We start from the raw sequence: 57,671 nt of genomic DNA, 5'->3' as shown, positions 1-57,671 counted from the left end.
CCGGGTGTACCGCAGCGCCGTCGACGATGTTGTCCACCACGTCCAGCAAGCCGCGAATGAAGGTGCTGTAAGACTCCTGCACCTGCGCGGGGGTTGGTGACGACGTGCCCCGAACCACGAACGCGCCCTTGGCTCCCGAAGGAACGATCGGCGAATTCTTCACGCTCTGGGTCTTCATGAGACTCAGAGCCTCGGTGCGGAAGTCCTCGTATCGATCCGACCAACGCAGGCCACCACGGGCGACGGAGGAACTACGCAGATGCACGCCTTCGACATTGGGTGCGCTGACGTAGATCTCGCGGAAGGGAACGGTCTTCTGCGGAGTGGAGAGCAACTGCGAGTCGATCTTGAACGACGCGTACGGCAGCGGTTCGCCGCTCTCACCGCGCAGGTACCAGTTGGTGCGCAGAGTCGCCTGCAGGAACGAACGCACGCCGCGCAAGACGCGATCCTCGTCGAGAGTGTCTGCACCGTCGACTGATTCGTCGATAGCTGCCGTTGCGGTAGCCACAGCTGTCTCACGCACACCCGCCACGGCGGGGTCGAAACGCGCGGTGAAAAGTTCGATTGCCTGCCGTACGAAGAGTGGCTTCGCTGCCAACACTCCGACGATGTAGCTCTCGGACAAACCGATACGAGCCTGAGCGAGGAAACGGCACGCAGCGCGCAGCAACTCTGCATCGCGCCAGGTGATGTCTGCTCGTCCGATCAGACTGGAGAACGCATCCATCCGGGTCTGTCCGGCGATGACGGCTTCGAAGGCGTCCGCCATCTTCTCCAGCGCACTGCCGTCGAAGGTGCTCGGCTCGAAGGTGAAGTAATGCGCAGAACCCAGAACGGTCGGAAGCGGGCGGTGCGTCGAAACTCGGAGTCCGAGAGACTCGAAGTTCTCGCACAGATCGGAGAGGGAGGGCTCTCCGGACGGCCACAGCACCACGCAGGTCAGATCGTCACTGTTCAGGTTGTCACCCTGACGGAAGACGAGTCGCTGGCCCGCTGCGGCCAATTCGGCGACCAGTTCGAGCGCCGGGTCACCGGATCGATCACCGCCTGCCGATCTCGATTCTGCAGCTGCGGTCTTGGTCGCCGATGATGTGCTCGCCATTGAACACCCTCCTGGAAATTATTGGATCCGAACACTTTCCAGTGTTGCGTGGATCACCGGAAAGAGGTCGTGCCCGATAGGAGTACCAACCCCCATCGGGCACGACATTTCGGCAGTTGCGGTGAGCTCAGTCGCCCAACCTGATCGGAGCGAGCTCCTCGAACACGTCGCCGGGTCCGGGATTCTCGGCAGGCGCAGCGCCGCCGAGATGGTTGACGACGCCCCATACCGCGTTGATCGCGGTCTGGATCGCGCCCTCAGCCCAGCCGGCGGTCCACGACACGTCGTCACCGGCGAGGAAGATTCCCCGATGACGCGGTTCGAGATCATTCTGCACGAAGTGGGAGAACAGGCGCTCCTGGTAGCGGTAGTGCCCCGGAAGGTTCGCCTTGAATGCGCCCATGAAGTCGCGCTCGGTTTCCCACGACAGCGTCACCGGGCTCGAGATGATGTGGCTGCGGAAGTCAACGCCGGGGTAGATCTCTTCGAGAGAGCGCAGCATGATGTTCATGCGCTCGGTGGCGTCGAGCGCCAGCAGCTTCAGCGAATCGTCCGACCAGGTGTACGACAAGCAGATCAGGCCTGGCTTGCCCTCGCCTTGATCCAGCAGGTAGGTGCCGCGACTCATACGGTCGGTCAGTGTCATCGACACCGAATCACGGCCGGTCACGGGGTCCTTGTCCTTCCAGAACGGGCGGTCGACGAGAACGAACACCTTGGTCGAACCCATGTAGTGAGTTCGCTCGATCGCAGTCCAGTGGTCGATCGGGAACAGATCGTCGTCACACCTGATATTGTTCAACAGCATCCAACTCTGCACTGTCACAACGGCACTCGCATACGTGCGAATGAAACCTTCGGAGTCGGTGACCGTGATGTTGCCGGGCTCGGTACGCCGGAGTTCGGTGACGCGGGGACGCGTCTCACCGTCGTTGAGCGAAGCGACCGTAGTACCGGCAGGCCAATGCGCCATGTGCGCCGGGGCGCGGTTCCACAACCGCATCGGCAGCTGCTGCGATCCACCGACGATGCCGCGGTGGTCGTCGTCGGCGGCCGTGATGACCACACGAAGGATTTCGAGGATCGAATTGGGGTAGTCGGTATCCCAACCGCCCGTACCGAATCCGACCTGTCCGAACACTTCCCGCATGTGGAAGGACTTGAAGTGCTTCGACGCGGCGAGGAATCCGTAGAACGTCTGGTCGTCGTAGCGCACCACGAGGTCGTTCCAGATCCGCTTGATTTCTGCGGTGTCGCGGTCACGAATGGCCTGCTGCAACGGAATCAGATCGGCATGCTCTTCGAGAGTGCGCTGCCAGGCCTGCGCCACCTCGGTGTAGATCGGCGGCAGATCCTCGAGAGTGTGCGCGTAGTGGCTCTCACCCTTGAGATCGATGACCGTGCTCGGTGTGACCTCGGCAAGGGGATTGGGGAACTCTTCGGTCTGCAGACCCAGTTCGTTCAGGTAATGGAACAACGTCGTCGACGACGGTGGGAAACGCATTGCGCCCATCTCGGCGACAACCCCGGGGTGCCCGTCGAACTCGACCGACCGCATCCGGCCGCCGATCTGATCGGCTTCGTAGACAATCGGTTTGAGACCGATCTTGAGCAACTCGTAGGCCGCGATCATGCCGGAGAGTCCGCCACCGATCACGGCAACCTCGGTACCCAGTGCCAGGTCGGGCACCGAGCCGAGTCCCGCCGGACTGGAAACGTAGTCGTCGTACGGGAACGGAAAATCCGGTCCGAACATCGTGAGGGGCGGCTGCTTGCCGGGTTCCGAGGAACTGTCCGGAGCTACTGGGATGGTCATCTACGGTTCTCCTTGGAGACAGTCGTGACAGGAAGGTCTGGATACAGATCGAGGCGTCGATCGTCGAGATGTGTATTGAGAGTGCGCGATTGCGCGACGGTGGCGGCGGCGATGTCCGCGAAGAGCAATTCCTGGTCGCCGCCGGCCCTCGCCAACTCGGCACCGTCGGGCGCGATGGCGCACGAGAGACCGCAGTAGGTCAGCTCGGTTTCGGCGCCGCAGCGATTGACGTAGGTGACAAACATCTGACTCTCGTATGCGCGGGCCGGAACCACTTGCTGCGCAATGTGTTCGTACGGAGTCATCAACCCTGTCGGCACGATGAGCCATTCGGTACCGGAGTCGGCATGGGCCCGAACCGCTTCCGGAAATTCCACGTCGTAGCAGATCAACAATCCGCAGCGGATGCCCTCGAAATCGAACCCGACCACCAGGGTCTCACCTGGCCGGAAATGTTCGCGGTCGAGCGTGCCGAACAGGTGTGTCTTGCGGTAGTGCGCAAGCGAAGAGCCATCGCGGTCCACCACCTGCACACTGTTGTAGACATCTCCCCCGTCGAGTTCGGGGTAGCCGTAGACGACTGCGATGCCGGCGCTTCGAGCAATCGCGGCGACGGAATCGAAGATGGGGCCGTCGGCCGGTTCCGCGCGTAGCGACACCAGTTCGCCGATGTCGTAGCCGGTTGCGGACATCTCCGGCGTCAGCAGGATCTTCGCACCGGATGCTGCAGCCTCGCGGGCAGCAGTGTCGATTGCAGCGAGGTTGAACTCCACCGACGCAAAGGTGTCCGGGGTGGTGAGCGGACCCTGGAACAGGCCAACTCGAACTGAATCGACATGCATGGTGCGCTCCTTCAGGAGTTCCGTGACGCCAATTTTCGACGGTGTATGTGACGGGGACAACTACCAGCGTGACGGGTGCCGCCAATCATGTCAACTCTTGTTTCCCAAGAATCAACATTCACGGATTCGAGTCTCACGAAGACGACGCGCGGGGCCCTTCCGGCAATGCCGGATTCAAGACCCACAGAACCTTCGCCAGAACCGAGCCTTCGGCCTGAAAACTATGGTTGTGCGTCGGCGTGAATGTGAAGGAATCGCCCGCCGCAAGTACGACGTCTTCGGCATCGACGGCCTCACCGTTCGGATCCGTCCGACCGCCCTCGAACGAGACCCGCAAGCCGCCCTCGAGCACGTGCACGAAGTTCACGTCGATCGGCAGACTGTAGAACTCCCGACCACTTCCGCCGCCTGGTTCCAGCTCGCCGAGCAGCACCTGGATTCGACGCTCGTTGGTAGGCGTGAGCAGGTACTCCGTCATCTTTTCGCCACCGAAGCTGATTTGCGGCATGGCGTCGGCGCGGACTACTTCACCGGCGGACGCATTCTCGAACAGGGATCCGACAGGGATCTCGAGCACCGCGCACACCTTGATCAGGGTCGCCACCGACGCGTTGACGTGATCGCGCTCGAGTTTCGAGAGATACCCCTTGGTCACACCACAGGCCTCGGCCAGGTCGTCGAGGGTCAACCGCTTCGATTGACGTGCCGCCTTGAGCCTCGCCCCGATGCGCGGTCCGACCGGCTCGACCGCTTCCTTCGCCTTGGCCACTGAACCCACTCCTTCACGACCGCCGTGTCCCTTTCAGGAAACAGGGGTTGACAACCGAGCCTCTTGAAGAAACCATACTTGCTCAGAGAGCTACATCACTGAAGGGCGCCCGGTGTGCGCCGAATCGAGAGCAGGGACCTCTGCACATGGCTACCAACAACCCCGGATCGTTCATCGGACCCGTCGACGCCACGCGCGTCCCCCGCTACGCCGAGCCGACCACCTTTGCGCGTCTCCCGCGCCTGGAGGAGGTCTCGCGCGCCGACGTGACAATCCTCGGCATCCCCTTCGATTCGGGTGTCAGCTACCGCCCCGGTGCCCGGTTCGGTCCGGGGCACATCCGCGCTGCGTCGAAGCTGCTGCGTCCGTACAACCCAGCGCTGAAGGTCTCGCCCTTCGCCAACCAGCAGGTAGCCGATTTCGGCGACATCGGCGTCAACCCCTTCGACATCCAGGAAGCTCTCACGACGGTTCAGTCCGCCGTCACCGACCTGCGCGCCGACGGTTCCTCCGTGCTCACGCTCGGCGGCGATCACACCATCGCACTGCCGATCCTGCGTTCACTGGCCCGCGATCACGGCCCGATCGCCGTCCTGCACTTCGACGCTCATCTCGACACCTGGGACACCTACTTCGGTCAGCCTTTCACCCACGGCACCCCCTTCCGCCGCGCCAGCGAAGAGGGCCTGATCGACATGGAGCGTTCGCAGCACATCGGCATCCGTGGACCGCTCTACAGCGAGAAGGACCTCGAAGACGACCGCGTCCTCGGCTTCCAGGTGATCCGCAGTGACGACTACGAGGTCGACGGTGTCGCCAGCATCGTCGAGCGCATGCGTAAGCGCCTCGACGGTGGCCCGGTGTACGTCTCCGTCGACATCGACGTACTCGATCCCGCCCACGCTCCGGGCACCGGAACACCCGAAGCGGGCGGCATGACCTCTCGCGAATTGTTGAACACACTGCGTGGGTTGGTGGGACTCAACGTGGTCGGCGCCGACATCGTCGAGGTAGCGCCGGCGTACGACCACGCCGAGATCACCGGTATCGCAGCGGCTCACGTCGCTTACGAGTTGCTGTCGGTACTCGCACTCAATCGCTGAAGCAGCACAACGGTATCCGTCGTGTGATGCATCTCGGGGTTCGCGGGAAGATCACGTTCCCGCGACTCCGAGACCAACACCTTCCAACCATCGGTGAACAGCGACTCCACGTATTCGGGTGTATGGAGCATGGCCCGATGGTGCTCGGTCGGCGACTCGTGAGGTGAGTGGCCCACGATCAGCAAATGCCCGCCGGGCGCGACCAGATCTCCGAGAGCACGGAACAATTCCCCGCGCGCGGGTTCGAGCATGTGGAAGTACTGCGCGGACACCAGATCGAACGAGCGCCCCTGCGGATCCCACTTCGTCAGGTCGGCTTCCAGCCATTCGATGTCGACGCCCTCGCCCTCGACATGAGCCTGGGCGCGGCCGAGCGCAACCGACGAGATGTCGGTGCCGGTGACCTTCCACCCGCGACGCGCCAACCACAAAGCGTCGGCACCTTCGCCGCAACCGACGTCGAGTGCCGTGCCCGGTTCCAGGTCGGAGGCTTCGGCAATCAACTGTGGGTTGGGATTTCCGCTCCAGCGCGCGGGGCGTTCCTCGTACAGCGAGTTCCAGAACTGTGCGTCCGCCTTGGCGTACGGATTCTCGGTGGTATCGGAGTTTTCGTGGTGATTGTGGTGTTCGTGGCTCATGCACCCAGGATGAACGACCTTCCACAACTCACGCAACCATCTTTGCTGAAACAGCAACTTCTCCATTTCGACGCCCTGCTAACGTCACGTCGTGGCCGGTGGATTTCCCGTGTTTCGTCTCTACTGCAACTCAGCAGGCCCATACGTTTTGTGTTGTGCGCATTTCCCCGAGTTCACCGGTTCGAACTCGGACGAAGAGTTCAGCGTCCAGCAGAGCTTCGACCGCGCAGTCGAGAAGATTCTGCGCGATGCATCCTTCGAACCGACTACCTTGACTTTGGTCGGCGAGCAGCAGGGCTATCCCGTCGGAGACCGACTGTTCGATACGACAATTCCGCGTACCGGAACCGTCTCGTACGCGTTCCAAGAAGCCGGACCGCCGTGGATCGTTCTCGGCCTTGATGTTTCGGCGGACGAATTCTGGTCCGAAATCGACGACGACGCAGACCTCCACGGTCTCGGCCCCACCTCCCCGTTGAGGTCAGTTCCAGCAACCGTGCTCACGGAGACCGGGTGGCCACGACGAAGTGACCTCGACTCCCCGTGAACTGAACCAGAACTCCAACCTTCGTGAAATCGAACAAAAATCCGCCCGATTTTCGTGAGGATCGACCGAGATGCCCGTCACGTCCTACGCCAAGATTTAGCGGTCACACTCGACTGCGCCCTCACGATTCACTCCCGGGCCCCGGCTCCTTCACGGAGGCACAATGAAACACCGCTCCTATTCGACGCTTGCCGCGACCGCGGGGCTCGCGCTCGTATTGTCGGCTTGCAGCTCGGGAGGCACGTCCTCGGGCTCCGGCGGCGGTGAGCCTCTGACTGACGGAACCTTCCGGTACGCGTTGCAAGGCGATCCGGGTGCACTCAACCCGATCATGTCCGGCTCTGCGGCAACCGCGGAAATTTCGAAGCTGGCGTACGACTCCTTGGTCTACCAGGATCCTGAAACCAGTGAATTCAAACCATGGTTGGCCGAGAAGTGGGAAGAAACGCCGACCTCCGCGTCCTTCACCATTCGTGAAGGCGTGACCTGTACCGACGGGTCGACGCTGACTGCACAGACCGTCGCGAACAACATCAACTTCGTAGCCGATCCAGCCAAGGGTTCACAACAACGCGGCACCACAGTTCCCATCGGCGCTTCGGCCACTGCCGATCTCGCCACCCGCACCATCACGGTAACCACTCCGGCGCCGACCCCGTTCCTCCTCCTCACCATCAGTCGCCTCCCGATCATGTGCGATGCCGGACTCGAAGATCCGACCGCCTCGAACAACAAGTCGCTGGGCTCCGGCATGTTCGAAGTCACCGAAGTCTCGGCCAATGACCACTACACGTTCGAGCGTCGTGACGGTTACAGCTGGGGGCCCGACGACACCACCTCCGACACACCGGGTGTCCCCAAGACAGTCATAGCTGTCATGGCACCCAATGTCAGCACCGCAGCAAACCAGCTTCTCTCAGGCGAACTGAGCGCATCTCCGATCGCCGGTCCGGACAAGGATCGCATCGATGCCGCCAATTTCGACTCGGTCCAGCGCCCACTTCCCGCCGGTCAGATGTACTTCAATCAGATTGCGGACAATCCGACCAGTGATCCCGCCGTTCGAAAAGCTCTCGTCCAGGCTGTCAATCTCGACGATCTCGCTGAAGTCATCACTGGCGGCCAGGGCACCCGTGCAACAAGTCTTGTCTCCGTCGAGCCCCGAGCCTGTGTGTACGACTCTGTCGCAGGCAACATTCCGGACTTCGACCTCAGCGCAGCTGAGGCAACACTGGACGCTGCAGGTTGGGTCGCCGGCTCCGACGGCAAACGAAGCAAGGACGGAAAGCCGCTGACCCTCCGCCTCTTCTACGCTGCCGGCGAAGATGCGCGCAGCGCGGCAGCCGAGCTCACCCAGTCGGCATGGTCCGACCTCGGTGCGACCGTCGAGGTGACAGGAGCCGACCAGACCAAGGTTGTCGACGTCATGCTCAGTGGCAAGGACAACAACCAGTGGGACATCGCGTGGATCCAGATCAACAATTCGGTTCCCAGCGGGTTCGTCCCGTTCTTCTCCGGTCCTGCTCCGGCAGCAGGTAAGAACTTCTCTTCGATCAACAACCCCGCCTACGAAGCAGCCGTTGCCAAGGCATCCGGCTTGACCGGCGAAGAAGCGTGCGCGGAGTGGGCAGACGCCGAGTCACAGATCACCAAAACGGTGTCCGCAGTCCCGTTTGCAGATACGGTCTTGAGCTTCTACTTCAACAAGGCCGGACTCGCATTCGGTAAGACCTTCATCGGTTCTGCGTTGCGCCTCTACCAGTAGGCCGGTCGACCGAAGGCGGTGCGTCAACGAGATACGTCAGATCATTGTGATCTGACGTATCTTGTTGCCACACCGATCGTCTCGTTGTCGAGTTCGACGTAGGTCAGCTGAGGAATGCTGGACGCAAGTTCACTGAAAGCCCACTTCGCGACATTCTCGAATGACGGACGGAAATCGAAAATCTCCGGCCAGGCACCGCTCGCCAATTGCTCGGCACATCGATCGACGGACTCGTCCAGAGCGTCCGTGTCGACAAACCATCCACGTTCTCCGAGTTGGTCGTCCTCGAACGAGAACGCCACTCGCATCGTCACGCGAAATCCCTCGGCAGGCATCAGCGGCGGCAAGTTCTTCGCGTCCCGCACCGGTGCCGGAAGCCCCTGCCTCACAGCGAATGTACGACGGATCTCGATACTGAACATGCGCACCAAGGTATCAATGTTCATCACAATTCTATGAGCGGACCAATCGCGCAATCGCGTCGTTTGCTTCTTTGATCTTCGCGTCCGCCTCGGGCCCACCGGCAACAGCGGCTTTGACGACGCAGTGGCCGATGTGGTCCTCGAGCAGGCCCATGGCCACCGCCTGGAGGCCCTTGGTCATCGCCGACACCTGCGTCAGGATGTCGATACAGTACTTGTCCTCGTCGACCATGCGCTGCAGGCCGCGAGCTTGACCTTCAATGCGACGCAGACGCGCCAGGTAGTCGCCCTTGGCGGTGATGTAGCCGTGCGAATCTCCCGTGCAGCACACATCGCCGGTCGTATCATTGCCTTGGACACTGTTTGGGGCACTGCTTGGAGCGTTGCCCACTTCTGTCGCTTCCGACATTCGATGTCCTCCTGTTCGTCAACGCGTGACTTCGCAACAATTCTCGTTACCGGGGCGATGTGCGGCGACTCTTCGACTTCCGTTGTCTTGCAGAGCAATCACTGCGCACATCGCCACGCATTTCGCTACTGCACGAACAGATGGATGCATGGCGATTGCCCATGCCCGTTTTCCCGTTGCTGCGAAACGCATTCGGTTTCAGTGCCCGTGGTGCGCGTGGCTCGAGTGTTCGGCCCCAGGCGTGGTCGCTTTGTCGGCCGTCAGCGTGAATTCCGCCGTACGCACCACTCCGCCGTGCTTGAAGTCCAAAAACAACCGGTAATCCTCGGCGCTCGGCATGTTGGCGTAGAAGGTGATTGCCGGTCCGGCCGGCGTGAGACCGTCACCGGGGTAGCCGTCCGGATGGACATGGAGATAGGCGAGGTCGGAGGCACGCAACGCGACCAGATGCCCGTATGCGGCAAGGTAGGGCTGCAAGTCTGTGACCGGGATTCCGTCACGACTGACCGAGAGTGTGAGCTTCGATGTCTGCCCTGCGTGGGCCGCGCCTTCGAGAGAGACTGCGTAGCCGTCGACCGTCGTGGCGGCAGTAGCGGCGGGCAACGGCCGAGGATCATAGGATCCGGCGACGCGCACATCCGCACTGAGCGTGATTCCGTCACCGCCGTCCGGAGTGAAATCAGCGAATACTCGATAGTCTCCCGCATGATCGAAATCGACTGACACATGCCAGTTTCCGTTCTCGTCCAATTCGGGATGCACGTGCTGGAATCCGGTCAGGTCCAGACCGACCACGATCAGATGCAACTGCTTGTCGTGGGTGTCCGTGTACCGGGTCAACGGAGTTCCAACCGGATCCAGGATCCGGAACTGCAAGGGGACATGGCTGCCGACGGCCGCCTCCGACGTTGCCAATTCCAGTGTGTAGCCGTTGTCGCTGAACATCTTGCCCTCCAAAGTTTGGGTCGGCAGCACTTTCGTTGCCGTCTGCGTCAGGTTCTGCACTCCTTGACATCGAACCTGTTGCAATTTGTACCATACCCCCCTAGGGTATGCAACGAACTACTCGAACACCCTGAATTCACTCGAAGGAGATCCGATGCGCATCTACACAGAGCGCCGGCCGAATGAGTTCCAAGAGCAGCATTTCCCCGTGCACCCCAACGAAGCGCTGCGCCGATGTCACCCAGGCCCGCTTACGACACCCCTTGACCACACAAGCATCACCTATACCCCGTACAGGTAAGGAACTCAGAATGTCCACACAACCGAAATCCACCCGTAAGTGGTGGGCGTTGGCGTTGATCGCCGCCGCTCAGTTCATGGTCATCATGGACACCTCCATCATCGGCGTCGCTCTCCCCCAGATGCAGAGCGATCTCGGCTTTTCCCAAGAAGGCCTGACCTGGGTCTTCAATGCGTACGTCATCGCGTTCGGCGGGCTACTCCTCCTCGGCGGCCGCCTGTCCGACCTGTTCGGCGCCCGCAGAGTGTTCTCCGCTGGTTGGCTGATCCTGCTGATCGGTTCCGTTGTCGCCGGTGCCGCCGGTAACGTCGCCGTCGAACTTGCGGGCCGCGCAGTTCAGGGTGCCGGTGCCGCACTCATCGCGCCGTCGGCGCTCACCTTGCTGATGATGCTGTTCGGCAGCACGCAGAAAGAGATGACCAAGGCGCTGTCCATCTACGGCGCTGCCGCCCCGGCCGGCGGTACGGCCGGCGTGTTCCTCGGCGGCGTCATCACCGAATACACCAGCTGGCCTTGGGTGTTTTACCTCAACATTCCCATCGCTGTCATCGCGCTGATCGCTACTCCCCTCCTGATGCCGAACGCACCGGCACGTACCGGGTCGATCGACTTCCTCGGCGCACTCGCTGTCACCGCAGGTCTTGCTGTCGGAGTCTTCGGCATCGTCAGAGCACCTGATGTCGGATGGGGATCCGGGCAGACGTGGCTGGCGCTCGCCGTTTCGGCCGCTCTGTTGGGTGCATTCGTGTTGATCCAGTCCAAGCGTCGGGAACCTCTGGTGCGTCTGGGAATCTTCAAGGCGCCCAACCTCGGTGCCGCGAACATCGCTCAGCTCGTCCTCGGCGCTGCCTGGATACCGATGTGGTTCTTCCTGAACCTGTACCTGCAGCAAGTGCTCGGATACAGCGCCTTCCCGGCCGGTGCGGCGCTGCTGCCGATGACGATCTTCGTCATGCTCGGCATGGTCGTCGTGGCACCACGGGCCATGGCACGCTTCGGTGCAAAAGCGATGATCGTGACCGGATTGCTGGTACTGGGAATCGGTTTGGGTTGGATGTCGTTGATCCGGCCCACCGGCAACTTCTGGGTCGACGTACTGCCGGCATCGCTCGTGGCTGCGGCAGGTATGACGCTGGCGTTCATTCCCTCACTCGGTACGGCGATTTCGGCTGCGCGCCCGGAAGAGGGCGGATTGGCTTCCGGCATCGTCAACGTCAGCTACCAGGTCGGCTCGGCTGTCGGCCTCGCGGTGATGACCGCGATCGCAGCAGTGTTCGGCGCTGATCAACTCGGTGACCTGACGGAGTTGACGAACGGTTTCTCCGCCGTGTTCCTCGGAGCAGCCGCCATCGCAGTGGTTGGCGCAGCAATCACCGCGATCGTGATGCGGTCGACCAAGGTCGACGATCCTCGACCCGTTCAATCCACCGTCAATTCTTGACCAACTCCGGTGGTGGGTTCGGCCGGCTGTCACCAGCCGAACCCACCACCGGCGGAACCACTTAGGACTCGTTATGTCGCGCCTTGCTTCTCTCACGCCCACCACCGCTGTCGGTGCATCGAAAGACCTTCTCGCCGAACTCGTCAACCGTCACGGACAGGTCGGTGACATGGTCGCGGCGATGGCTCATTCGCCCGCTGTGCTGGGCGGCTATCTGCAACTCAGCCGAGCAATGAAGCGAGCGAAACTGAGCCGCAAGATCACCGAGCGAATCTCTATCGCTGTGCAGGTCCAGCAAGGTTGCGCTGTTTGCCTCGAAGCCCACGTGGCCGCCGCGCACGCCAACGGCGTCGAGGCGGACGAGATCGAGCGTGCCCGCGCGGGCACCTCGGCCGATCCCGCCATCGCGGCAATGATCGACCTCGGGCTTCGCGTCTATCGGGAGCCTGCCTCGATTTCAGACGAACACATCACGAGCCTTCGAGCGCACGGCTACGGTGATCGCGAGATCGCCGACGTAGTCGGAATCGTCGCCCTCAATGTCCTGACCGGAGCTTTCAATCTTGTCGCGGGAGTGAAACCAAATGAACCGGATCGCTAACTCCGCACCGGAACGGAACAGCCTGCGTCTGTTCTTGATTCGCGACTATCGCCTGCTCTTCAGCGCCCAGATCATCGCGCTGTTCGGCACCGGGTTGGCGACGGTTGCGCTGGGTCTACTCGCCTACGAACTCGCCGGACCGAGCGCCGGAGCCGTGCTGGCCACCGCGCTGACGATCAAGATGTCCCTGTACGTCGTGATCGCTCCACTCGCGGCGGCGTACGTAGACCGGTTGCCGAGACGGGCTTTCCTCGTTGTCCTCGACGCCATTCGCGCAGCGGTCGTGATCGCATTGCCCTTCGTCAGCGAGATCTGGCACATCTACGTGCTGGTGGGCGTTCTCCAAGCTGCGTCGGCAGCGTTCACTCCCACGTTCCAAGCGGTCATCCCTGACATCGTGACCGACGAGGCCGATTTCACCCGCGCGCTGTCGGCATCGCAGGTCGCTTACACGATGGAAAGTCTGCTCAGCCCTGTTCTTGCCGCAGTCGCTCTGTCCTTCATGACATTCAACCTGTTGTTCGTCGCCACCTCCGTGGGCTTTGCCGTCTCGGCACTGCTCGTGCTGGCCACCCGAATCCCCAACGCTCGCCGAAGTACTCACCGCAAGGCGTGGGATCGGATCGCGTCGGGGATGCGGATCTTCGTGACCACGCCGCGACTGCGCGGCATCATGGCACTCAATCTCGTGGTGGCAGCAGCCGGATCGATCGTGGTGGTCAACACCGTCAACTACGTCCGCGACGAGCTCGGTGGAACCCAATCCGACGTGGCGTGGATGCTTGCCGCGTCAGGCACCGGCACGTTGGTGACCGCGCTTCTTCTTCCACGCGTTCTCGACAGAACCGCTGAACGTACCGTGATGACAGCAGGTTCCGTTGTCCTGGTCGTCAGCGCCGGCGCGGCAGCAGCCCTCGCCGTGGCCGGTGTATTCACGTGGATGCTCACTGCCGCAGTGTGGGCGCTCGTCGGCGCCGGCATGGCCATGATCGTCACTCCGACCGGAAAAGTACTTCGGCGCTCCGTCGAACCCGCAGGCATACCGGAGGTGTTCGCAGCCCAGTTCTCCCTGTCGCACCTTGCCTGGCTTGTCACCTATCCGATCGCCGGATGGGTTGGTTCGAGCGCGGGATTTGCGGTCACCTGGAGCGTCCTTGCAGCGCTTGCCGCAGTGGGAGCCGTTGCAGGATTTGCACTTTGGCCTCGGGAGACAGTTGCTGAATTGCCCGGACAGGCGACGTATGAAACCACGCGAGGCCAATGCACCTTGGCGACAACCCAGTGCGCATGCGCTCGCACCGTCTGATGTCGACGGTCTGCCCGAACCTCGATTGGGCCTCAACGAAAGTGGTGGTGCAGCCATCGCCTGCACCACCACTTTTCGCTCAACTCACGTCGGCGTACTTCCTCGGATTTGCGTCGAATCGAGGACCACATCCCTTGCAGCAGAACCAGTACCGATTTCCTTCGAAGTCACGGAACAGGCCTTCCGCTTCGGCACGCGCCTTCTCGATCACGCTGCCGGGCATGACCCGACATTCGACGAGTTCACTACTGCCAGCGGTGAGTAGGTCTTTCCCACCGGTCGGCATCGCCGAACCGACAGCGCCGACATCGCCTTTGGCGTCAGACTTCGGGGTGTTGCCACAGCCACAACTGCTCATTGGGATTCCTGTTCTTTTGCGGGACGGATGTGGCCCGCAAGCGAGCCCGATACAACCGCCAGTATACCCCCTATAGGTATATTTTACTGAGCCTGAGGGTGCGTTCAGTTGACATCTCGCCGTATAAACCGTTGCAGGATAGGGAATCTACCGTCGCTGGATCCCCGCTCGTCTGCAGCATCATGACACAGTCAACCCTATACCTACTGGGGGTATAGGGTAGGTCTGGCATCGACCATCCATGTCCGCGAGGTCGTCGGCGAAGAGGAGCAATGAAGAATTGGAAAGCAATCGGCAGCAGCCGATTCGCCGTAGTTGGAGCTTTGCTGTTGGTCGGCATGCTCTGGGGAAGCTCGTTCCCCCTGGTTGCTGTGGCAGCACCAACTCTCGGCGCCGTCGGCACGACGCACGGCCGCTTCATTGTTGCAGCGTTGGTTCTCGCGCTGATAACTGCTTCCAGCAGATCGACCTGGCGCGCGGTCGGTCATCGGTTTCCTGCATTCCTACTGCTGGCTGCCCTCAACGTCGCTGGGCCCCTGACACTTGTCGCAACTGCGATCGTCGGCCTCAACTCGTCGACGGCGTCGATCCTGAATGCCACGACTCCGATGTTCACCGTATTCGTCGCCGCTTTCTGGCTTCGACAAAAGATCACCTGGCGAAAACTCTCGGGGGTCGCGATCGGCATCGTCGGCGTCTCGGTGCTTGTCGGCGGAATTCCGTCAACGATCGACAGTCGCGCAATGCTGGCCATTGGCGCATCTTTGACCGCGGCGCTGCTGTACGCAGTCGGAGGTGTCTACGCACGAAAGTCGTTCCAGGACACTCCACCCCTGACGCTGGCCCTCGGCCAGCAACTTGCCGCGGTCGCCCTCTTGGTGCCGGTGTCCGCCGTCGCTCCCCCTCCGGGGCCCATAACCGTCGGCCCACTCATCGCCGTGGTAGCCCTGGGGCTGGGGGCTACCGCCGGTGGCTACCTGGTCTACTTCTGGATAATTCGTCAGGCGGGTCCAGTCGCGGCATCGGCCGTCACTCTTCTCGTTCCGATTTCGGCATCAGCCATCGGAGTGCTGTGGTTGAACGAGCCTGTTACCTTCGCGCTCGTTGGCGGTCTTGTCATCATTCTTGCCGGAGTCGGCTTGCTCCTGGATCTTCCGCCGACGCGAGATCCATTGCGCAGGGTTGCCCCGGACCGGGCGGCTAGCGCGGACAAACGGCCGGTCAGCGGCTGATCGGAGCCGTCCAAAGCCCGACCAGCGCGTCGACGAGGTCGGTCGTGAAGTCCTCCCATGACGTGACCGCGTCCGGCCCCTCTTCGGCAAGCGTGCGCTCACGTTCGGCGAACATGTGCACGATCGCATTGCGTCCGATGTCCGCGCGGGCGCGTCGAACACTCATCGGCATGTCGGCCAGACAGTCAGAGAGTCCCCGAAGCGTCTCCTGCAGGGTGGGCGAGGCCAGTACCTCGTCGTAGACGATTTTCCGCAGGACCGGGTCGGTGAGAATCTGTGCACTGAACCGCGCGTACCAAGTCGGGCCACCCATTTCGGCGTAGTGATCGGTCGACGCCCGAACCAGACACGAAATCCAGTCACGAACGTTTGTGGACCCTTCGATCTCACACAGCAGTGCGCCACGCTTCTTCTCGACCTGCTGGGAATGCTTGTTCACGATCGCGCGGACCAGATCGGTCTTGGTCCCGAAGTGATATCCGACGGCAGCATTGTTGCCCTGACCTGCCGCCTCGCTCACCTGACGGTTCGAAACCGCGAAGACACCGTGCTCGGCGAACAACTGCTCGGCGACGGCGAGAATGCGGTCTCGGGTTGCAGCAGAGCGCGCGGAATTTGCGGCGCCGCCGACGTCGGCCGACGCGTCCTCAGTCCTCGTAGTCATGGGCACCATCATCCTCGACCATCCGAAGCTGCTCGGCACCGGAGATATTCGTCACGATCGGAGGCGCACCCTTCCGTTAAGTCAGTCACTTGATTTAACTTTAGTTCAATCAACTGACTTAAACCATTATTCGTTCTTCCTCCGATGGAGTTACCGCAATGTCGTCAACCACTTCTCCACCACCGACAACGCCGCCACAGACAACGAAGTCGCCAGCCACCACCGCAGTGGTGGCTGTTCTGGCGTTTTCCGGCATCGTCGTCTCGCTCATGCAGACGCTGGTGATCCCGATCATCCCGCATCTGCCCGAGTACCTGAACGCGCCGGCGTCCGATACCGCGTGGGCTGTGACCGCCACGCTGCTCGCAGCCGCCGTCGCCGTCCCGACCATGGGCCGCTTGGGCGACATGTTCGGCAAACGGCGTCTACTCCTGATCAGCATGGCGCTGTTGGTCACCGGTTCGGTGGTCGGAGCCCTCAGTTCGAGCGTTATCCCCCTCGTTGCCGGCCGAATCCTGCAGGGCCTTGCTGCCGGCGTCATTCCGCTGGGTATCAGTGTGATGCGCGATGTACTTCCGCCCAAGAAGCTCGCCGGCGCTGTTGCGATGATGAGCGCTTCGCTGGGAGTCGGTGGCGCTCTGGGGCTTCCGATCGCGGCTTTGATCGCCGAGTACGCCGACTGGCACGTCCTGTTCTGGGCGTCAGCCGTGCTCGGCGCGCTTGCGGCCGTTCTTGTTGTCGTCCTGGTCCCCGAATCGGCGGTTCGCACAGGTGGCACGTTCGACTTCGGCGGGGCAATCTCGCTCTCAGCCGCCCTCATCGCTCTACTACTGGCCATTTCCAAGGGTGGCGACTTGGGTTGGACGAGCACGCTCACGCTTTCCCTGTTCGGCGCCGCGATCCTGATATTCGGATTCTGGGCTTGGTGGGAACTACGCACCCCCAAGCCGCTGGTGGATCTACGCGTATCCATCCGCCGCCAGGTGCTCTTCACCAACCTCGCATCGATCGTGTTCGGGTTCGCGATGTTCGCCGCCAGCATGGTCTTTCCCCAGGTAGTCCAGTTGCCTGAAGTCACTGGTTACGGCCTAGGCGGTTCGATGCTCACCGCGGGTCTGGTCATGGCTCCCTCCGGCATCATCATGATGCTGATCTCTCCGCTGTCCTCACGTATCACCAATTCGCACGGCCCCAAGGTGACGCTCATGCTCGGCGCCGTTGTCGTCGCAATCGGTTACGGCATCGGCATTTTCGCCATGCACTCGATTTGGGAACTGATCGTGATCGCAGTGATCATCGGCGCCGGTACCGGTATGGCTTACGGCGCGATGCCCGCTCTCATCATGGGGGCTGTTCCTCCGTCCGAGACCGGTGCAGCCAACAGCTTCAACACCCTGATGCGCTCCCTCGGTACATCATTCGCCAGCGCCATCGCGGGTGTCGTCATCGCCCAGATGACCATGTCCATCGGTGGGGCAACGCTGCCGTCGGAGAACGCTTTCCGCGTCGTCATGGCCCTCGCTGCCGGATCCGCCGTCGTCGCACTCGTCCTGGCCGGTTTCCTCCCTCGGTTCAACAGCTCCAACTCCCGCAAGGAGATTGGTAGCCAGCACACCGATACGTCCCCGACCACGTCGAAGGAATCCGTTCCGACACACTGAGCCAGCGCGCAATACACACTGCGCTGTACACACAGCCCGGCCCCGGCGGAGTCCAACTCCGTCGGGGCCGACGCGTTTCACACATTTTGCTGTTGATACACCTGCGGACGACAGTTTCGTGACATGCTCCGTTGAGATGGGTGCTCGTTCGATACTCGGGGAAAGGATGCCGCGATCGCCGCTCCTCGTGCTGACGTAGCCCTTGCTGTCGCCGCCGCTGCCGTCCTGGGCATAGGCGTCGGTGTCCTTCTTGCCGATGTCGTCGCCGGCCTGGCTGCAGGTGCGGGTGCTGCGGTGGTATTTCGGTTTGCTCTTCGGATGATCAATACCCGAAAGTGAGCGTTTGCCGAGGGTCCTACTTCAGGACACGGATCGCCGAGCCCGGAAGGATTCCGCTCGATGGCGGATAGATCGACGTTGCCCCGTTGAAGAACATGTGAGCGGGAGTCGTGGATACCGGCAGCAGGTCGACGTCCTTGAACAATGCCCGCTCACTTTCCTCCCAGACCTTGCAGGACTCGTCACCGGGAAGAAGCGAAGCCTCAGTGGACAATTCGATGTACTTCTTGTTGTCGAGGGAAGCGAAGTTCACTCCTTCAGGCTTCGGTGGGCCGGTGAAGTACTTCGCAAAGATACTCGGCGTATCGCTCCCCAGCGTCAAACCGATGGAAACGTCCCACGACGACAGGTCGGTGGTGCTGAATGTGTTGGCGATGACAAAACTGTAGTCGCCGCCGGTCAGTTTCACTCTCGCGCCCAGTCCTTCCCACTGTGTTGCCACGTATTCCGCGGCGGCAGAGTTCGTATCGCGTGAGTTGTTGAAAATCACGTTGAGGGCAAGCGGTCGACCGTCCTTCGTCAGGATGCCGTCGGGACCCGCCTTCCAACCTGCGTCGGACAGCGTTTTCTTTGCTGCATCGACGTCGAAATCGGGGATCGTCCCTTCGACACTGTTGTAGTCGCAGGCAAGGGGTTCCGAAACCGCGAGGGCGCGTGCGCGGGTTCCTTTACCGCCGGTGGTGATCTCGGTGTAGTCGTCCAGGTCTACTGCCTGCACGAGGGCCTGCCGTACAGCACGGTCTGCCGTGGGTAGGGCCGCGAAATGATTGAAGATGAACTCGCCGGACAACGTGGTGTAAGTCTTCGAATCCAGACCCGCGGCCAAGACTCGTTCCTCGTCCGAACCGGTGACCGCTGCGGCATTCACTCCGCCGGTGAGAACAAGATTCGCCGTCGTACTGGGATCGGTGACAATCTTGATCGTCACTGTTTTCGGCACTCCGAGAGTGTCGGAAGTGGTCTCGCCGTTCGGACTCCAGGTGTAACCGTCGCGGCGTTCCATCGTGATGTGATCGTTGGGAACAACTTCGGTGACCTTGAACAGACCCGTTCCGTTACTACTCGAACGGATGCTGGCCGGATCTTCGAGCGTCGCAGCGCACGGAAGCCGCAACGCGCCGATTCGAGAGAGCAGGAAGGGCGCTGGCTCGGCGGTAGTCACCGTCAGTTCGTCACCGTCCGCTGAGGCCGAAGTCGACATCGGCACAGTGGATCCGCGTAGCGGTGAAGCGTTTTCAGGATCCATGACCCAGTTGATGTCATCGGCCGCGGTCTGTGCGGTGAAGGAAGTGCCGTCGGCACAAGTGATGCCCTTCTTGAGCACGAACTTCAGCGTGTTCCCTTCTTCACTCCAGCTCTCCGCCAGATAGGGACGCACAGTGCGTGTTTGCGCGTCGATGTCGATCAACGAATCGTACGAGTACGCGTTCACGATCTGAGTCGACGTGAGGTTGGTGATCAGAGGGTGCAGATTTCCGGGATCGGCGTTGATGACAGTCGTGAAACTGCCGTCCTTTGCATACTCACCGACCGAACCTCCGGGACTGGATGCGCCGCCACACCCGGCCAGGGTGAAAACCCCAACGCTGATAACTGCTGTCGCGGAGACAGAACGGGCTTTCATACGAGCCGCCATCTACTAGGAGTTGCCATGGCGACAATCGTGCGGGACTGACGTGGTCTGTATCTCGTTGAAGTTCCCCATACAGTCGGCCGCACTCTGTTCGATTGTCACTATCGACCGGGCAAGCGCAGACGCTAAGTACGACGCTGCCGTTGACGGTGATTCGCGACGTTGATTCGGTTGCCGCACAACGCCGGCATGCAGTAGCGGCGTCGCCCTCCACGGCTTGTATCGACGAACACCCCGTTGCACGTCGGCGAGGCGCATGGGCGGAATCGTTCGTACCCCAATGTGCGCAGAGTCCCCAGCAACGAGTAGCCGATCAACAGCGCAAGTTCGCCGGTGAGATTGATTCTGCTGTCCGGTACCGCATTCCATCGATAGTCGGACCGGGCATCAGGCAGAAGTCGGACGTGATGCGGAACGGTCTGCAGGAGTCGATGAGTGCGATCAACGAGCTCATCAGAAGTCGGAGCATCGAGAATCGAACGAATCCCCTCTCTGAGTTCCTTGACCTCAGCAAGTTCACCGCTGGTAAGCCGACGTCCGTTGGTGAGCGCATCCGGCGAGAGTCCATGTTCGTCCAGTAGATCGTGAAGCGCCTGAGGGGCAGCCAACGCGTCACCTGCCTCCACCCACACGCGGGGCGAGGTATTGACCAAGTCGGTCGCAAACGACGCACCGGCGACGTAATCGTCTAAAACTACTTGCATCCCTTACCTCCCTGCTTTACCGTAATTGAATAACCTAACTTTACACCTTACGGAGGCGGCGGGATGGAACACTGCGCAGACCACGGACTGCCCGAGATACTCCTCGACACCCACAACCGATTACGCCGCGCCGGCACCGTGGCGTCGGGGACACCCGTCGTTGCAGCCGATCTCTACTGGTCGATCGGAGCGCTCGCCCAATGCCTGACCGCGATGGACGAGGTCATTTCACAACTGGGAATCAACGCCCAAAAGCAGTTGCGAGCTGGAAAGTTCGATGTCGAGAGCGGACCGTTCGAAGGACAACCCGACGCTGCCCTGCTCACCGCAGTTCTTGCGCTCGCCCGAGCATCGAGCAGTTGCGAACCGGTTCAGACGGCAATCGGCAATGCCCAGATCGCGGTGAGCGATCTCGTCGTCTCAAGGCCCACCAGCGCTTGACGCCCGCGCTCGCAGCCTGTCCCAATAGAGACTGTATGGTTGGTTTTCAGGCAGCCATCGAGAGCATCGACCAGCAGGAACCGGGTTATCACTGTGAGTGCAGGAACATCGACAATCTACGAGGACCGAACCGTCCGGATCGACGATCAGGGCGTCACGATCCGCCACTACTACTTCCCGTTTGTCAGCAAGTTCGTCCCGTACTCGCAGATCGAATCCGTCGACCTCGGAGTCATGGCGTGGCTGAGCGGGCGCCTACGAATTTGGGGAACAACAGATTTCAGCTCGTGGTACAGCCTGGATCTTTCACGTCCGTGGAAGGAGACTGCGGTGGTACTCACCCTCACCGGCCGTGGAGCACCCTCGTTCAGTCCCAAAGACGCAGACCGAGTCGACGCCGAAATCCGCAGTCGCATCGGATCGCACGCCGCGGACTGACTAGCGGAACTCGGATTCGACGGTGACGATCTCACTCCAGTCGGTTCGATCGAACAACCGCGCCAGCGCAGTGAACAGAACTTCCGGGTCGACGACGCTCTCGGGTGAGTGCACACCGATCCGATCCGAAATCGTTCCGTCGGCGAGCCGGGACACCACCTGAGCAAGGCCGAGCGCCAAGGGGATTCCGGTTGCACCGGCCATGTCCGACAGCAACTCCGACACCGGTGAATCGTCTGCAATCCGGGCCACGACGCGCATCTCTCGACCTTCGAGCGCCCCTGTCGCCGAGGCGAAGAACAACGGCAAGGATCCGTGGCCGGCGCGCGTGAGCATTCGAGGCGCAGCACGGATCATCCGTCCGAGCGAAGGCTTGCCCAATTCTTCAGCGGCCGAGTCGAGATCGATTCTCCCCTTGTCGATGTCGGCGCGGAGAACGTCGAGAAACGCCACGGTTTCCGGTGTGATGACCATCAGATTTGCCGAATGCCCCGCAGGATTGATGGTCCGATGAAACATCACCGGCTCCGGATGCCCGACCACGTAAGCGTTCCCCCGACGTCCGCCGGGCAGTTCGAGTGCGATGGAACGCAACGGTTCTTCGTTGACGATTCGCCCCGCACGAACCACCGGAACCTGGCCGCTGATCTGCTGCATCCAGTGAACGGCGGCTGCACTCAATGTGTCCACCGACTCGTCCTCGCCCTCGACATCAACCGGCCAGGCTGTATACAGATCGTCGACCACGTCCAATCGCGAGACTGCCATCGCGGCCAGGAGGTTACTCATCCCGGGACTTGCGCCCATGCCGACTACCGCACAGATTCCGGCTCCCCTCGCGGCACAGTCCAAGTCCAGCATGTCGACGGCCGGCTCCCAGTCGTCGCAGATGTCGAGATAGTGAGTCCCGGTCCCGATCGCTGCCTGGAGAATGCCGACGCCGAAACGGAAAAACGGTCCGACCGTATTGACGACCACGTCTGCGCCGTCAAGCAATTCACGTAGCGTGCGACCGTCCGTGACGTCGATGCTGCGCGCCTCGACTTCCGCTGACGCCTGCGCCAGTTCAACTGAAAGACGCTTCGCAGCATCGATATCGCGATCCGCGACTACTACCTTGCCGATTCCCGGCAATGTTGCGGCCAGACGAACTGCTGCCGAGCCCATGGCACCGGCACCACCCAGTGCGACAACCGTGATTCCGTCAGCCATGAATTCCCTCCAAAAATGCAGTCTGATCCGCTAGATAGCCGGGAGCGAAGATCGAACGGGGAGAAAGGACGGCCACCAGAGCGGACCTCACTTCCGAGTCTTCGAGATCCTTGTCCACGATCGAATGCGTAGCGTCGGGGTACTTCTTGACCACCAATTGCCCTGGAGTGTCCAACAATTCGCGATACACCCTTTCGGTATCAGCCACGTCGACGTTGACGTCTTGTCCGCCGATGATCAAGAGCACCGGAACCTTCACGGTTTCGAGATCGGCTCGCGCATCCGAGAGGTAGTTCTTTCGGATGAAGTTCCACCGGTCTTCGGTGAGACCGTCGGCCTCGCCGGAGGCCACGAGATCGTCGAACGATGCATCACGGGCCAACTGATCCAAGTTCTTCGCACGATCGACCCGCGCTTTCTCGAACTCGTCGGCCGACGCATTTCTCTCGGAAAGTTCGGCTAGGGTATTGAATTCGCCTTGTTGGAGCCAGTTGATCGCGGGACCCACGGCAATGACGAACGCTACGTCCGGGTCGAGGTTCACCACCTTGGGCATCACCCACCCTGCCTGGCTTGCACCCCACAGACCGATCCGAGACGGATCGATATCCGAACGTCCCCGCGCCCACTCGATTGCCGCTTCCGTTTCTGCCGCGCGATCGTCCATGCTCTGGTCGAGCCAATTGCCCGGTGCCCCATTCACCCCCGGCTTGTCCCAGGAGAGTGACGCGTACCCCGCCTTTGCGAACGCCTCCCACACCGGTCGATAGAACGTCTCATGTGTTGCATCGACCGGGCCGTCTCCGTGGACGAAAACCACGAGCCCGAAGGGACCGTCACCGTGTTCGGGCAGTGCAAGGACTCCCTGGAGCGGCACCGATCCCCCGGTGATCGTCACTTTTTCCTCACGGATGTCATAGGTGTTCTGGTACAGCGTCCAGCCCACCAGAGTCGCGATCAGAACAACGACCACCGCCAGGGAAGTAACCATCCACCTGCGTAAACGAGGCTTACTCTTGCCCTCGCTCATCGATTCCGCTGCCATCTTCCCGCCCTAACGTACGAATTTGAAACGATCGTATTGCATTCGATAGTACAGTTGTGGGCGAAGATGTCGAGAAGCGAGGAAAGGACATGGCGATGACCGACAGGGACGTCGATGTACCCACGAGGATCTTGATCGAGGGACTACTGCGCACGGACGGAACTGTCGACGGGCACACCCTCTATGCCACCGCCGACGCCCTCGGCAAAACTGATCAACAGGTTCGGCTGTGCATCAAGCGGTTGGTCACCGAGGGGAAGTTCACTCAGGAAGGTCGCGGGCGGCAGGCCACGCTACGAGCAACGCCGAAAGCCCTGCGCGAGATGGAACCCGACGTCGAATTCGTTCGGCTGGCCTATCGACAAGACCGCGACACTGTGACGCCGTGGGACGGGTACTGGCACCTGGCCGGATTCGCAATTCCGGAGTCGTCACGGAAAGGGCGAGATGCGCTGCGCACCAAGGTCGTTTACCTCGGCGGCGCGCTCGTCCAGGGCGGTCTGTACGTCTCGCCGCACGCCTGGGAACCGTATATTCGCGATGCGGCCGCCGAACTCGACGTCGAACAGCACCTGTCTTCTCTCACCACTCGAGATCTGAAAGTGGGCACTCTCGAAGACCCCGTGAAGATTGCCGCGCAGTTGTGGCCACTGGACCAGATCGCTGACGGATACGAACGGCTACTCGACATAGCGACCGCACGCCTGCACAAACTGCAGAACAGTCCAGGTACCGATGCTGTCACGATGACCATCGAACTCGCGGCGGAATTCACGCGAGCCATGGAACCGGATCCGCTGTTGCCGCCGGAACTACTGCCCACCAACTGGATCGGCACGAGGGCTCGGTCGATCACTGCGCAGTGCTGGACGCTTCTGGCACAGGTGGACGGTGCCGACGAATTACCGTCGCTGTTCCACCTGTACGCAGATGCAATCGGTGACGATCAGGATGCAAGCGTGCGCTGACGGGGCGGCAGTCCGAAACGCCCGAGAACCTCGTCGACTGCGGTGGACGGTGTGACAAGTCCGCGATCCTGAAGCCACGGAATGGTGCTGTCCACCAGATGCTCGAGCGTTCGAGGCAATGCGAGAGGCAGCAACGTAACGCCGTCGGCGACCTCCGCAGCTCGGATATCGGCGATCAAACTGCCGAGACCGGAAGGCGTTCCGACGTAATGAAGCGAAACGGGAACCCGCGGCGAGGTCAACGCGCTGTCCAACTGCGCAAGCTCCTTACGAGCGGAGCGAGCCTCCGGCGCGATCAGAATCTCGAGATCGACCAGCACTGCGACGCTGTCGGGATCGCGTCCTTCTTCGGCGACGGCAGCGCGTATCCGTGCGCGTTCGAGCTGTGCCTCACGCAGATCCGCAGCGCGAATCCGAACCACATTGGTAGGGAATGAAGCCAAATCGAGAGCCTTTTCACCCTCGGTGAGGTCCACCCAGTAGTCGCCGCCGATGATGGGCAGGTTGCCGGGTGCGCCCTCAGCGGCCGGATGGTGACCGGATCCGGTCAACTCGACCGCTACGTGCAGAGAATGCGAAGCGAGTGAAGACATGTGAGACCTCCGAAAATCAGAAAAGTATGGGATGAGCGAGACGAATCGTCAGCTCGAACACATTCCTGAAGAGGTGCGGCACAGATCGACATGGCGACGGCACCACTGACCGAGAGTGATGCTCACTCTCGAAGGGGTGGCGGGAAAATCCGCTGGTGCCATGGCTGCCATGCTAGTTGTCCGTTCGAGTTTTCGGGGACCGAGCTCAGCTCAGACGCACTCGGCTGCGCCGGCATTGTCGTCTGCGGCTCCGAGGAAGGGGCGGGTCTCGGGCACAGGGTTCCACGCACCTGCCGTCTTCGCGTACTTCCAATCACGCTGATTCGAAACCAGGATGTTCACGGCGTCGACCAACCGCGTCACGTCGTCCGAGCTGCTACCGAGGCCGAGGCTGGCGCGAACTGCACCGCCGGAGAGGCCGAGGCGCGCGAGAACCGGATGTGCGCAGAAGCGACCGTCGCGAACTCCGATGCCGTGCTCGGCGGAGAGGAATGCGGCGATCTCGCCCGCTTCGAATCCGTCGACGGTGAAGGTGACGATTCCGACGGCGTCGGGAGCGTCGTTCCACAGTCGCACGAGTGAGACGCCCTCGATGGCGGACAAGCCGTCAGTGAGCTGGGCGGTGAGCGCCTTCTCATGCTCGGCGATCACGTCGAAGTCCAGGGCGTGCAGGGTTTCGCAGGCGGTCGCGATGGCTGCCGCACCGAGCACGTTGGGGGAACCCGCCTCGTGGCGTGCGGGCGCGCAAGCCCACTCGGTGGATTCGATGGTCACCTCACGCACGGCGCCGCCGCCGGCGAGGTACGGCTGAGCTTCGTCGAGCCAGTCACGGCGGCCGACGAGAACGCCGGCGCCGAAGGGCGCGTACAGCTTGTGGCCCGAGAACGCTACGTAGTCGACGCCGCATTCCTGCAGGTCGATGCGACGGTGGGGAGCCAACTGAGCAGCGTCGACGAGGATACGTGCGCCGCAACGGTGAGCGATGTCAGCCAAACGTGCAATCGGCAGGATCTCACCGGTCACGTTGGAGGCCCCGGTGATTGCGAGCAGCGCGGCAGGCTTGGTGCACAGTTCACCGATCAGACGCTCGATCGTTTCTTCGATGGTGTCTGCGGCGGTGACGATACGAGCGTCGTTCCACGGCAACAGGTTTGCGTGATGCTCGACGTCGAGGACGACGGTGCTGCCGGGGACGCACTGCGCAAGCAGGTTCAGCGAATCGGTGGTGTTCCGGGTGAAGACGACAACCTGATCGTCGGCACAGTTCACGAAACGAGCAACGGATTCACGAGCGTTCTCGTAGGTGAGCGTGGAGATCCGGGACGCGTAGCCGGCACCGCGGTGGACGCTGGCGTACGTGGGCAACAATTCGGCGATACGGTCGGTGACCTGGGCCAATGCCGGCGCGCTGGCCGCGTAGTCGAAGTTGGCGTAGGAGCATTCGCCGCCCTGAACCAATGGAACCTGCAGGTCGGCACCCGAAACCTTGGCAATCGCGGTGGTGCAGCAGGTGTCGGCACTCAATACAGCAGTCATCGAAGACAATCCTCACGTTCAAGGACTCGTTCGTCGGGAGATGGCCCCGGAAGAGTCCGCGCTTGCCGCATTCGTTTTCGAACGCAGCCGGGTCGTCACCCGGAGCACCCCACCGCGGAGGAGGGTTGCCGACCAGCAAGCCGGGGCTGAACACTGGTACTCGTGACCTGGCAACGAGGATGGCAGGAACCTCCCGCGCTTGTCAAGACGAAGCCGCGAAGATCTCCGTCAGGGCGCGATGGTCCGGCAAGCAAGGTGGAGTGCGAGTCTCGTTTCCGGATCTGCGAGATCCACCGAGAGAAGGCGCTGAATTCTATCGATCCGACTCGATACGGTGTTGCGGTGCAACCCCATTCGGGTTGCGGTGTGAGCCAGAGACGATTCTTCGTCGAGGTACGTCGACAGAGTCTCGAGCAACTCTCCATTGGAATCGCGTAGCGGTGCGAGCAATGCTGCGGCCGCAGGCTGGAAGGTGTCGGTTCGCGTCCACGCCAGCAGCAACTGCGCCAGCCCGAGGCGGTCCACGTGCAGGAATCGACCTGTTTGAGATCGGGAACCGGCGAGCCGAGCGGCATCCCCGGCCTCCGACAGGGACGAACCGATTCCAGCCGGACCGTCGTGTGCGCGTCCCACACCTACCCAGGTCTCCATCGTGGGTTCCAACCTGGCCTGAGCTGCACGGATGCACTCGGCGATCCTGGTGATCGCCTCCGGTCGCGGCTCGCCTGGCAGAGTCGTCCACGCCGCCCAGCCGTCAGCCTGTTCCACGACATTGGCGTCGATTCCCTCGGCGGCGAGAGCATCTGCAACCTCGCTGCGTCTTGCCACCAGGTCGACCTCACCGACCGCCAGGACTTTGATGCCGATGTGCCATCCGTCCAGCATCCAACCCGCGTCGAGTGCGCGCCGGAGCAGTCCGGGTGTGGCGTCTGCTGACGTGTCGATCAGTTCACCGAGCAACGCGCTACGCCGGCGCGCTTCACGCTCGTCGACCATGCGCGCAACGGCCAGTCGGTGCCCGGCAGCCAACGAGGCCACGTCGAGAACCACTGAGAGAGAAGCCTCTTCGACGCTTTGACGCACCGGGAGCAGCACCGCCAGCCAGGGCCCCCGGGCTGCGCCGGACATCACCGGGCACGCAATCAGGACCCCGCCGGAGTCCAATTCGACCGTGGTGGGCGCCCCGCGACCCGACAACATACCGGCAGCTGCTCGATCAGCGTCTGACAACACGTCGGCGCCGGTCATCGGACGTCCGGACGAGTCCAGGAGAAAGAATGAACGCTGAAAGGTGTTCAGTAGCACCGACAGAAGATTCTCGACGCTTCCTCCGGCTCGTTGGCCCGCGTGTGTCGCCCGCAGTACTGCGTCGGCCATCACCGCCCGCGAATTCGAGAGAAGATCACGAAGATCCACGCTGAACTGCCACGGGTCGGATACTCCGAGCACCACCAGTCCGAGCCGATCGGCAAGCAACGAGAGATTCGCATCCTCCGCCGCAGTGCTGTGCACAGCGACCACCTGGCAGCCGGTCGCCGCTGTGCGCCGAAGGAGAGCGTCGAATCTCCACTCCCCGATGTCGATTCGATCGAGAATCACCAGAACTGATCCTGAACTCGCCGCATCCGACACGGCCTCGGCCGACTGTGCCGATTCCCCGGTGAGTGCTCCCACTGTTATCACGACGGGATCACCCTCCCCGGCCAGTCGATACAGCCCGACAAAGGCCGGGTTGTTCAGCAACGCCGAAACACTCGCGCTCATCGCGCCTCCATCAGCACTGCGTCGTGGTCGATCCCGAATGCCCGCGGGCCGACAACTTTCAATCTGCCCACTTCTTCCGCCCACCACTGTGGACCGGGAAGAACCAACACGGCCACATCGTGCCCCTGGTGCACGGATTCACACGAGACGAAGGCGCCGGTCCGCACGTCGAGCAACGTCACGATGTCCGGGCACGTTGCAATCATCTCGCCGTCCAACGCGACGGTCAGGAACTCACTCTCGAATTCGACTCGTATCACCGTGGAATCGTGTTCGAGAATCACGCTGCCCCGACGATCGCCGGTGTCCGGACGACTACGACGGACCGCACGCACCCGGCCAGTCCCCATTACCAGGGCCCCGGAGCTCTCCGCGATCTCCTGCCAACTGCCCAGGGCCCCGATGTGCTGACCCAGTTCGTGTGCTCGGGAGAGAGTTCCCGGAATGCACGCCTCCTGCACCGTCCGCGCATCGATCGACGCGATCGCCAGAGCGCCCCAACCGCTGGTTCTCCCGATCAACGACCGCACTGCTACCTCGGCGCCGAGCACATCCACTCCGTCGACGACGGTAATGAGGCCGCCGGGCTGGGCGAGTGTGACCGGGCACAATTCCAACCCGGCTGCGGCGAGAGAGAAGTGATCGAGCCGCGGCATCGCTCGACCCAGCAGGTCCGCGTCGACCACGGGAATTCCCAACGCCAACGCCGCCGCAATTCCGGAGAGAGCGTTGAGCCCACCGCCTTCGAAAGTCATCACCGCGGTCGGACGCTTCCCGGTCCAGCGCGTCAAAGCTGCTGCAGTATCTGCAAACTCACGCCCGGAGGGCAATTGCTCCTCCAAAGCCAGGGCCGATCCGACGATTCCCGCCGGCATCACCAATGCCTCCTCCGGCAACTGGTCCGGCGCGATGACCTCCACCGAAGTAGACGTCATCAGTGGACGCAGCAATTCCACGAACAAGCGTGGATCGCCGCCCCCGCCGCAGCCCAGGACCACCGCCCCCGCTGCGATCGCGTCGAGGTCGGCCTCCCGGACCGCGTGCAGCCTGCTCACGGCTCGCTATTCTGCCAGTACAGGTTGCTCGAGTGTCTCCACCGGCAGGAACGGGCGATCGAGCCCGAAGCTAGCCGGGCCGAAGACCGCCAGTGCCTCCGGGGTTCTCATGATGGGTGGGGTCGCGATCCCGATGACCGCAACGCGCTGCCCGTACCGCAAGCCCTCGGTGGTGATGGGTTCGGCGGTATCGGCCTCGACGATGCAGATCAGGTCTGGCACGATCGCCACCATCACTCCGGATTGGACGGCGATCAGATTTTCGTTCTGGAACTGAACTTCCAGCTCTTCGTCTCCGACGCCGGCGATCCGCACCGAACCGCGAGCGAACCCCTCATCGGTTCGCCTGTCGACATCGATCACCTTGCCGTGAAAGAGAACTCGCCCGTATCCGTAGAGCGTGTCGGCGAGACTGTCGACAAGCGCCTGCACCGGGTCCACCCGCTGCTCACGTGAAAGTCTGATGGACCGGCCGATGGTCATGGCCAACGACAGAGTCCGTGGGATCGCCGTCCGCTTCACATCTGCACCCGTCATCGAGTACTGCGCGATGTGCGCCATCCCACCGAACCTCGACGTCACCCCGCGGGCGAGGCCCTCCAATCTGCTGTTGTCACTTCCGGTGTCGAAGATCGCCACCTCGTCGTGCTCGTTCGCCATGGCGAGCGGACTCGCCGAAATCCCGTACACCGAGAAGGTTTCCATCTCGAGCTGAGGAAAGGCTCGCCCCATCCCGTCGGCGTCGACAACCGGCAGGCCGCGCCGTGCGGCCACCAGCAACGGAATCATCGAATTGATTCCGCCGCACTCCATCGGCATCGTGGCATCTGCAGTTCGACCCGTGTGCTTCTCCAACGTGATCAGCGCCAGCTCGGGTTCGGTTCCGCGCGGCATCTTTTCGACCACGACGGTCGGGGCACCCATCTGCGCGACGGGAATCACCCACGCGTCGTCGTCAAGCTCCTCCGGATCGAGAATTGTGATTTCACCGGCCTCACCGAGCGCCTGCGTGACCAACATCTTGCCGACGAACGGATCTCCCCCGCCGCCGGTGCCCAACAAGGCTGCGCCCCTGGCGAGGTCGTCGAGATCCGCCGTTCGTAGTGTCCAACTCATCGTGAGCCCTCCTGACCGGTGGAGACCAAACCACTGTGCAGTGCCAAGTCACCGACTGCCTTCACTCGAATACGTGTTGCGTTGCCCGGCAGATACGGAATGGGGACTTCGTCGAACTCCACGATCTGCACCGACTCGGGCCGTGCGCCTGCGGCGACTGCCCGATCGATCGCCTCCTGGCGAGCATCGTCGGCAAAAACCTGCCGGTGCCCGTCCCGCACCGCTTCGACTCGATCTACCTCACCACTGACCTGCGCGATCGCAGCGCCGATCGCATTGGCAACATCGAAGCGCTCAGGACGAATCACCGTTCCCAGGCCCGGGAGTTCACGCTCCAGCAGTACCGATCCCCCGCCAACCGCCACAACGGGAAGTGGATCCGACGTGGTCCGCATCTGTTCCACGGCGTCGGCGACTCGGCGCGAGATCCGGTCGAGTGCCGTCGACACCAGGCCGCGGTCGAGGTGCGCCACCGCACTGCGATCTCCGACGTCGGCCAAGCCTGCCGCGACGGCTATGTCGGTGGCCGTCAACGTGTCACCGCCGAATACGAGTGCCCGTGAACCCAATTCGTATCCCACAGATTCGGGTCCGACTGTGAGTCCGTCTGCTTCCACCAGCGAACCACCACCGATACCGATCGAGAAGACGTCCGGCATACGGAAATTGGTCCGTACCCCGGCGACCGTCACCTCCGTGGTGGCTTCTCGCGGGAAACCGTTGGTCAATACGCCCACGTCGGTAGTGGTACCTCCGATGTCGATCACCGCACAGCTGGCCAGACCGGACAGCACAGCGGCGCCTCGCATGGAGTTGGTCGGTCCCGATGCGAAAGTCGCCACCGGATAACGCCTCGCGTACTCGATGTCCATCAAGGTTCCGTCGTTCTGGCTCAGGTACAGCGGCGCGACAATGCCGTGCTCGACCAAAGATCGGGCAAGACCGTCGACGATGTGATCGGCGAGCTCGCGCAGCGCAGCATTGATGATGGTCGCGTTCTCCCGCTGGAGTAGACCCACTCGACCGATCTCGTGCGAGAGCGAAATTGCGACGTCCGGGCCGAGTTCCTCACGCACGATCTCCGCGGCGGCCGCTTCGCATTCGAGATTGACCGGAGAGAACACCGAAGATATTGCGACCGAACGAGTACCGCTGCGAGCCATATCGGCGGCATGGCGGCGAATCTCGTCGGGGTCCGGCGGCGAAATACGACGACCGTCGAACTCGTGCCCACCGTGAGCGAGGTAGTGCCTTCCTTGCACAGCGGAGACCAGGTCTCGCGGCCACCCCACCATCGGAGGAAGCGCCGCGGTCGCCGGAAGCCCCAATCGCAGAGCCGCTGTCGGTGCAAGTCCGCGTTGCTCGATGAGAGCGTTGAGAAAGTGCGTCGTGCCGATCATCACTGCTTGAACAGCGCTGGGAGAGAACGAGTACTGCTGCTGCAGCGCCGTCAGAGCTCCGCCGATTCCGCCGGTGATGTCCTTGCTGGTCGAGTGTTTGACATGCCCGATGACGGTGGTCCCGTCCATCAGGACCGCGTCGGTGTTCGTACCACCGACGTCGATTCCGATTCGCATCGCGAACTCCCTTCTACAGTGTGTGCCGTGCTAGTGCGTGAGCGCAGATTTCCCCGAAGTCTCTTGCGGCGCTTCGGTGGCGGTGCGTCCGACTCCGCGAATCAGGCCGAGTCGACCCGCGACGACGTAGAGAACGAAGGCCGAGGCCACCGCGTTGATCGACGGCAGGCCGAAGGTGCTGTAATGACCGATCAGCGCCGAGACGATCCAGATCACCAGCGTGGCCGGTACCCAAGTGGGTGCCGAGTTCGGGAGGGTACCTGCAGCTCGACTCTCCTCCAGATCCTTGCGCCATGTCTTGACGATGAAGTATTCCGCCACCATGATCCCGGCGATCGGCGGGAATCCGACGCCCAACAGGATCAGGAAGTCGGTGAACGAGTTCAGGATTCCGGCAGCCGCGAGGACCGAACCGGTGATGCCGACAACTGCTGTGACGACTGCGCGATTGGTCCGTCGACCGAACACGACGTCGATGAAGTTCACGACGCCGAGCCCCGAGCTGTACAGGTTCCAGTCGTTGATCTTGAAGGTGCCGAGAACGATGATCAGAACGCCGACCCAACCGACCGACGAGAGAATGATCGTGGCGATGTCGGAACTGCGAACGGCATGGGCAAGAAGAACACCGGTCAGCCCGATCACGTATTCGCCCAACGTTATTCCGACGAGCGTCTGCTTCACGACATCGCCTGCCGTGCGGTTGAAGCGCGTCATGTCAGGTGTGATCACTGCTCCGGCAATGAAACCGCCTGCGACGATGGTAGTTCCGGCGAGGAAGCTGAGCTCCGGCCCGGCTGGAGCAGATGTCATCAGATCTGACAGCGAGTGATTACGCAGTTCGGCGATGACGGCCCAACCGACCAGGATCAGGAACAGCGGAACGGTGATGTTGGCGATCAGTTGCATGGATCCGAACCCGCGAAGGACTATCGCGGTGATCAGGAGACCGAAGGCCAAAGCCCACGCCCACTGCGGCAGAAACGGCATGATTCCGTGCAAACCTGATGCAGAGACAGCAGATTGAATGCCGAACCAACCGATCAGGCTGACCCCGATCACCAAACCGATCACCGCGGAACCTGCGTGCCCGAATCCACACCAGCGTGCGACCACCGATGTGTTGAGCCCTTCACGAACCCCGATGATGCCGATGAAAATACAGACGACCTCGAGAATCACCGCCCCGACTGTCAATGCCCAGAAGGCATTCCAGAACGTCATACCGTAGCCGAGCGTCGCACCGAGCAAGAACTGTGCGAGTGCCGATACCTGACCGAATCGCTGTACTGCCACCGAGAACCACGAATATCGTGCTTCGTCGGGAACGCGGGTGAGCGCGTAGTCGTCACCGTCGGACACTTCACCGCCGGCGGCGGTCGTTGACGTGTTTTTCATGACGGACTCCTCGAATAGTTGGGAAGTGTTCTCGGAGAAGACGGTACGAATGTGTCAGGGGTCACGCCTATGGGCGAATTGGCGTTTCTTCGTGTTACGACAATGCATTTCGCACAGTCGTCATTTCACACAGTCGCCAAATGGCACGGGTCTAACGCAACGCGTACCCGCCGTCGGGGTACAGCGTGGAACCCGTTGTGTACGTGTTGGTGAAGAGATAGAACACCGCTTGTGCAATCTCGTCTTCGTTCCCGACGCGGCCGAGCACGTTGTTCTCGGCACTCCAGGTGAACGCGGCCTCCCGAACCTCCGCCGGGCGCTGAGCCCACAGATGCCCGTCGATGGTTCCGGGAGCGACAGTGTTGACGCGGATCGGCGACAGTTCGACCGCCAGCCCCCGCCCGAGCCCCTCGATTGCCGCGTTGGCTGCAACGTATGCCGCGGCAGCTGCGGGTGGCCGCACACTGGCAGCGCCGGACATGAGGACCACCGATGCGGTGGGTGTCAGCTTGTCGAGCGCAGCGTGCACGACGCGGTACTGCCCCCAGAACTTGGAGGTGAACGGCGACGCCGCTTCCTCGACGCTCTGTTCACGGAACGAGCCGACCTGGTAATCGGCAGCCGTGGTGAAGAGAGCATCGACGCTGGGGATGTTGGTGAAGAACTCTTTCACCGAGTCTTCGTCGGAGGTGTCGACGGTGAACCAGTGCGCAGCCTCACCCAGCTGCGCGGCCGCTGCTTCGAGCTTGGATGCGGTTCGGCCACCGAGAACTACCTGCGCGCCGGCGTCGACGGCAAGCTGCGCCACTCGCAGCCCGATGCCTGTTCCGCCGCCGATCAGTACGACGGTCTTTCTTGAGAGAGGAGAAGGTGTCGTTGTCATGCAGCGACTGTAGGGCTCACCGAATTGTCCCGACATGTGCAGAATGCACAGATTTCACTACGGCACAGTGCTAAGTATCGAGACTTAGCTGGTAGAGGACACCGCCCCCGGGGATCTCGCCTGACGACGTTTGCTGCGTCGAAACTGCCTTCACATGTACCCCTCCTTCGAGTTCGCTTGTAACAAAACAACTCCCACGACCGAAAATGTCGGTGAACCACAACAGCGAAGGGAAGTAACGACTATGGGATCAGCAGACGTCATGGCCTGGCTCGCCGAGGGTTACCTCGCCGGCGATCCGATTCGCTATCCGCTCTACGTCGGATCGATGTTCCTCGCGATGCCGTTCCAACTGATCGGCGTAATTCTGGGTCACCCCTTCTGAATCGTCACATCAGGCCAGGGCGGACGACGTAGAACGGCCAGAGTTGCGATCACTGCGGCCGCCAACCCGATGAACTCCCCCATCAAAGCCGCCCTGGTGTGATCGACCGCCGGTGACCACGACGGCTCACCCTCGTGGATCGAGAACACTCCCACTGGCACCGGTATCGGGTCGCGGCGCCACCGCCGGTGTAGACGCGAAACCGTGACGATCGTCGATCCGTCGCTGGTCTGGTGCGGTTCTCCGAAGATCGTCGAGGTCCCTGATTCCCCTCGAAATCGCTCCACCGCATCACGAATCTCCATGATCTCCATCGTCGCATCGAAACAGCAGCCCTGTGCGAGTATCGACCGATGGCCGAGTGGTGGGTACCGAGCAGGCGCGTCGAGCGATGGGGCCAGACGATTGGCCTCGTCCTGCTCGTAGTCGTAGTCGGTCCGAGCACCATCCATACAGTGGCCACGGAACCGACAACCGGTAATTGGGTTCGCCTGGCAATCTGGCTTTTCGCGACGGCCGGATTTGCCTACGGCACCGTCCAGGCCTGGCGAAACAGGAACAAACCTCAGTCGGTGTGGTGGGAAGGGACAACTGCCCCCACCGAAGTACCCGCCGACGACGTCCGTAGCGCACTCGCGTCGACAGACGACCGCATTCCGGCAATCAAGGCACTACGCGAACTACATCCGGGCTTGGGCCTGAAGGATGCGATGGATCTGATCGACGCTCAGCGGGGCGAACAGGGCCCGCATCACTGATAGTTGCGACCATCACAATCACAGTTAGGTATCGACACCTGACCGCCACGATCGGGCAAGCACGCCAGGAGTTAACCACCTGACAGACAGGCTGTTTCGCCGCGTTTGACAAATGGGGTCAATCGGTGAGCGTCGACTCGACCGATTCAACTCACCGTACCAATCGAATTCGCCGTTCAGCATTCCGCTCATGACCCAATGCCACTATTACCCAACGATTTACAACCGGAACTACGGCATCCAGTGAGAACTTTCGCGACAGTGCAGCATCTTTCGTCCAGTTGAGTTGACCGAAACTTGACGTTACGTTGAATTTCAAAGCAATAGCCCGGTCTTGACCTGCGATGGTGTGAGCGAAACGCCCACCTACGCGTAACACGTTGCCGCCCTGATGGGCGCTGTGAATGCCTGAACGTTCGAGGAGTGGAATGACTGCGGTCAAAACTGCGTGGCGTGAACTACGGAAACCCGTGTTCATCCCCGCGTCGATAGTGATCTTTGCCCTGATCGCCTTTGCCGTGATCTACGCGGGAACCGCCGCGGATGCTTTCGAAACACTCAACAACGTGATCAGCGACGGCGTCGGCTGGTGGTACATCCTCTCGGCCACCGGTTTCGTGATCTTCGCGCTGTACTGCGGAATCAGCCGCATCGGCAACATCCGATTGGGACGTGACGACGAGCAGCCCGAGTTCGGGATGCTCTCGTGGTTCGCGATGCTCTTCAGCGCCGGCATGGGCATCGGGCTCGTGTTCTACGGAGTAGCCGAACCACTTTCGCACTACGTGACCCCACCCGTCGCCGGGCAGATCGCCGGATCCACGGACGCCGCAGCCAATCAAGCCATGGAACTGACGCTGTTCCACTGGGGCTTGCATGCATGGGCGATCTACGTCGTCGTCGGCCTTGGTCTGGCGTACATGACCTACCGAAAGGGTCGCCCGCTGTCGATCCGTTGGCTGCTCGAGCCGCTCCTCGGACGGGCTCGCATCGAAGGAAAGATCGGCCACGCCATTGACGTCGTCGCCATCGTCGGCACGCTGTTCGGTGTCGCGACGTCGCTGGGCTTCGGTGTCCAGCAGATCTCGGCCGGCCTCGACTACCTCGGCTGGGTGGAGACCGACAACTGGTTGGTCATCACCATCATCGTCATCGTGACGGGCATGGCGACCTTCTCGGTCGTCTCCGGTGTCACGAAGGGCCTCAAGTGGCTTTCCAACATCAACATGATGCTCGCTGCCGCGCTGGCACTGTTCGTCCTGATTCTGGGACCGACGCTGTTCCTCATGCAGTCGTGGGTGCAGAACCTCGGCGGATACGTCCAGGCCTTGCCCGAACTGATGCTGCGCACGTCCCCGTTCGCCGAAGACGGCTGGCAGGGCGCATGGACCATCTTCTACTGGGGTTGGTGGATGAGCTGGGCACCGTTCGTCGGTATGTTCATCGCGCGCATCTCACGCGGCCGCACCATCCGCGAATTCGTCTTCGGTGTGCTGCTGGCCCCGACGCTGGTCGGTTCGTTGTGGTTCACGATCTTCGGTAACTCCGGCATTCTGCGTCAGCGCAACGAGGGCACGATGCTCGACGCATCCGGCGCAGTGGACACCAACACGTCACTGTTCACGCTTCTCGACGGACTTCCGCTCGGAACGATTTCGAGTGTTCTCGCGATCGTCGTGATCGTGTTCTTCTTCGTCACGTCCGCGGACTCCGGCTCGATCGTCATCGACATCCTCGCGACCGGTGGCAGCTTGGAGACCTCCAAGATCACGCGTGTCTACTGGACGTTCCTCTCCGGTGCCGCGGCCGCAGTTCTCCTCATCGTGGGTGGCAGTGGATCGCTCACGGCGCTGCAAACCGTTGCCATCGCCACGGCGGTACCGTTCTCGGTCATCATGGTGCTGGCATGTCTGTCGATGCTGAAGGCGTTCCGATACGAGGTCGCGTCGGCACCACGCTACCTGCGGGTTTCTACAAATGCCTCGGCATCAACCGACGTTCCGCAACCCACCGAAAAGCGGCTCCGCGATCTGAAGATCTCGTCGACCTTCGCCGGGCTCACTCCGTCACAAAGCGGGATCATGACGGATCCCTCCGACGCCCACATGCTCGTCGCGGTCCACGAAGTCCCCGCCCATGCGGTCAACATCGACCCGGATACCGGCGCCGTCGACTTCTCCGAGGAATCGAAGGTCGTCGATCCACTGGGCGGAGAGGTGTTCGACACACCCGAGTTCGCCGACTCGGCAGAAGGCCACGCGCAAGCTGCCAGTACGGACTGACCGGCACGTTCGGCATGTTGCATTAGGCATATCTGTTCACCAACTCGCAAACTTGTCATGAGACTTTCAACTCGACAGTTCGCAGGACTCTAAGTTTCGTGAGTAGAACAGGACCAACGGGTTTGCCACTCCAGTCGCAGTCGGAGACGGAACAATCTTTCGGGATTCCGTCCGTATTCCTACGGTCGGCGCATGCACCTGCGCCGCGCACGCTCATCGACATCGTGCGGGCCTCAGCCGAGGCCAACCCGGAAGCACCTGCCATCGACGACGGCGACACCACACTGTCGTACTCGGAGTTGCTCGACGAGATCGCGCTCGGTGCGCGCTGGCTCGGTGATGCCGGCGTCGGCGCAGGTGACCGCGTCGGAATCAGGATGCCGTCAGGTTCGCGTTCGCTGTACGTGGCGATCCTGTCGATCCTCGCGGCGGGCGCCGCCTACGTTCCCGTCGACGCCGACGATCCGGAAGAGCGCGCCGAGTTGGTGTTCGGCGAGGCGCAGGTAGCGGCAATCATCACCGGCGACGGAATCCAGCCGGGGACGGCGCCGAAGCGGCTCGAACATCCACCGGTTCGCGAACCCGAACCCGAGGACGACGCCTGGATCATCTTCACCTCAGGATCCACGGGCACCCCCAAGGGCGTCGCGGTCACTCACCTCAATGCCGCAGCCTTCGTCGACGCCGAGGCGCGCATGTTCCTCCAGGACGAGCCCATCGGGCCTGGTGACCGCGTCCTCGCGGGACTCTCCGTGGCATTCGACGCGTCCTGCGAGGAGATGTGGCTCGCGTGGCGCCACGGCGCCTGCCTCGTCCCGGCTCCTCGTTCGCTGGTTCGCAGCGGCATGGACCTCGGCCCGTGGCTGGTCTCGCGTGACGTCAGCATCGTCTCCACTGTGCCGACGCTTGCGTCTCTGTGGCCGGCCGAGGCCCTCGAAGCCGTTCGACTCCTGATCTTCGGCGGCGAAGCCTGCCCACCCGAACTGGCAGAGCGCCTGGCCGTCGAGGGCCGCGAGGTCTGGAACACTTACGGCCCCACCGAGGCAACCGTCGTCGCCTGCGGCGCACTGATGGACGGCAAGAGCCCCGTCAGCATCGGCCTCCCCCTCGACGGCTGGGACCTTGCCGTCGTCGACGCCCAGAGCAATCCCGTCGCGGTCGGTGAGGTGGGCGAGCTGGTGATCGGCGGCGTCGGCCTCGCCCGTTACCTCGATCCCGCGAAGGACGCCGAGAAGTACGCGTCGATGCCCTCTCTCGGGTGGGAACGCGCCTACCGAAGCGGCGACCTGGTCCGGCTCGAGACCACCGGCCTGATGTTCCAGGGCCGCGCGGACGATCAGGTCAAGCTCGGCGGCAGGCGCATCGAACTCGGTGAGGTCGACAACGCCTTGCAGAACCTGCCGGGCGTGAGCGGCGCTGCCGCAGCCGTGAAGAAGACGGCAGCCGGCAACCAGCTCCTCGTCGGATACATCGCCAGCACGGATCCCGACTTCGATCTCAAGGCCGCTCATGCACTGCTCAGCGAACAGCTCCCAGCAGCCCTCGTGCCGCGTCTGGCGTTGATGGACGAACTTCCGACGCGTACGTCAGGCAAGGTCGACCGCAATGCGCTGCCGTGGCCGTTGCCCGGCGCCGGTGAAGATGCGGGGGCCGCGTTGGGCCTCGACGGCACCGCTGCCTGGGTTGCCGGCCTGTGGGGTTCGATCCTGGGCGCGCAGATCACCGGACTCGACGACGACTTCTTCGAAGTGGGCGGCGGATCCCTCTCTGCGGCTCAGTTGGTGACCGCCCTGCGCGAGCGGTTCCCCGAAGTGACCGTCGCACAGCTCTACGACCATCCACGGTTGGGATCGCTCGCCGAATATCTCGACGAATTGGCACCCACCGAAACTGTGGAGCCGCGCATCGTCGCTCCGACACCCTTGAAAACTCAGCTCGCGCAGATCGCCGTCACCGTTCCCCTCACGACGCTCACCGGACTGCAGTGGGTGACGTGGCTGGCGATCGCGAACAACGTCCTCGGCTGGTTCGTCGACGTCAGCTGGGCGCCCACGGTCTCGTGGTGGTGGATCCTGTTGGCATTCATCGTGTTCATCACGCCGATCGGGCGCATGACCATCGCTGTCGTCGGAGCGCGCCTGCTCCTGCGCAAGCTGGAACCGGGCACGTATCCCCGAGGCGGTAGTGAACACCTGCGTCTGTGGATAGCGCTGCGACTCACCGAAGCCAGTGGCGCAGCCAACCTTTCGGGCGCACCGTGGATGCTCTACTACGCCCGCGCCCTCGGCGCCGACATCGGCAGCGGCGTCGATCTCCACACCCTTCCTCCCATCACCGGCATGCTCGAACTCGGTAACGGCTGCTCCGTCGAACCCGAAGTCGACCTCTCGGGCCACTGGATCGACGGCGACGTCATCCACATCGGTGAGATCAAGATCGGCGACGGCGCCTCCGTCGGTTCACGCTCGACGCTTCTGCCCGGCGCGCGTATCGGTCGGGACGCCGTCGTCGAACCCGGATCTGCGGTGTTCGGCCGAGTGAAGGCAAACCAGCAGTGGGCCGGCTCCCCCGCCACCAAGGTCGGGAAAGCGAATCATCCTTGGCCGGCCGAACATCCGAAGCGCGCACCCGGCTGGGTGCCGGTATACGGCGTCACCTCGGTCTTCCTGGCCGGTATGCCGATCTTCGCGCTGATGGCCGGAATCGCCTTGATCGGTTGGTGGATCCGCGACACCGACACGCTCGCGAGTGCAGTGCTCCAATCGCTGATCATGCTTCCCGTCGCGACCATCCTGAGTTTGCTCGTCTTCGCAGTCGTCACACTGGTGGCCGTTCGTCTTCTCTCGATCGGGCTGACCCCCGGCTACCACCCTGTCCGCAGCCGCATCGGCTGGCAGGTGTGGGCGACCGAACGCCTGCTCGACTCGGCCAGAACCTTCCTCTTCCCGCTCTACGCGAGCCTGCTGACGCCGGGATGGCTCCGCCTCCTCGGCGCCAAGATCGGCAAGAACGTCGAAGCATCCACTGTGCTCCTCCTTCCCAAGTTCACGACGGTCGCCGACGGCGCATTCCTCGCCGACGACACCATGGTTGCGAGCTACGGCCTCGGCGGCGGCTGGATGCACATCGAACAGGCGAAGATCGGCAAGCGCGCGTTCCTCGGCAACTCCGGTATGACCGCCCCCGGTCGACGCGTCCCCAAGAACGGTCTGGTGGCGGTTCTGTCGGCTACCCCGTCCAAGGCCAAGTCCGGATCATCGTGGCTGGGTAGTCCACCGGTACGTCTGAGAAGGGCTGCCGGAGACACCGACGCCGCCCGCACGTTCAATCCGCCCATGCGCCTCAAGATCGCCCGCGGAGTGGTCGAAACCTGCCGACTGATCCCCGTGATGGTCACGTTCGGCATCGGTCTCGGTGTTCTGTTTGCACTCGAAGCACTGGTCGGCGCCGTCGGATTCTGGTTCGCGGCTCTGCTGAGCGGCGTAATTCTGCTCGTCGCCGGAGCAGTGGCGGGCGCGATCACCATCGCCGCCAAGTGGATCGTCGTCGGACGCATCGCCAAGGTCGAGCATCCGCTGTGGAGTTCGTTCGTCTGGCGAAACGAGGTAGCCGACGCCTTCGTCGAGACCGTCGCGGCGCCGTGGTTCGCTCGCGCGGCGACTGGTACGGCCGTACTGAACATCTTCTTGCGTGGACTCGGGGCCAAGATCGGTAAGGGCGTTTGGTGTGAGTCGTACTGGCTACCCGAGGCAGATCTTGTGACTTTGGGCGACGGAGCGACAGTGGAACGGGGGTGCGTCGTGCAAACTCATCTCTTCCATGATCGGATCATGTCCATGGACACCGTCACTTTGGGAGCAGGAGCAACGCTGGGACCGCACTGTGTCGCGCTACCCGCAGCCGGCATCGGTGCGGGAGCGACGGTAGGGCCTGCATCTCTGGTGATGCGAGGTGACACCGTTCCGCCCTCCACCCGCTGGCAGGGCAACCCGATTGCACCGTGGGTGGCGTCGTGAAGCCGAACCGAATGCTCGAGGAGACGATCGATCCGTACCTGCCGCTCAACGGCAACCGCGGGTACCGCGTGTCCCGGTACGAACTGGAACTGGCGTACAAGGTCTTCAGCAACCGTCTCGCCGGCAAAGCTGTCATCACCGCTGTCACCACCGAGAGCCGATCCAAGTTCAGCTTCGACCTCGCGCAGAACCTGCAGGTGTCCAAGGTGTCCGTCAACGGTGCCCGCGGCACCAAGTACGCGCACTTGAACAACAAGCTGATCCTCACGCCGTCTACCAAGATCCCCGCGGGCGGTGCCCTGTCGGTCACCATCGCGTACAGCGGCAACCCCGAGCCGATCAAGAGCCTGTGGGGCGAAGTCGGCTGGGAGGAACTCGACGAAGGAACTTTGGTCGCAAGTCAGCCCAACGGCGCGGCGTCCTGGTTCCCGTGCGACGACCATCCGATTTCCAAAGCGTCGTACCGCATCTCGATCACCACCGATTCCCCGTTCTATGCCCTCGCCAACGGCAAGCTGATCCGCAAGCAGACCCGTGCGAGTCAGACGACGTGGGTCTACGAGCAGACCGAACCGATGGCAACCTACCTGGCAACCATTCAGATCGGTCAGTACGAGCACCGACAAGTGAGCGCCGGGCCGGTACCGGTCTTCGCCGTTCACCCACCTCGGCTGCGAGCAGCGTTCGACGTCGACTTCGGGCGCCAACCCCAGATGCTGGAGGTCTTCGGAAAGCTGTTCGGACCGTATCCCTTTGCCGACTACACCGCTGTGGTCACCGACGACGAACTCGAAATCCCCATCGAAGCGCAGGGACTCTCGATCTTCGGAGCCAACCACTGCACGGGCAGGCGCGGTTCCGAACGTCTTGTCGCACACGAGCTTGCCCATCAATGGTTCGGCAACAGCCTCACTCTCGGGCAGTGGTGCGACATCTGGCTGCACGAAGGCTTTGCCTGTTACGCGGAGTGGATCTGGTCCGAGAATTCCGGTGGCCCGTCCTCGAACCAACTCGCGACAAACGCCTATCAAGGGCTCGGGCGTAAATCTCAGGACTTGATCGTCGCCAATCCCGGGCCTGCCCTGATGTTCGACGATCGAATCTACAAGCGGGGCGCATTGACTCTGCACGCCCTGCGCGGCGTTCTCGGAGACGAGAAGTTCTTCGAACTGATCCGTCAGTGGACCACGAAGCATCGGCACAGCACGGTCAGTACCGAGCAATTCACCGATCTCGCTTCACGTTTCACCGACACTCCATTGCGCCCGCTGTGGGATGCATGGCTGAATCAGCGCTCCCTGCCTCGTCTCTGACGCTCTCTCACCGCGATATCACCACGCCGAAACATTCCGAATGCGCCGATTATCTTTGTCTTACCTTTACTATAGAGGTGGGCCGAGGGACGACCCCGACAACACAATTCTCAGGGCACGCTTCCTCGACAGGTAGATCGGGGGATCGATGTTCGTTGTATTCACAATATGTTTCGTGATCGGGGTCGTGGCCCTGATCGGAGCCTTTGCCGTCGGCGAGGTTGCAGATCTGGGCGGCGGCCACGCAGACGGGCTGCCATTTCTGAGCCTGACAACCTTGGCCACAGCACTTTTCGGCTTCGGCGCCGGCGGCGTAGCTGCCACTCTCGCGGACGCTCCGACATTGGTAGCGGCGATTGCAGCACTCACACTCGCCGCCGTTCTCGTTGCCGTCACGCGCGGCCTACTTCTCCCCTACCTCCTTGAGCAACAAGATAATTCGCACATCGGACGAGCTTCGTACTCCGGGCTGTTGGGCACGGTCACCCTCACCATTGCAGCCGAAGGTTGGGGAGAAGTCTCGTTCGTCGACGCCGAAGGCAATCGCGTGCAGGCCAAGGCGGTCAGTGCACAACCGATGGCGCTCACCACCGGCACCACCGTCTACATCGCCGATGTAGACGATCAATACCTTCACGTCGTCACGGTTGACGACGCGATCTAAGGACTCGATACATGCTGCCAATCATCATCATTGCGGTTGTAGTCGCAGTAATCATCTTCATCGTTCTCCCCGCGATCTACGTGAAGAACTACGTCAAGGTCCCGCCGAACGAAGTGGCGGTCTTCACCGGACGAGGCAAGCCGAAAGTCGTCCGCGGCGGAGCCCGGTTCAAGATTCCGGGAATCGAACGCGTCGACATCATGTCGCTCGAGCCGTTCAACGTCAGCATCAATCTCAAGAATGCGCTCTCCAACGACGGTGTTCCGGTCAACGTCGAGGCAGTCGGCCTGGTACGAATCGGTTCCGCCGACGAAGCGGTTCAGACAGCGGTGCAACGATTCCTGACCTCCGACCTGGACGAACTCCAGCAGCAGATCAACGAAATCCTCGCAGGCAGCCTGCGCGGAATCACCGCAACCATGACGGTCGAGGATCTGAACTCCAACCGCGATTCGCTCGCACGCAGCGTGGTCGAGGAGGCAGGCGGCGACCTCGCACGCATCGGCATGGAAGTCGATGTCATCAAGATCGCGGGAATCTCCGACTTCAACGGCTACCTCGAATCGCTCGGTCAGCGCCGCATCGCCGAGGTCAAACGTGATGCCGCGATCGGAACTGCTGAAGCAGAGCGTGATTCGCAGATCCAGTCGGCAAAGGCGCGACAGGCAGGCTCCGTCGCACAGGCCGAGGCCGACACTGCGATCGCGAGTGCAAATCAGAAGCGCGACGTCGAACTCGCTCGCCTTCGAGCACAGACCGAAGCCGAGAACGCCGAAGCCGACCAGGCCGGACCACTCGCGCAGGCAACGGCCGAGAAGGCCGTCGGCATCGCACGTGAGCAGGCCGAGGCGGCCCGCGTCGAAGCTCGCACCGAGGTCGAGCGTCGTCGCGCCCAGCAATCGGAAGCGGCATTGCAGGCAGATGTCATTGCACCGGCCGAGGCCGAACGCCAAGCCTCCATCGCACGCGCAGAGGGTGAGCGACAGGCCGCGATCCTCCGCGCCCAGGCACAGGCCGAGTCAGCAAGGCAGGCCGGCGGGGCTCAGGCCGATGCACGAAAGCTCGTCGCCGACGCTGTTCGCTCCGAGCAGCAGGCTGATGCCGACGGCCTTCGAGCACGTCTGGAAGCCGAAGCTGACGGCCGCAAGGTAGCGGCCGACGCCGTTCGCGCCGAACAGCAGGCCGAAGCGGATGGTTTGCGCGCCAAGCTCGAAGCCGAAGCTGCCGGTAAGCGTCAGATCGCCGAGGCGCTCAATTCCTACACCCCGCAGGCCGCGCAGTTGCTCACTCTGCCTGACGTTCTGGCAGCACTGGTCGACGCCACCGCAGCAGCAGCGAAGCCGGTCGGCGACATCGATCGGATCTCCATCGTCGGCGGCAGCGACGGGGCGCAGGGTTCGATCGGCTCGATCCTGGGCATCAGTCCCCAGGTGATTGCCGGTGTCATCGAAACTCTCGAAAGCTCAGGCGTCGATATCACCGGTTTGCTCAACGGCCTGAACAAGACCGCATCGGTTCCGGCTGGTTCGGTACACAATTCGGTCCACAGTTCGGAAAACGGTTCCGCAACCGTAGACGCGTGATTTCGCCCCGGTCCGCCGACTCTCGTAGGAGTCGGCGGGCCGGCTTCACGCGCTCGGAAGATGTGAACGCGACTTGAAGAGAATCAGAATCAAGCAGGCAGCGGCGGCGGCTGATCCGAACAGCAGAGTCACCGTGTAGCTCAGTGCCGGAATACTTTCCGACAGCATCGCCAGCAACGCAGGCACCGCGAACCCGATGTAGGTGATCGAGTAGAACACCGCGGTCAATCCTGCCAGATCGTCCGGCCCCGCGATTCGCTGGATCTCCAGCAACCCGGACACCAGTGCCATGCCGTACCCGCAACCGAGGATCGCTGCAGCCACGATCGCGATCGCCACGGTCAGCGTCGACGCAACCAGAGCAGCACCGGCCATACCGACCACCAGAAACACCAGAGCCACAACGGCGCCACGAGCACTGCGGTCGGTGTCGATCTTGCGCCCCAACGACTGAATCGCGAATCCGCATGTCAGCGCGACCATGCACAGCAGAGCCGAAAAGGCCACGGGCGCATCGCCACTGTGCCCGGTCATGAGCGCCGGAATAACTGCATACGCGACACTGGCGGCACCGAACACCCACGGCGCCAACGGAACAACGACGTAGAGGAATCTGCGGTGACCTGCCGAGGGGATCTTGAGGTCGTCGATCAACCTGCGACGGTCGGATTTCGCCTGTGCCGGTCGTGTTTCGGGCGCACGCCACAGCGCCATGGCGGCGAGGACGGTGATCGCGATGTGCAGCACGTACGCCAACACACTCGGCATGGGCGCCCACTGCGCCAAGATTCCCGCAGCACCCGCTCCCAAGGCGAAGCCCGCGGTCAGACTCATCGCTGCTCGCCGAGCACCTGCGCCTTCCGACGCCGTCGGATCCCAAGGTTGCGTGGACAACTCCTTGACCCAGGAGCCGCCGACGGCCATACCGATCCCCAAGGCGATGCCACAGAGGATTCTTCCCAGGATGAGAGCAGCGGCGGAGTCCGCCCCGAAAGCGAGCAGCGTCGAACCGGCGATCGCGATGATCGGCGCGGGGAGCATGATCGGGCGTCGACCCAATCGATCGGACAGCGGGCCGCCGAGCAGCAGGGCCGGCACAATTCCGACGACGTAGGCGAAGAGGAAGAAATCGACCATCACCGGCGAATAGCCGTGGTCGAGTCGGTACATCACCAGCAGTGGGGTGAATTCGTTTCCGCCCCAGGCAGCGGCGAACATACTGGCGGCAACGGTCAGCCACAGCCACTTTCCGCCGGAGATGCGTTCACCCTCGAGACGAGTTTCGGCCGCGGTCCCAGCGCCGATCGTTTGGGTGCTCATCACAGAGTTCCTTCGAAGCCGAGGCCGTGGACCTGGCGCATGTGTGTGAGGACGGCAGTGTTGTATCCGTCGGCATCGCCTGTGTCGACGAGGTCGGTAAGCGCGGTGTGATCGGCAAGGATGCGCGAGAGTTGGCCGGGGTCGCGTGAGATCGACCGGGCTGTCATCCGTCGTTGCCTGTCGCGCAGACTCGCGTAGAACGAGTCGAGCAAAGGGTTCCCACCGGCGGCAACGATCATCTTGTGGAAGTCGGCATCGATTGCGCTGAACGCGGCCACGTCCCCGCGATCAGCAATCTCACGTTGCTCGATCAGATTCGCGCGCAACGCTGCGACAAGCGCTTCCCGTGCGTGCGGTCGGACCGACACCACTCGAACGCTCTGAGTCTCGACGAGCTGTCTGGCACTGACTACGTGTTCCGCTTCCCCATCCGCGACCGGGACGATCAGCGCCCCCTTCTTCGGATAGAGGCGCATCCAACCTTCCGACTCGAGACGCAGAAACGCCTCACGCACCGGCGTTCGGCTCACATTGGTCCGTGCAGCGATGTCACCCTCACTGATCAGCTCCCCGCCGGCGAGCTCGCCGGAAAGGATCAGCTCCTTGACTTCGCGGAAGACGGTTTCGGAAGCGGAATACAACATAGACACAAGATGTATTTATACTCCACGCTGGCGCAACGCAGACATCCGGGTCGCCGATCCGAACATCTCGGTCCGATGCGGCATCGATCCAGTTAGCATTGCAAGGTGCCAGACAGAAGAGGAATCAATTCGCGATGAATGGCGCACGCTCCAGCCTTCGAGGACTGATGCACTCATGACATCGCAGATGAAGTCAATGAGGACGCTGACCCGCGAGTGGTTGATTCTTCCCGATCAATACGACCGCTTCACTCGCTATCTCCGCGACAACGGCCTCACGACCGCCACCCGGCTATTACTTGGCATCATTGTCATCGGACTGGGAGTGTGCGCACTACTGAACAGATTCAGCCCTGCCGGTCCGACAAGCACGATTGCGCTGTTCTTCAATACTGTTGTCGTGATCTCGTGCTTCGTAGTCGGAGTCTCATGGTGGGTCTTCGGCCCCACAAAGCGTCGCTCGTTCGGTTTCGTGGTCTTCTGCGACATCGCGGTCACGATCTCCGTCGTTGGAGATTCCTCCCAGCTCGCACGATTGCTCACCTGTGTCATTTTTGCTCTGGTCGGCATCTACATCGCCTACTTCCACAACCCGAAGTTGCAGATCGCGCACATAGCTTTCTCGCTTCTTGTGATCGCGGTGGCTGCGCAGCCAATTCTGTTCGGGCCGGATCGCGATCCAGCCCTTGGTGTTTCGAAAGTACTGGTCGTCATCACCGCGTTGGTGGTCTGCGCATTCATCTCGCAGATCGTGCTGACGATGCTCAGCATGGATGCTTCCAGTTCCGACCTCGATCCTCTCACCGGCCTCTTGAACCGTCGTGGCCTCGACCGCCACGTCGAGAAGGTACTCGAGGGGTTCCAGCGTCAAGAATCTGCGGCACTACTCGTGATCGCGATCGACATCGACCGGTTCAAGACGATCAACGACGTGCACGGCCACGACGTCGGCGATCGCATCATTCTCCGGGTATCGCAGCGGTTATCCGCCTGGGCACACGCCGATGCTGTCGTCGCGCGGGTCGGCGGCGACGAATTCATCCTCGTTCAAAGACTTTCCGTGCCAGCCATCGGACCGATGCTCAACTCGATCGGACCGGCAATGCACTCGAATACCGACGAGATACCGTCGACTTCGAGCATCGGAATCGCCGTGCGTACCCACAAATTCGTCGCCGGAGAAGACCGCGCAGCAGCGTTCACGGTCATGCAGAAAGTCGCCGATTCGGCGATGTACGAAAGCAAGAGACTCGGCGGCGGACGCGTTCACACGATCGTCACCACCGCCGGCAGGTAGCAGTACGCACAATTTCAGTAGTAGACCGGCCCCGGCACTCCTCCACCCGCTGCCACTGCGTCACCGGTGATCGCGATGCTTCGCGGCGATGCCAGGAAGGTCACGACGTCGGCTACTTCTTCGGCATCGATGATCCGATGTATCGAGTTCGTCGCGATACCACGCTCCACCTCTGCCTGCGAGCGGCCGGATTCTTCCGACTCGCGCGTAATCCGTGCGGTCAACCTCTCGGTTCTCGTCACGCCCGGATGGACGACGGTGACGTTGATTCCCTTGGGGCCCAGCTCGTCCGCAAGATTCTTGGTCAGTGCAGACACACTGACGTTGCGGATCGTGTGGGCGATCGAAGTGGCCTGTCTGGCACCCAAACCGCTGATGTTGATGATCCGACCCCAACCCTGATCGATCAGATACGGCGCCACAGCGCGCGCAGTTCGCAGGTAGCCGAGCACTTTCACTTCGACTTCGTCTCGCACGACGTCGTCGGTGGTCGCCTCGAAATCCGTCGGCTTTCCGGCGCTGAACGGCGTCGCTGCCGAATTGACCAGAATGTCGACACCGCCGAACTCCATTACCACTTGCCGCACCGACGCCTGAACCGCGTCGTCGTCTCGCGTATCCGTCACGACTCCGATCGCACGAATTCCGAACTCCGAAACCAAATCTCGTGCAACGCTTACGACGGTTCGCTCAGTGCGCGCGAGTATCGCGATGTCGACCCCTTCAGCGGCCAGACCTCTGGCGATTGCCAGACCGATCCCCTTGCTACCACCGGCAACGATCGCACGCTTTCCAGACAAGTGAAGATCCATACCTGCGACACTATCCAACAGGCGGTCCCCGATCTCTACGAAGAGGGATCGGGGACCGTCGGAATCATTCCTGTGTCTCAGACCATCAGATCCGCGTACAGGTAGACGTTGTCGGCGTAGTTGCCCACACCGTCCTCGAATTGCAGTTCGCCGCCGCAGGTTACGACTGCCAACTTACGAGGGCCCTCCGGGCCGGCCAGCACGCTTTCTTCCACACCATCGGCCTTCGGGCGCGTCGTCACCGCAGTCACCTTCCACGACGTGCTCTTACCCGTCGCGTCGGATGTACGGATCACTTCACCCGGCTCGATCGTGCCCAGGTCGAACAGCGCGCCGTTACCCTGGCCGGTCAGATTGACGTGTCCGGCAATCAAGGTCGTGCCGGTGGCGGAATCGAGAGATGCACCGTCGAGCCAGATTCCGACGTTCTTGACGTTCTCCGGCGGAGTGAGAACTCCTTCCGGCACGGTGGCGTCCACGATCGGCGCCTGAACACCGACCGGGTCGAGCGAAAGGGTGTTGGGAGTCATCAACGCATCCGTAGGCGTTGCCGGATTCACGGAGTGCGACATGACAACTCCCGGACTCGGCGGGATCGCAGCATCGTCATCGGAGGATCGCAGGCCGACGAAGGCCATGGAAGCACCGGCGACCAACACCGCGATGAGAGCCAGAATGAACGCGACACGACGCCCTTTGCCTGGACTCGCGGGCTGATCGTGGTTGGGATCGTCGTATGGATTGGATGGATTGGGATCCGACTCGTACATGGTCATCGAACTGTCTCCTGCGGGATGAGGCGCCCCCGGCACCTCGTGCGAATTGACGCCCCCTGCGTCTGATCAATGTCGGCACCGATCACACGAATCGTGATCGGTGCCGACGTCTACTACACGTGCCTGGTGTCAGGATCGCTTGCGGCGGAGAGCAACTGCTCCGGCAGCAGCCATTCCGACAAGCCCGAGGCCCGTCACTGCGACGGCGACGTTGCGGCCTGAATTCTGTTCAGCAGCACCACCGTCGATGGCAACCGGGCGGGGGCCAGTGGCCGGCTTCGGAGCCGACGGCGCCGGAGTTGCGGGAGTTGCAACCGGCTGCGACGGAACAGGTGCACCCGGAACTACAGGCACGACCGGCACAATCGGCACGATGGGCACGATCGGAACAATCGGCACGATCGGAACGACCGGGGTTGCAGGCGTCGTGGTGGCCGGTGTGGTCGTTGCCGGTGTCGTTGTTGCCGGCGTGCTCGTTGCCGGTGTCGTCGTGGGTGCTGCTGCATATCCGACGCTGGCAGATGCATTCATCGAAGCCGGCCGAACGGTGTCGAACGACGCGAAGATCTGGCACTGTGCGCCTGCCGTGTTCCAGTGCAGGTTCTCGACCGAATCCGGAATGACGCTTGCAGTCACCGAGTAGTCCCCGCCGGCCGCAGCGGTGAGGCAAAGATCAACAGCAGTCGGTGCGTCGCCGCGGCCGTCGACCGTCAGTTGATTTGCAGTCAACGTCGCCGTGGCGTTGTCACCACAGACGGTCAGTTCGGTGCCCGCCGAGGACTGAACAGTGATCGGCTTCCGGTACATATTCGTATTCAGGGTGAAAACGGCAGTCTCGCCGGCCTTCAGAGTCCCCGTCGCGGGTGTCTTGCGAACGAGGTCGAGCGTCTGCGTGACGTTCATGATCTCGACGATGCGAGCTCGCTCGTCGTCGCCGATGTTCCTGTCGCACAGGCTTTTGAAATCGGCCATCAGCGGATTGTCGTAGTCCGAGACACACCACACAAGCGTCTGCCGCGCCGAACGTGCATCCTCGCTGCCATTTCCCGAAACGACACCGTCGAGTTTGGCGGGATTCTGCAGCAACCAACTGATGACAGCGAGATCGTCGGCTGACAGATCGGGATTGCCCGAAGACGGCACCGTCGCACCCATCTCGTCGTTGTGCTTGTCAACCGGCAAACCGTTCTCGTCGACACCGGCACACGGATCGAGATCGAAGTCCGTGCAGTACATCCATTCCGACTTCGCAATTCCGTCGACGTCGCGGACACCGCAGACCGGAGCATCCACCGCGGCCGAGGTACCCCGATCGGTGGTGCCGTACATCGGCACGATGTTGCCGTCGTTGTAGTGATCCAGCCGAATGCCGGAGATGTCGAGCATCTGCTCCGAGGGCGTGTACTCGGTGCCCTCACACAACCCGGCGGTGAACGCCGGAGCGGCCGCGGTTCGCACCGGCATCGGCGCGGACACAGCTGGCGAAGCAAAAGCAACGCTACTACCGGCGACCGTTACGGCAATAGCTGCAGTTAGCGAGAGCCGGAGAACAAGCGGCCTACGCCGTGAACCAGACACAGTCATCAAAGCTTCCCTTTCAAGACATTTCGGTAGCGGGACGGTTGCCTGGATCCCAATACCACGCCACCCAGCGCTCACTTCCGAGAGGATCAGCCGATCACTTTTGGCAATCAGCCAGTTACTGAATGGCAATGTAGTGCATGTTTCAAGAAAGATCACCCAATCGTCGAGCACCCAGGGCGCAGCTTGGACATTCGGATGACGAGTTAGCCATGAAGGTGACTGAACCTTTGTCCAACCGCACAACAATCGCGATCCCCCCAAAATCTGCTCATCCAACCGCGACGTTCCCGACATTTCGCCAACGCTAGCCAGTCGGTAACTTGGACATTCTGGGGAAACTCACAGGAAGGGGCGTTTTCAGCTCGCGCGCAAAAGAAGGGGCCCGCTATGCGGACCCCTTCGCCGGAAACTTCCGATCGAGACTGCTTTGTCGGGATTCGGGCAACTTGTAGATGCCCCAGAACAATCTCCACTCACATTATGTGATTTGCCTCACATTCAAAGAATCTGTTGGTTTTGTTCACACCCTGAACCAATCTTTTGGTCCTCTTTGCGTCGATTATCCAGATCTCCGACGGCGGAACCCTGCCCTGCCGGAGAGCGGAGCACGAGCCTCGGATCAGTCTCGGACCGGAGGCGCCTTCCTCGTAGTAACCGCAATGCGATTCCACGCATTGATCGTCAAAATGACGCTGATGAGCTGAGCCAGTTCCACGTCCGAGAATTCGCCGGCAGCCTCGCTGTACACCTCGTCCGGAACGAAACCGTCGGTGAGGACTGTCACGGCCTCGGTCAAGGCGAGCGCGGCACGTTCACGATCGGAGTACATCCCTCGCGCTTCTTCCCACGCGTTCAGTAGGTAGAGCTTCTGCTCCGTCACGCCGACCTTTCGGGCGTCGCGAGTGTGCATGTCCAGGCACCATGCGCAATGATTCAGCTGCGACGCACGCGTGAGGACCAGCTCGACGAGCGTCGGCTCCAGCCCCTTGCGTGCAGCGGCATCCAACGCAATCATCGCCTTGTAGACCTCGGGCGCCAGCTTTGCGATATCCAGTCTTTGTCCTGTTGCTGTAGTCATAACTCAAACGGTAATCCCGGAAAGACCCGGAAACATGGTTCAATCCGGTGGTGAATTCGTGGGCCAATCTTGGGTTCGATCTGCATATCGAGCTGCCACAGGGAATCGGGGTTCGCGCTGCACTGCTTCAGACCCTTCGCGACGCGATCGACAGTGGACTGCTGAAGCCCGGCACCAGACTCCCACCTTCCCGCACCCTCGCGCTCGACCTCGGAGTTGCCCGAAACACCGTTGCAGACTGCTATGCCGAGCTCGCCGCGGCTGGGTGGCTTGTCACACGGCCTGGTTCCGGGACCCTGGTCGCCACGCTCGCCAGCACACACACCCGCGAGGTCGAGCCATCACCGACTCGACGACGCTGGACCTACAGTCTTCTCCCTGGATCGCCCGACGCGTCGGCGTTTCCCCGCACTGCATGGATTTCGTCCGCCAGACGTGCTTTGACCACCGCGCCGACCGACGCGTTCGCGACTACTGATCCCAGAGGCCGAGTCGAACTCCGAAACGCCCTCACCACATACCTGAGCCGCACCAGAGGCGTTCGCGTCGATCCGAACTGCATTGTGATCAGTGCCAGCTCGGGTCACGGGATCTCCCTCCTTGCCCGCGCACTCGGAGGAACGATTGCGGTCGACGCTTTCTGCCTTCACCTGCACCGGCAGTTGCTCGCCGACGAAGGGCTGCTGACAGTTCCCATATCGGTTGACCAATCAGGCACTTGCACAGACGAATTGGCGTCTACTTCTGCTGAGAGTGTTCTGCTGACGCCGACCCATCAGTTCCCTCTCGGCGGTCCCCTCACACCGGCGAGGCGCGCGACCGCTCTCGAATGGGCCACGACTACGGGTGGCGTCATCATCGAGGACGACTACGACGGCGAATTCCGTTACGACAGAAAACCTGTCGGTGCACTCCAAGGAATCGCACCGCAGCACGTTGCGTACCTGGGCACTGTCAGCAAGACACTGTCGCCGGCAATTCGCATCGGATGGATGGTGTTGCCGGACAGGCTGATCGAACCTGTCCTCGCAACAAAGGGACCCTACGAACGCTGGGTAAGTTCAACGGATCAATTGACCTTGGCGGACTTCATCGAATCCGGAAGATTCGACAGCCATATTCGAAAGATGCGCACCTCGTACCGACGACGACGCGATCAACTGGTTGCGACACTTGCGCAGCAAGTACCCCAGGTCAGGGTCGAGGGGATCTCCGCGGGACTTCACGCTGTGATCCGTCTGCCCTCCGGCACCGAACAATCTGTTCTTGCAGCGGCCCGGGCGCGCGATCTCGGGCTCGAAGGGCTGTCGGTCTTCCGACATCCCGACGTGTCGTCAGTCGGCGGTGACGGCATCGTCGTCGGCTACAGCACGCCGACGCAGTCGCAGTACTCGAAGACGCTGGACGTGCTCTGCGAGGTGCTGCAGGCGGCTCTGCGATAACGCCCGCCGGCCCTGCGCATCCGCTCACCTGCCCTGCCCTGCCCTGCCCTGATGGAGTGAACGTACCGTTCCCCTCGCCTAAGAGGGTGAGAGTGCCGTTCACTCGATCCCGGACGGGGTGGTGAGTCGGCGGCGTGCCCGCCCTAGATGGTGTGAACGGTGCGTTGGGTCGATCTGAGGCGACGAAAGTGCTGTTCGCTCGAAGTCGGGGGTGCCGGCGGGGGTGCTTTCGGGTGTCGGTGGGTGGGGTGTTTTGGGTACGAGAAAGCCCCCCAACCAGTACTGGTTGGGGGGCTTCTCTAATGTGTGTTCGGCGGTGTCCTACTCTCCCACACCCTGTCGAGTGCAGTACCATCGGCGCTGAAGGGCTTAGCTTCCGGGTTCGGAATGGGACCGGGCGTTTCCCCTTCGCTATGACCGCCGTAACTCTATGAAACTGTCACAGTAACCTTCTTCTGATCACCTGGTTTCACCACCCGTCAACACCAGTTTCTGGTGTTGGGGGATGGAGAAAACAGGGTTTCTCATCAGTATCTGTGTGTTGTTTCAGATACCGCACAGTGGACGCGTAGCTTCTTTGTGGTAAGTCCTCGGCCTATTAGTACCAGTCACCTGCATGCATTACTGCACTTCCAGTTCTGGCCTATCAACCCGGTGGTCTGCCGGGGGCCTTACCCCCTCGAGGGGGTGAGAAACCTCATCTTGGAACAGGCTTCCCGCTTAGATGCTTTCAGCGGTTATCCCTTCCGAACGTAGCTAACCAGCGGTGCTCCTGGCGGAACAACTGGCACACCAGAGGTTCGTCCGTCCCGGTCCTCTCGTACTAGGGACAGCCTTCCTCAAGTTTCTAACGCGCGCGGCGGATAGAGACCGAACTGTCTCACGACGTTCTAAACCCAGCTCGCGTGCCGCTTTAATGGGCGAACAGCCCAACCCTTGGGACCTACTCCAGCCCCAGGATGCGACGAGCCGACATCGAGGTGCCAAACCATCCCGTCGATATGGACTCTTGGGGAAGATCAGCCTGTTATCCCCGGGGTACCTTTTATCCGTTGAGCGACACCGCTTCCACTTGCCGGTGCCGGATCACTAGTCCCGACTTTCGTCCCTGCTCGACCTGTCAGTCTCACAGTCAAGCTCCCTTGTGCACTTGCACTCGACACCTGATTGCCAACCAGGCTGAGGGAACCTTTGGGCGCCTCCGTTACATTTTGGGAGGCAACCGCCCCAGTTAAACTACCCACCAGGCACTGTCCCTGAACCAGATCATGGTCCGAGGTTAGAGGTCCAATTCGATCAGAGTGGTATTTCAACAACGACTCCACGATAACTGGCGTCACCGTTTCACAGTCTCCCACCTATCCTACACAAACCGAACCGAACACCAATACCAAGCTGTAGTGAAGGTCCCGGGGTCTTTTCGTCCTGCCGCGCGTAACGAGCATCTTTACTCGTAATGCAATTTCGCCGAGTCTACGGTTGAGACAGCTGAGAAGTCGTTACGCCATTCGTGCAGGTCGGAACTTACCCGACAAGGAATTTCGCTACCTTAGGATGGTTATAGTTACCACCGCCGTTTACTGGGGCTTAAATTCTCAGCTTCGCTCCCGAAGGAACTAACCGGTCCTCTTAACCTTCCAGCACCGGGCAGGCGTCAGTCCGTATACATCGTCTTACGACTTCGCACGGACCTGTGTTTTTAGTAAACAGTCGCTTCTCACTGGTCTCTGCGGCCCCACCCAGCTCAGACAGTAAATGTCGTCACCAGACAGGGCCCCCCTTCTCCCGAAGTTACGGGGGCATTTTGCCGAGTTCCTTAACCATAGTTATCTCGATCGCCTTAGTATTCTCTACCTGACCACCTGTGTCGGTTTGGGGTACGGGCCGTGTGAAAGCTCGCTAGAGGCTTTTCTCGGCAGCATAGGATCACTGAATTCGCCTCAATCGGCTACGCATCACGTCTCAGGCTATGTGCGACCCGGATTTGCCTAGGTCACGCCCTACACGCTTACACCAGTATTACCACTGACTGGCTCAGCTACCTTCCTGCGTCACCCCATCGCTTGGCTACTACCAGATCAGGTCCCATGCATCCACCAACTCGAGACCCGAAGGTCTTCTCGTGGCTTCAGGATGGTTAGTATCACTGATTCACCATGGGCGCGTTCACACGGGTACGGGAATATCAACCCGTTGTCCATCGGCTACGCCTGTCGGCCTCGTCTTAGGTCCCGACTCACCCTGGGCGGATTAACCTGGCCCAGGAACCCTTGGTCATTCGGCGGACGAGTTTCTCACTCGTCTTTCGCTACTCATGCCTGCATTCTCACTCGTGTGGCCTCCACGGCTAGGTCACCCTGCCGCTTCCATGGCCACACGACGCTCCCCTACCCATCCACACACCTGCCAGAAAATCCTTGGATCAACTGGGGGCTATTGCGTGAATGCCGCAGCTTCGGTGGTGTACTTGAGCCCCGCTACATTGTCGGCGCAGGATCACTTGACCAGTGAGCTATTACGCACTCTTTCAAGGGTGGCTGCTTCTAAGCCAACCTCCTGGTTGTCTTCGCGACCCCACATCCTTTTCCACTTAGTACACGCTTAGGGACCTTAGCTGGCGATCTGGGCTGTTTCCCTCTCGACTACGAACCTTATCGCCCGCAGTCTCACTGCCGCGCTCTCACTCACCGGCATTCGGAGTTTGGCTGATTTCGGTAAGCTTGTGGGCCCCCTAGACCATCCAGTAGCTCTACCTCCGGTGAGAAACACGCGACGCTGCACCTAAATGCATTTCGGGGAGAACCAGCTATCACGGAGTTTGATTGGCCTTTCACCCCTACCCACAACTCATCCCCTCAGTTTTCAACCTAAGTGGGTTCGGTCCTCCACGACGTCTTACCGTCGCTTCAACCTGGCCATGGGTAGATCACTCCGCTTCGGGTCTAGAGCATGCCACTACGATCGCCCTATTCGGACTCGCTTTCGCTACGGCTACCCCACACGGGTTAACCTCGCGACATGCCACTAACTCGCAGGCTCATTCTTCAAAAGGCACGCCATCACCCCCAGCAGTAAACTGCTCGAAGGCTC

General features: G+C 61.7%; 49 protein-coding genes, 2 rRNA genes and 1 riboswitch (2 of these 52 only partly in view). Of the genes, 20 read left to right on the top strand and 31 right to left on the bottom strand.

The annotated features are described in order from the left end of the window. The 4 genes from AOT96_RS13620 to AOT96_RS13605 all read right to left on the bottom strand — a co-directional run. A protein-coding gene (locus AOT96_RS13620) for an NAD-glutamate dehydrogenase domain-containing protein (protein ID WP_065351872.1) crosses the window boundary here: on the bottom strand, positions 1-1,105 show its 5' portion. The gene continues 2,087 nt to the left of window position 1, outside the view; only the first 1,105 of its 3,192 coding nucleotides appear in the window; it begins with the start codon at positions 1,103-1,105; the stop codon falls past the left edge of the window. Positions 1,106-1,232: 127 nt separating this feature from the next. After that, complete coding sequence (locus AOT96_RS13615) at positions 1,233-2,921, bottom strand: flavin monoamine oxidase family protein (RefSeq protein ID WP_007727084.1); 1,689 nt, start codon at positions 2,919-2,921, stop codon at positions 1,233-1,235. Next, positions 2,918-3,763 (bottom strand): carbon-nitrogen hydrolase family protein, encoded by an 846-nt coding sequence (locus AOT96_RS13610; protein WP_065351871.1) that lies wholly within the window; start codon positions 3,761-3,763, stop codon positions 2,918-2,920. Before AOT96_RS13610 ends, AOT96_RS13615 begins: the two co-directional genes overlap by 4 nt. 133 nt (positions 3,764-3,896) lie before the next feature. Beyond that, positions 3,897-4,532, bottom strand: coding sequence for a helix-turn-helix domain-containing protein (locus AOT96_RS13605; protein WP_007727089.1), 636 nt, complete (start codon positions 4,530-4,532; stop codon positions 3,897-3,899). 146 nt (positions 4,533-4,678) lie between these two features. On the opposite strand from AOT96_RS13605, the gene speB reads away from it, so the two are divergent. Continuing rightward, on the top strand, positions 4,679-5,635 hold the full coding sequence (gene speB / locus AOT96_RS13600) for an agmatinase (RefSeq protein ID WP_065351870.1): 957 nt from the start codon (positions 4,679-4,681) through the stop codon (positions 5,633-5,635). Here the strand turns inward: speB and AOT96_RS13595 are convergent. Continuing rightward, the gene (locus tag AOT96_RS13595) at positions 5,599-6,273 is read right to left on the bottom strand and encodes a class I SAM-dependent methyltransferase (protein WP_065352843.1); all 675 of its coding nucleotides are present in this window, start codon (positions 6,271-6,273) and stop codon (positions 5,599-5,601) included. The genes speB and AOT96_RS13595 overlap by 37 nt on opposite strands. A gap of 91 nt (positions 6,274-6,364) precedes the next feature. Here AOT96_RS13595 and AOT96_RS13590 point away from each other — a divergent pair, with 91 nt between their 5' ends. Then, positions 6,365-6,820 (top strand): hypothetical protein, encoded by a 456-nt coding sequence (locus tag AOT96_RS13590; RefSeq protein ID WP_228401782.1) that lies wholly within the window; start codon positions 6,365-6,367, stop codon positions 6,818-6,820. A 163-nt stretch (positions 6,821-6,983) separates the two neighbouring features. Next, positions 6,984-8,585, top strand: coding sequence for an ABC transporter substrate-binding protein (locus tag AOT96_RS13585; protein WP_065351869.1), 1,602 nt, complete (start codon positions 6,984-6,986; stop codon positions 8,583-8,585). A 41-nt stretch (positions 8,586-8,626) separates the two neighbouring features. On the opposite strand, the gene AOT96_RS13580 is transcribed toward AOT96_RS13585, so the two are convergent. The 3 genes from AOT96_RS13580 to AOT96_RS13570 all read right to left on the bottom strand — a co-directional run bounded on the left by AOT96_RS13580 (position 8,627) and on the right by AOT96_RS13570 (position 10,361). Further along, positions 8,627-9,031, bottom strand: coding sequence for a 6-carboxytetrahydropterin synthase (locus AOT96_RS13580; RefSeq protein WP_041814610.1), 405 nt, complete (start codon positions 9,029-9,031; stop codon positions 8,627-8,629). A gap of 7 nt (positions 9,032-9,038) precedes the next feature. Then, positions 9,039-9,416: a metal-sensitive transcriptional regulator gene (locus tag AOT96_RS13575; RefSeq protein WP_029537469.1), complete on the bottom strand. Its 378-nt coding sequence runs from the start codon at positions 9,414-9,416 to the stop codon at positions 9,039-9,041. Positions 9,417-9,614: 198 nt separating this feature from the next. After that, a complete protein-coding gene (locus AOT96_RS13570; RefSeq protein WP_442978609.1) occupies positions 9,615-10,361 on the bottom strand; it encodes a hypothetical protein in 747 nt (248 codons plus the stop codon). Between the two features lie 311 nt (positions 10,362-10,672). On the opposite strand from AOT96_RS13570, the gene AOT96_RS13565 reads away from it, so the two are divergent. The 3 genes from AOT96_RS13565 (at position 10,673) to AOT96_RS13555 (ending at position 14,010) form a co-directional block, all read left to right on the top strand. Continuing rightward, complete coding sequence (locus tag AOT96_RS13565; protein ID WP_041814608.1) at positions 10,673-12,103, top strand: MFS transporter; 1,431 nt, start codon at positions 10,673-10,675, stop codon at positions 12,101-12,103. A gap of 73 nt (positions 12,104-12,176) precedes the next feature. Further along, positions 12,177-12,704, top strand: coding sequence for a carboxymuconolactone decarboxylase family protein (locus AOT96_RS13560; RefSeq protein ID WP_065351867.1), 528 nt, complete (start codon positions 12,177-12,179; stop codon positions 12,702-12,704). Continuing rightward, entirely contained in the window at positions 12,688-14,010 is a 1,323-nt protein-coding gene (locus AOT96_RS13555; RefSeq protein WP_197523637.1) for an MFS transporter, read from the top strand. The genes AOT96_RS13560 and AOT96_RS13555 overlap by 17 nt, the downstream gene beginning before the upstream one ends. Before the next feature lie 79 nt (positions 14,011-14,089). On the opposite strand, the gene AOT96_RS13550 is transcribed toward AOT96_RS13555, so the two are convergent. Next, on the bottom strand, positions 14,090-14,368 hold the full coding sequence (locus tag AOT96_RS13550) for a YHS domain-containing protein (protein WP_065351866.1): 279 nt from the start codon (positions 14,366-14,368) through the stop codon (positions 14,090-14,092). A gap of 272 nt (positions 14,369-14,640) precedes the next feature. Between AOT96_RS13550 and AOT96_RS13545 the strand changes: the two genes are divergently transcribed. Then, positions 14,641-15,600, top strand: a complete 960-nt coding sequence (locus tag AOT96_RS13545; protein ID WP_065351865.1) for a DMT family transporter — start codon at positions 14,641-14,643, stop codon at positions 15,598-15,600. Here AOT96_RS13545 and AOT96_RS13540 read toward each other — a convergent pair. Continuing rightward, positions 15,590-16,264: a TetR/AcrR family transcriptional regulator gene (locus AOT96_RS13540; protein ID WP_050656006.1), complete on the bottom strand. Its 675-nt coding sequence runs from the start codon at positions 16,262-16,264 to the stop codon at positions 15,590-15,592. The two genes, AOT96_RS13545 and AOT96_RS13540, sit on opposite strands and share 11 nt — an antisense overlap. A gap of 158 nt (positions 16,265-16,422) precedes the next feature. Here AOT96_RS13540 and AOT96_RS13535 point away from each other — a divergent pair, with 158 nt between their 5' ends. Beyond that, on the top strand, positions 16,423-17,925 hold the full coding sequence (locus AOT96_RS13535; RefSeq protein WP_065351864.1) for an MFS transporter: 1,503 nt from the start codon (positions 16,423-16,425) through the stop codon (positions 17,923-17,925). A gap of 355 nt (positions 17,926-18,280) precedes the next feature. On the opposite strand, the gene AOT96_RS13530 is transcribed toward AOT96_RS13535, so the two are convergent. Together AOT96_RS13530 and AOT96_RS13525 are read right to left on the bottom strand one after the other, a co-directional pair. Next, complete coding sequence (locus tag AOT96_RS13530) at positions 18,281-19,888, bottom strand: ABC transporter substrate-binding protein (protein ID WP_065351863.1); 1,608 nt, start codon at positions 19,886-19,888, stop codon at positions 18,281-18,283. Positions 19,889-20,022: 134 nt separating this feature from the next. Continuing rightward, positions 20,023-20,601: a CGNR zinc finger domain-containing protein gene (locus tag AOT96_RS13525; protein ID WP_065351862.1), complete on the bottom strand. Its 579-nt coding sequence runs from the start codon at positions 20,599-20,601 to the stop codon at positions 20,023-20,025. 63 nt (positions 20,602-20,664) lie between these two features. Here AOT96_RS13525 and AOT96_RS13520 point away from each other — a divergent pair, with 63 nt between their 5' ends. Next, positions 20,665-21,042 carry a hypothetical protein gene (locus AOT96_RS13520; RefSeq protein WP_065351861.1) on the top strand — a complete coding sequence of 126 codons (378 nt, stop codon included), beginning with the start codon at positions 20,665-20,667 and terminating at the stop codon, positions 21,040-21,042. Between the two features lie 93 nt (positions 21,043-21,135). Continuing rightward, on the top strand, positions 21,136-21,480 hold the full coding sequence (locus AOT96_RS13515) for a hypothetical protein (protein WP_065351860.1): 345 nt from the start codon (positions 21,136-21,138) through the stop codon (positions 21,478-21,480). On the opposite strand, the gene AOT96_RS13510 is transcribed toward AOT96_RS13515, so the two are convergent. Continuing rightward, positions 21,481-22,692, bottom strand: coding sequence for a saccharopine dehydrogenase family protein (locus AOT96_RS13510; protein WP_065351859.1), 1,212 nt, complete (start codon positions 22,690-22,692; stop codon positions 21,481-21,483). Then, positions 22,685-23,683: an alpha/beta hydrolase family protein gene (locus AOT96_RS13505; RefSeq protein WP_065352841.1), complete on the bottom strand. Its 999-nt coding sequence runs from the start codon at positions 23,681-23,683 to the stop codon at positions 22,685-22,687. The genes AOT96_RS13510 and AOT96_RS13505 overlap by 8 nt, the downstream gene beginning before the upstream one ends. A 143-nt stretch (positions 23,684-23,826) precedes the next feature. Here AOT96_RS13505 and AOT96_RS13500 point away from each other — a divergent pair, with 143 nt between their 5' ends. Then, complete coding sequence (locus AOT96_RS13500; RefSeq protein ID WP_042450568.1) at positions 23,827-24,705, top strand: DNA-binding transcriptional regulator; 879 nt, start codon at positions 23,827-23,829, stop codon at positions 24,703-24,705. Here AOT96_RS13500 and AOT96_RS13495 read toward each other — a convergent pair. The 8 genes from AOT96_RS13495 to AOT96_RS13460 form a co-directional block, all read right to left on the bottom strand. After that, positions 24,684-25,298: a hypothetical protein gene (locus tag AOT96_RS13495; RefSeq protein WP_003941149.1), complete on the bottom strand. Its 615-nt coding sequence runs from the start codon at positions 25,296-25,298 to the stop codon at positions 24,684-24,686. The genes AOT96_RS13500 and AOT96_RS13495 overlap by 22 nt on opposite strands. 210 nt (positions 25,299-25,508) lie before the next feature. Then, on the bottom strand, positions 25,509-26,834 hold the full coding sequence (locus tag AOT96_RS13490; RefSeq protein ID WP_003941108.1) for an aminotransferase class V-fold PLP-dependent enzyme: 1,326 nt from the start codon (positions 26,832-26,834) through the stop codon (positions 25,509-25,511). Positions 26,835-26,887: 53 nt separating this feature from the next. Beyond that, a riboswitch (SAM riboswitch) is annotated at positions 26,888-27,002 on the bottom strand. Positions 27,003-27,062: 60 nt separating this feature from the next. Next, entirely contained in the window at positions 27,063-28,598 is a 1,536-nt protein-coding gene (locus AOT96_RS13485) for a PucR family transcriptional regulator (protein WP_065351858.1), read from the bottom strand. Beyond that, the gene (locus AOT96_RS13480; RefSeq protein WP_065351857.1) at positions 28,595-29,653 is read right to left on the bottom strand and encodes a DUF917 domain-containing protein; all 1,059 of its coding nucleotides are present in this window, start codon (positions 29,651-29,653) and stop codon (positions 28,595-28,597) included. The genes AOT96_RS13485 and AOT96_RS13480 overlap by 4 nt, the downstream gene beginning before the upstream one ends. A gap of 6 nt (positions 29,654-29,659) precedes the next feature. Then, positions 29,660-30,769: a DUF917 domain-containing protein gene (locus AOT96_RS13475; protein ID WP_050655919.1), complete on the bottom strand. Its 1,110-nt coding sequence runs from the start codon at positions 30,767-30,769 to the stop codon at positions 29,660-29,662. Next, a complete protein-coding gene (locus AOT96_RS13470) occupies positions 30,766-32,346 on the bottom strand; it encodes a hydantoinase/oxoprolinase N-terminal domain-containing protein (protein WP_065351856.1) in 1,581 nt (526 codons plus the stop codon). Before AOT96_RS13470 ends, AOT96_RS13475 begins: the two co-directional genes overlap by 4 nt. 30 nt (positions 32,347-32,376) lie before the next feature. After that, positions 32,377-33,744 (bottom strand): purine-cytosine permease family protein, encoded by a 1,368-nt coding sequence (locus tag AOT96_RS13465; protein WP_065351855.1) that lies wholly within the window; start codon positions 33,742-33,744, stop codon positions 32,377-32,379. A gap of 151 nt (positions 33,745-33,895) precedes the next feature. Further along, positions 33,896-34,627, bottom strand: a complete 732-nt coding sequence (locus tag AOT96_RS13460) for an SDR family oxidoreductase (RefSeq protein ID WP_065351854.1) — start codon at positions 34,625-34,627, stop codon at positions 33,896-33,898. A 244-nt stretch (positions 34,628-34,871) separates the two neighbouring features. Between AOT96_RS13460 and AOT96_RS35690 the strand changes: the two genes are divergently transcribed. After that, positions 34,872-35,012 (top strand): hypothetical protein, encoded by a 141-nt coding sequence (locus tag AOT96_RS35690; protein ID WP_003941170.1) that lies wholly within the window; start codon positions 34,872-34,874, stop codon positions 35,010-35,012. Here the strand turns inward: AOT96_RS35690 and AOT96_RS13455 are convergent. Continuing rightward, complete coding sequence (locus AOT96_RS13455; protein WP_442978608.1) at positions 35,000-35,464, bottom strand: hypothetical protein; 465 nt, start codon at positions 35,462-35,464, stop codon at positions 35,000-35,002. The genes AOT96_RS35690 and AOT96_RS13455 overlap by 13 nt on opposite strands. A 3-nt stretch (positions 35,465-35,467) precedes the next feature. Between AOT96_RS13455 and AOT96_RS13450 the strand changes: the two genes are divergently transcribed. From AOT96_RS13450 to AOT96_RS13425, 6 genes are all read left to right on the top strand, one after another. Next, the gene (locus tag AOT96_RS13450; protein WP_231917440.1) at positions 35,468-35,770 is read left to right on the top strand and encodes a ribosomal protein L7/L12; all 303 of its coding nucleotides are present in this window, start codon (positions 35,468-35,470) and stop codon (positions 35,768-35,770) included. A gap of 428 nt (positions 35,771-36,198) precedes the next feature. Beyond that, positions 36,199-38,052, top strand: a complete 1,854-nt coding sequence (locus AOT96_RS13445) for a BCCT family transporter (protein WP_007727149.1) — start codon at positions 36,199-36,201, stop codon at positions 38,050-38,052. A 122-nt stretch (positions 38,053-38,174) separates the two neighbouring features. Next, positions 38,175-42,068: a Pls/PosA family non-ribosomal peptide synthetase gene (locus AOT96_RS13440; RefSeq protein ID WP_060939650.1), complete on the top strand. Its 3,894-nt coding sequence runs from the start codon at positions 38,175-38,177 to the stop codon at positions 42,066-42,068. 11 nt (positions 42,069-42,079) lie between these two features. Then, a complete protein-coding gene (locus AOT96_RS13435; protein WP_065352839.1) occupies positions 42,080-43,381 on the top strand; it encodes a M1 family metallopeptidase in 1,302 nt (433 codons plus the stop codon). Between the two features lie 148 nt (positions 43,382-43,529). Next, positions 43,530-44,045, top strand: coding sequence for a hypothetical protein (locus AOT96_RS13430; RefSeq protein WP_007727150.1), 516 nt, complete (start codon positions 43,530-43,532; stop codon positions 44,043-44,045). 11 nt (positions 44,046-44,056) lie between these two features. Continuing rightward, the gene (locus AOT96_RS13425; RefSeq protein ID WP_003941083.1) at positions 44,057-45,628 is read left to right on the top strand and encodes a flotillin family protein; all 1,572 of its coding nucleotides are present in this window, start codon (positions 44,057-44,059) and stop codon (positions 45,626-45,628) included. A 45-nt stretch (positions 45,629-45,673) separates the two neighbouring features. Here AOT96_RS13425 and AOT96_RS13420 read toward each other — a convergent pair whose 3' ends face one another. Beyond that, the gene (locus AOT96_RS13420) at positions 45,674-46,948 is read right to left on the bottom strand and encodes an MFS transporter (RefSeq protein WP_052416998.1); all 1,275 of its coding nucleotides are present in this window, start codon (positions 46,946-46,948) and stop codon (positions 45,674-45,676) included. After that, the gene (locus AOT96_RS13415; protein WP_007727164.1) at positions 46,948-47,592 is read right to left on the bottom strand and encodes a GntR family transcriptional regulator; all 645 of its coding nucleotides are present in this window, start codon (positions 47,590-47,592) and stop codon (positions 46,948-46,950) included. The genes AOT96_RS13420 and AOT96_RS13415 overlap by 1 nt, the downstream gene beginning before the upstream one ends. Positions 47,593-47,767: 175 nt before the next feature. On the opposite strand from AOT96_RS13415, the gene AOT96_RS13410 reads away from it, so the two are divergent. Further along, complete coding sequence (locus AOT96_RS13410) at positions 47,768-48,889, top strand: GGDEF domain-containing protein (protein WP_065351852.1); 1,122 nt, start codon at positions 47,768-47,770, stop codon at positions 48,887-48,889. A gap of 14 nt (positions 48,890-48,903) precedes the next feature. Here AOT96_RS13410 and AOT96_RS13405 read toward each other — a convergent pair whose 3' ends face one another. The 4 genes from AOT96_RS13405 to AOT96_RS13390 all read right to left on the bottom strand — a co-directional run bounded on the left by AOT96_RS13405 (position 48,904) and on the right by AOT96_RS13390 (position 53,139). Continuing rightward, positions 48,904-49,701, bottom strand: a complete 798-nt coding sequence (locus tag AOT96_RS13405; protein ID WP_054187853.1) for an SDR family NAD(P)-dependent oxidoreductase — start codon at positions 49,699-49,701, stop codon at positions 48,904-48,906. 77 nt (positions 49,702-49,778) lie between these two features. Further along, positions 49,779-50,477 (bottom strand): class F sortase, encoded by a 699-nt coding sequence (locus AOT96_RS13400; RefSeq protein WP_042922789.1) that lies wholly within the window; start codon positions 50,475-50,477, stop codon positions 49,779-49,781. 129 nt (positions 50,478-50,606) lie between these two features. Beyond that, on the bottom strand, positions 50,607-52,061 hold the full coding sequence (locus AOT96_RS13395; RefSeq protein WP_231917439.1) for a hypothetical protein: 1,455 nt from the start codon (positions 52,059-52,061) through the stop codon (positions 50,607-50,609). 619 nt (positions 52,062-52,680) lie between these two features. Then, positions 52,681-53,139 (bottom strand): carboxymuconolactone decarboxylase family protein, encoded by a 459-nt coding sequence (locus tag AOT96_RS13390; RefSeq protein ID WP_007727180.1) that lies wholly within the window; start codon positions 53,137-53,139, stop codon positions 52,681-52,683. Positions 53,140-53,186: 47 nt separating this feature from the next. Here AOT96_RS13390 and pdxR point away from each other — a divergent pair, with 47 nt between their 5' ends. Then, positions 53,187-54,581, top strand: a complete 1,395-nt coding sequence (pdxR, locus tag AOT96_RS13385; RefSeq protein ID WP_081305463.1) for a MocR-like pyridoxine biosynthesis transcription factor PdxR — start codon at positions 53,187-53,189, stop codon at positions 54,579-54,581. Between the two features lie 308 nt (positions 54,582-54,889). Here the strand turns inward: pdxR and rrf are convergent. After that, a 5S ribosomal RNA gene (rrf, locus tag AOT96_RS13380) occupies positions 54,890-55,006 on the bottom strand. 153 nt (positions 55,007-55,159) lie between these two features. Further along, a 23S ribosomal RNA gene (locus tag AOT96_RS13375) occupies positions 55,160-57,671 on the bottom strand; it runs 623 nt beyond the window's last position.

The organism is Rhodococcus sp. 008, assembly GCF_001682295.1.
GTDB lineage: Bacteria > Actinomycetota > Actinomycetes > Mycobacteriales > Mycobacteriaceae > Rhodococcus_F > Rhodococcus_F qingshengii.
Note: the sequence above shows the minus strand (reverse complement) of the source record. Positions and strands in the feature narration are given on the sequence as shown.

Coding starts and splice junctions, on each gene's coding strand:
- AOT96_RS13580 (WP_041814610.1), bottom strand. CDS start 9,031: ATGAACATTGATACCTTGGTGCGCATGTTCAGTATCGAGATCCGTCGT.
- AOT96_RS13485 (WP_065351858.1), bottom strand. CDS start 28,598: ATGAGCGCGAGTGTTTCGGCGTTGCTGAACAACCCGGCCTTTGTCGGG.
- AOT96_RS13400 (WP_042922789.1), bottom strand. CDS start 50,477: ATGACCATGTACGAGTCGGATCCCAATCCATCCAATCCATACGACGAT.
- AOT96_RS13615 (WP_007727084.1), bottom strand. CDS start 2,921: ATGACCATCCCAGTAGCTCCGGACAGTTCCTCGGAACCCGGCAAGCAG.
- AOT96_RS13455 (WP_442978608.1), bottom strand. CDS start 35,464: ATGGATGGTGCTCGGACCGACTACGACTACGAGCAGGACGAGGCCAAT.
- AOT96_RS13465 (WP_065351855.1), bottom strand. CDS start 33,744: ATGAAAAACACGTCAACGACCGCCGCCGGCGGTGAAGTGTCCGACGGT.
- AOT96_RS13435 (WP_065352839.1), top strand. CDS start 42,080: ATGCTCGAGGAGACGATCGATCCGTACCTGCCGCTCAACGGCAACCGC.
- AOT96_RS13550 (WP_065351866.1), bottom strand. CDS start 14,368: ATGAGCAGTTGTGGCTGTGGCAACACCCCGAAGTCTGACGCCAAAGGC.
- AOT96_RS13470 (WP_065351856.1), bottom strand. CDS start 32,346: ATGCGAATCGGAATCGACGTCGGTGGTACGAACACCGACGCGGTCCTG.
- speB (WP_065351870.1), top strand. CDS start 4,679: ATGGCTACCAACAACCCCGGATCGTTCATCGGACCCGTCGACGCCACG.
- AOT96_RS13445 (WP_007727149.1), top strand. CDS start 36,199: ATGACTGCGGTCAAAACTGCGTGGCGTGAACTACGGAAACCCGTGTTC.
- AOT96_RS13555 (WP_197523637.1), top strand. CDS start 12,688: ATGAACCGGATCGCTAACTCCGCACCGGAACGGAACAGCCTGCGTCTG.
- AOT96_RS13490 (WP_003941108.1), bottom strand. CDS start 26,834: ATGACTGCTGTATTGAGTGCCGACACCTGCTGCACCACCGCGATTGCC.
- AOT96_RS13425 (WP_003941083.1), top strand. CDS start 44,057: ATGCTGCCAATCATCATCATTGCGGTTGTAGTCGCAGTAATCATCTTC.
- AOT96_RS13390 (WP_007727180.1), bottom strand. CDS start 53,139: ATGACTACAGCAACAGGACAAAGACTGGATATCGCAAAGCTGGCGCCC.
- AOT96_RS13410 (WP_065351852.1), top strand. CDS start 47,768: ATGACATCGCAGATGAAGTCAATGAGGACGCTGACCCGCGAGTGGTTG.
- AOT96_RS13460 (WP_065351854.1), bottom strand. CDS start 34,627: ATGACAACGACACCTTCTCCTCTCTCAAGAAAGACCGTCGTACTGATC.
- AOT96_RS13415 (WP_007727164.1), bottom strand. CDS start 47,592: ATGTTGTATTCCGCTTCCGAAACCGTCTTCCGCGAAGTCAAGGAGCTG.
- AOT96_RS13405 (WP_054187853.1), bottom strand. CDS start 49,701: ATGGATCTTCACTTGTCTGGAAAGCGTGCGATCGTTGCCGGTGGTAGC.
- AOT96_RS13530 (WP_065351863.1), bottom strand. CDS start 19,888: ATGAAAGCCCGTTCTGTCTCCGCGACAGCAGTTATCAGCGTTGGGGTT.
- AOT96_RS13500 (WP_042450568.1), top strand. CDS start 23,827: ATGGCGATGACCGACAGGGACGTCGATGTACCCACGAGGATCTTGATC.
- AOT96_RS13560 (WP_065351867.1), top strand. CDS start 12,177: ATGTCGCGCCTTGCTTCTCTCACGCCCACCACCGCTGTCGGTGCATCG.
- AOT96_RS13540 (WP_050656006.1), bottom strand. CDS start 16,264: ATGACTACGAGGACTGAGGACGCGTCGGCCGACGTCGGCGGCGCCGCA.
- AOT96_RS13395 (WP_231917439.1), bottom strand. CDS start 52,061: ATGACTGTGTCTGGTTCACGGCGTAGGCCGCTTGTTCTCCGGCTCTCG.
- AOT96_RS13595 (WP_065352843.1), bottom strand. CDS start 6,273: ATGAGCCACGAACACCACAATCACCACGAAAACTCCGATACCACCGAG.
- AOT96_RS13575 (WP_029537469.1), bottom strand. CDS start 9,416: ATGTCGGAAGCGACAGAAGTGGGCAACGCTCCAAGCAGTGCCCCAAAC.
- AOT96_RS35690 (WP_003941170.1), top strand. CDS start 34,872: ATGGGATCAGCAGACGTCATGGCCTGGCTCGCCGAGGGTTACCTCGCC.
- AOT96_RS13495 (WP_003941149.1), bottom strand. CDS start 25,298: ATGTCTTCACTCGCTTCGCATTCTCTGCACGTAGCGGTCGAGTTGACC.
- AOT96_RS13420 (WP_052416998.1), bottom strand. CDS start 46,948: ATGAGCACCCAAACGATCGGCGCTGGGACCGCGGCCGAAACTCGTCTC.
- AOT96_RS13565 (WP_041814608.1), top strand. CDS start 10,673: ATGTCCACACAACCGAAATCCACCCGTAAGTGGTGGGCGTTGGCGTTG.
- AOT96_RS13475 (WP_050655919.1), bottom strand. CDS start 30,769: ATGAGTTGGACACTACGAACGGCGGATCTCGACGACCTCGCCAGGGGC.
- AOT96_RS13545 (WP_065351865.1), top strand. CDS start 14,641: ATGAAGAATTGGAAAGCAATCGGCAGCAGCCGATTCGCCGTAGTTGGA.
- AOT96_RS13610 (WP_065351871.1), bottom strand. CDS start 3,763: ATGCATGTCGATTCAGTTCGAGTTGGCCTGTTCCAGGGTCCGCTCACC.
- AOT96_RS13585 (WP_065351869.1), top strand. CDS start 6,984: ATGAAACACCGCTCCTATTCGACGCTTGCCGCGACCGCGGGGCTCGCG.
- AOT96_RS13535 (WP_065351864.1), top strand. CDS start 16,423: ATGTCGTCAACCACTTCTCCACCACCGACAACGCCGCCACAGACAACG.
- AOT96_RS13430 (WP_007727150.1), top strand. CDS start 43,530: ATGTTCGTTGTATTCACAATATGTTTCGTGATCGGGGTCGTGGCCCTG.
- AOT96_RS13505 (WP_065352841.1), bottom strand. CDS start 23,683: ATGGTTACTTCCCTGGCGGTGGTCGTTGTTCTGATCGCGACTCTGGTG.
- AOT96_RS13525 (WP_065351862.1), bottom strand. CDS start 20,601: ATGCAAGTAGTTTTAGACGATTACGTCGCCGGTGCGTCGTTTGCGACC.
- AOT96_RS13570 (WP_442978609.1), bottom strand. CDS start 10,361: ATGTTCAGCGACAACGGCTACACACTGGAATTGGCAACGTCGGAGGCG.
- AOT96_RS13510 (WP_065351859.1), bottom strand. CDS start 22,692: ATGGCTGACGGAATCACGGTTGTCGCACTGGGTGGTGCCGGTGCCATG.
- AOT96_RS13520 (WP_065351861.1), top strand. CDS start 20,665: ATGGAACACTGCGCAGACCACGGACTGCCCGAGATACTCCTCGACACC.